The 56448-nt window shown below is 72.1% G+C and carries 57 protein-coding genes and 5 tRNA genes (1 of these 62 only partly in view); 29 read left to right on the forward strand and 33 right to left on the reverse strand.

The window, feature by feature from the left end; genetic code table 11:
- Positions 1-106: 106 nt before the first annotated feature.
- The 8 genes from WFH25_RS17685 to WFH25_RS17720 all read right to left on the reverse strand — a co-directional run bounded on the left by WFH25_RS17685 (position 107) and on the right by WFH25_RS17720 (position 9143).
- The gene (locus WFH25_RS17685) at positions 107-604 is read right to left on the reverse strand and encodes a Dps family protein (protein ID WP_070418937.1); all 498 of its coding nucleotides are present in this window, start codon (positions 602-604) and stop codon (positions 107-109) included.
- 109 nt (positions 605-713) lie between these two features.
- Positions 714-1127: an SIP domain-containing protein gene (locus WFH25_RS17690; protein ID WP_071301600.1), complete on the reverse strand. Its 414-nt coding sequence runs from the start codon at positions 1125-1127 to the stop codon at positions 714-716.
- A gap of 29 nt (positions 1128-1156) precedes the next feature.
- Positions 1157-1810 (reverse strand): TetR/AcrR family transcriptional regulator, encoded by a 654-nt coding sequence (locus WFH25_RS17695; protein ID WP_336698805.1) that lies wholly within the window; start codon positions 1808-1810, stop codon positions 1157-1159.
- Positions 1807-3846 carry a CocE/NonD family hydrolase gene (locus tag WFH25_RS17700; protein ID WP_336698807.1) on the reverse strand — a complete coding sequence of 680 codons (2040 nt, stop codon included), beginning with the start codon at positions 3844-3846 and terminating at the stop codon, positions 1807-1809. The genes WFH25_RS17695 and WFH25_RS17700 overlap by 4 nt, the downstream gene beginning before the upstream one ends.
- Positions 3843-5639, reverse strand: a complete 1797-nt coding sequence (locus tag WFH25_RS17705) for an ABC transporter ATP-binding protein (RefSeq protein WP_336698808.1) — start codon at positions 5637-5639, stop codon at positions 3843-3845. Before WFH25_RS17705 ends, WFH25_RS17700 begins: the two co-directional genes overlap by 4 nt.
- Positions 5636-6514, reverse strand: coding sequence for an ABC transporter permease (locus tag WFH25_RS17710; RefSeq protein WP_336698810.1), 879 nt, complete (start codon positions 6512-6514; stop codon positions 5636-5638). The genes WFH25_RS17705 and WFH25_RS17710 overlap by 4 nt, the downstream gene beginning before the upstream one ends.
- Entirely contained in the window at positions 6511-7545 is a 1035-nt protein-coding gene (locus tag WFH25_RS17715) for an ABC transporter permease (protein WP_336698812.1), read from the reverse strand. Before WFH25_RS17715 ends, WFH25_RS17710 begins: the two co-directional genes overlap by 4 nt.
- Positions 7542-9143 (reverse strand): ABC transporter substrate-binding protein, encoded by a 1602-nt coding sequence (locus WFH25_RS17720; RefSeq protein ID WP_336698813.1) that lies wholly within the window; start codon positions 9141-9143, stop codon positions 7542-7544. Before WFH25_RS17720 ends, WFH25_RS17715 begins: the two co-directional genes overlap by 4 nt.
- A 256-nt stretch (positions 9144-9399) precedes the next feature.
- Here WFH25_RS17720 and WFH25_RS17725 point away from each other — a divergent pair, with 256 nt between their 5' ends.
- From WFH25_RS17725 to WFH25_RS17735, 3 genes are read left to right on the forward strand one after another with little or no spacing between them, the layout of a single operon-like run.
- Positions 9400-9993 (forward strand): molybdopterin-dependent oxidoreductase, encoded by a 594-nt coding sequence (locus WFH25_RS17725; protein WP_336698815.1) that lies wholly within the window; start codon positions 9400-9402, stop codon positions 9991-9993.
- The gene (locus tag WFH25_RS17730; protein ID WP_336698816.1) at positions 9990-10775 is read left to right on the forward strand and encodes an FAD-binding oxidoreductase; all 786 of its coding nucleotides are present in this window, start codon (positions 9990-9992) and stop codon (positions 10773-10775) included. The genes WFH25_RS17725 and WFH25_RS17730 overlap by 4 nt, the downstream gene beginning before the upstream one ends.
- Positions 10772-11026: a DUF6510 family protein gene (locus WFH25_RS17735; protein WP_070418929.1), complete on the forward strand. Its 255-nt coding sequence runs from the start codon at positions 10772-10774 to the stop codon at positions 11024-11026. The genes WFH25_RS17730 and WFH25_RS17735 overlap by 4 nt, the downstream gene beginning before the upstream one ends.
- Positions 11027-11316: 290 nt before the next feature.
- On the opposite strand, the gene WFH25_RS17740 is transcribed toward WFH25_RS17735, so the two are convergent.
- Positions 11317-11388: transfer RNA gene (locus WFH25_RS17740), tRNA-Gly, on the reverse strand.
- 42 nt (positions 11389-11430) lie between these two features.
- On the opposite strand from WFH25_RS17740, the gene WFH25_RS17745 reads away from it, so the two are divergent.
- From WFH25_RS17745 to WFH25_RS17785, 9 genes are all read left to right on the forward strand, one after another.
- The gene (locus tag WFH25_RS17745; protein ID WP_070418928.1) at positions 11431-11640 is read left to right on the forward strand and encodes a hypothetical protein; all 210 of its coding nucleotides are present in this window, start codon (positions 11431-11433) and stop codon (positions 11638-11640) included.
- Positions 11641-11643: 3 nt separating this feature from the next.
- Positions 11644-12120, forward strand: coding sequence for a DinB family protein (locus tag WFH25_RS17750; RefSeq protein ID WP_336698818.1), 477 nt, complete (start codon positions 11644-11646; stop codon positions 12118-12120).
- A 69-nt stretch (positions 12121-12189) separates the two neighbouring features.
- On the forward strand, positions 12190-12642 hold the full coding sequence (locus WFH25_RS17755; RefSeq protein ID WP_071294640.1) for a hypothetical protein: 453 nt from the start codon (positions 12190-12192) through the stop codon (positions 12640-12642).
- 87 nt (positions 12643-12729) lie between these two features.
- A complete protein-coding gene (locus tag WFH25_RS17760; RefSeq protein ID WP_336698819.1) occupies positions 12730-13428 on the forward strand; it encodes a GAF and ANTAR domain-containing protein in 699 nt (232 codons plus the stop codon).
- 12 nt (positions 13429-13440) lie between these two features.
- Entirely contained in the window at positions 13441-14154 is a 714-nt protein-coding gene (locus tag WFH25_RS17765; protein ID WP_071301610.1) for a GAF and ANTAR domain-containing protein, read from the forward strand.
- An 88-nt stretch (positions 14155-14242) separates the two neighbouring features.
- A complete protein-coding gene (locus WFH25_RS17770) occupies positions 14243-15340 on the forward strand; it encodes a fatty acid desaturase family protein (protein WP_336698821.1) in 1098 nt (365 codons plus the stop codon).
- 29 nt (positions 15341-15369) lie between these two features.
- Entirely contained in the window at positions 15370-16155 is a 786-nt protein-coding gene (locus WFH25_RS17775; RefSeq protein ID WP_336698822.1) for an alpha/beta fold hydrolase, read from the forward strand.
- A 102-nt stretch (positions 16156-16257) separates the two neighbouring features.
- The gene (locus tag WFH25_RS17780) at positions 16258-16500 is read left to right on the forward strand and encodes a hypothetical protein (RefSeq protein WP_071294635.1); all 243 of its coding nucleotides are present in this window, start codon (positions 16258-16260) and stop codon (positions 16498-16500) included.
- A gap of 12 nt (positions 16501-16512) precedes the next feature.
- Positions 16513-17382: an SMP-30/gluconolactonase/LRE family protein gene (locus WFH25_RS17785; protein ID WP_336698823.1), complete on the forward strand. Its 870-nt coding sequence runs from the start codon at positions 16513-16515 to the stop codon at positions 17380-17382.
- Here the strand turns inward: WFH25_RS17785 and WFH25_RS17790 are convergent.
- Positions 17348-18424, reverse strand: a complete 1077-nt coding sequence (locus WFH25_RS17790; RefSeq protein ID WP_336698825.1) for a GNAT family N-acetyltransferase — start codon at positions 18422-18424, stop codon at positions 17348-17350. The genes WFH25_RS17785 and WFH25_RS17790 overlap by 35 nt on opposite strands.
- A gap of 44 nt (positions 18425-18468) precedes the next feature.
- On the opposite strand from WFH25_RS17790, the gene WFH25_RS17795 reads away from it, so the two are divergent.
- Both WFH25_RS17795 and WFH25_RS17800 read left to right on the forward strand, forming a co-directional pair.
- On the forward strand, positions 18469-19149 hold the full coding sequence (locus WFH25_RS17795; RefSeq protein WP_336698826.1) for an HAD family hydrolase: 681 nt from the start codon (positions 18469-18471) through the stop codon (positions 19147-19149).
- Between the two features lie 61 nt (positions 19150-19210).
- Entirely contained in the window at positions 19211-20035 is an 825-nt protein-coding gene (locus WFH25_RS17800; protein ID WP_336698827.1) for an ornithine carbamoyltransferase, read from the forward strand.
- Between the two features lie 13 nt (positions 20036-20048).
- On the opposite strand, the gene WFH25_RS17805 is transcribed toward WFH25_RS17800, so the two are convergent.
- Entirely contained in the window at positions 20049-20372 is a 324-nt protein-coding gene (locus WFH25_RS17805) for a hypothetical protein (protein ID WP_336698828.1), read from the reverse strand.
- A gap of 274 nt (positions 20373-20646) precedes the next feature.
- Between WFH25_RS17805 and WFH25_RS17810 the strand changes: the two genes are divergently transcribed.
- Positions 20647-21174: a hypothetical protein gene (locus tag WFH25_RS17810; RefSeq protein ID WP_336698830.1), complete on the forward strand. Its 528-nt coding sequence runs from the start codon at positions 20647-20649 to the stop codon at positions 21172-21174.
- Between the two features lie 143 nt (positions 21175-21317).
- On the opposite strand, the gene WFH25_RS17815 is transcribed toward WFH25_RS17810, so the two are convergent.
- The 3 genes from WFH25_RS17815 to WFH25_RS17825 all read right to left on the reverse strand — a co-directional run bounded on the left by WFH25_RS17815 (position 21318) and on the right by WFH25_RS17825 (position 21635).
- Positions 21318-21392, reverse strand: a tRNA-Val gene (locus WFH25_RS17815).
- Positions 21393-21407: 15 nt separating this feature from the next.
- Positions 21408-21481: transfer RNA gene (locus WFH25_RS17820), tRNA-Cys, on the reverse strand.
- A gap of 82 nt (positions 21482-21563) precedes the next feature.
- Positions 21564-21635, reverse strand: a tRNA-Gly gene (locus tag WFH25_RS17825).
- Positions 21636-21840: 205 nt separating this feature from the next.
- On the opposite strand from WFH25_RS17825, the gene WFH25_RS17830 reads away from it, so the two are divergent.
- From WFH25_RS17830 to WFH25_RS17855, 6 genes are all read left to right on the forward strand, one after another.
- Positions 21841-21913, forward strand: a tRNA-Val gene (locus WFH25_RS17830).
- Positions 21914-21997: 84 nt separating this feature from the next.
- Positions 21998-23530, forward strand: coding sequence for a DUF3375 domain-containing protein (locus WFH25_RS17835; RefSeq protein WP_336698832.1), 1533 nt, complete (start codon positions 21998-22000; stop codon positions 23528-23530).
- Positions 23527-24321, forward strand: a complete 795-nt coding sequence (locus tag WFH25_RS17840; protein ID WP_336698833.1) for a DUF4194 domain-containing protein — start codon at positions 23527-23529, stop codon at positions 24319-24321. The genes WFH25_RS17835 and WFH25_RS17840 overlap by 4 nt, the downstream gene beginning before the upstream one ends.
- Positions 24318-27686, forward strand: a complete 3369-nt coding sequence (locus WFH25_RS17845) for an ATP-binding protein (protein WP_336698834.1) — start codon at positions 24318-24320, stop codon at positions 27684-27686. Before WFH25_RS17840 ends, WFH25_RS17845 begins: the two co-directional genes overlap by 4 nt.
- 121 nt (positions 27687-27807) lie before the next feature.
- Positions 27808-28719, forward strand: a complete 912-nt coding sequence (locus WFH25_RS17850) for a glycoside hydrolase family 16 protein (protein WP_336698835.1) — start codon at positions 27808-27810, stop codon at positions 28717-28719.
- Positions 28720-28742: 23 nt separating this feature from the next.
- Positions 28743-29033: a hypothetical protein gene (locus WFH25_RS17855; RefSeq protein WP_336698836.1), complete on the forward strand. Its 291-nt coding sequence runs from the start codon at positions 28743-28745 to the stop codon at positions 29031-29033.
- Between the two features lie 146 nt (positions 29034-29179).
- Here the strand turns inward: WFH25_RS17855 and WFH25_RS17860 are convergent, their stop codons facing one another.
- Positions 29180-30643 (reverse strand): peptide MFS transporter, encoded by a 1464-nt coding sequence (locus WFH25_RS17860; protein ID WP_336698837.1) that lies wholly within the window; start codon positions 30641-30643, stop codon positions 29180-29182.
- Between the two features lie 205 nt (positions 30644-30848).
- Between WFH25_RS17860 and WFH25_RS17865 the strand changes: the two genes are divergently transcribed.
- Entirely contained in the window at positions 30849-32939 is a 2091-nt protein-coding gene (locus WFH25_RS17865) for an acyl-CoA dehydrogenase family protein (protein WP_336698838.1), read from the forward strand.
- Between the two features lie 20 nt (positions 32940-32959).
- Here the strand turns inward: WFH25_RS17865 and csrA are convergent, their stop codons facing one another.
- The 13 genes from csrA to WFH25_RS17930 all read right to left on the reverse strand — a co-directional run bounded on the left by csrA (position 32960) and on the right by WFH25_RS17930 (position 43491).
- Complete coding sequence (gene csrA, locus WFH25_RS17870; RefSeq protein ID WP_070418910.1) at positions 32960-33220, reverse strand: carbon storage regulator CsrA; 261 nt, start codon at positions 33218-33220, stop codon at positions 32960-32962.
- A 4-nt stretch (positions 33221-33224) separates the two neighbouring features.
- On the reverse strand, positions 33225-34157 hold the full coding sequence (locus tag WFH25_RS17875) for a hypothetical protein (protein ID WP_336698840.1): 933 nt from the start codon (positions 34155-34157) through the stop codon (positions 33225-33227).
- Positions 34132-36186: a flagellar biosynthesis protein FlhA gene (locus WFH25_RS17880; RefSeq protein ID WP_092387222.1), complete on the reverse strand. Its 2055-nt coding sequence runs from the start codon at positions 36184-36186 to the stop codon at positions 34132-34134. The genes WFH25_RS17875 and WFH25_RS17880 overlap by 26 nt, the downstream gene beginning before the upstream one ends.
- Entirely contained in the window at positions 36183-37364 is a 1182-nt protein-coding gene (locus tag WFH25_RS17885) for an EscU/YscU/HrcU family type III secretion system export apparatus switch protein (RefSeq protein ID WP_071301625.1), read from the reverse strand. Before WFH25_RS17885 ends, WFH25_RS17880 begins: the two co-directional genes overlap by 4 nt.
- Positions 37365-37368: 4 nt before the next feature.
- Positions 37369-38127, reverse strand: coding sequence for a flagellar biosynthetic protein FliR (locus tag WFH25_RS17890; RefSeq protein WP_070418906.1), 759 nt, complete (start codon positions 38125-38127; stop codon positions 37369-37371).
- Positions 38127-38402 (reverse strand): flagellar biosynthesis protein FliQ, encoded by a 276-nt coding sequence (fliQ, locus tag WFH25_RS17895; RefSeq protein ID WP_070418905.1) that lies wholly within the window; start codon positions 38400-38402, stop codon positions 38127-38129. The genes WFH25_RS17890 and fliQ overlap by 1 nt, the downstream gene beginning before the upstream one ends.
- The gene (gene fliP / locus WFH25_RS17900; RefSeq protein ID WP_336698841.1) at positions 38402-39223 is read right to left on the reverse strand and encodes a flagellar type III secretion system pore protein FliP; all 822 of its coding nucleotides are present in this window, start codon (positions 39221-39223) and stop codon (positions 38402-38404) included. Before fliP ends, fliQ begins: the two co-directional genes overlap by 1 nt.
- Positions 39220-39753, reverse strand: a complete 534-nt coding sequence (locus WFH25_RS17905) for a FliO/MopB family protein (RefSeq protein ID WP_071294622.1) — start codon at positions 39751-39753, stop codon at positions 39220-39222. Before WFH25_RS17905 ends, fliP begins: the two co-directional genes overlap by 4 nt.
- 8 nt (positions 39754-39761) lie before the next feature.
- Entirely contained in the window at positions 39762-40478 is a 717-nt protein-coding gene (gene fliN / locus WFH25_RS17910) for a flagellar motor switch protein FliN (RefSeq protein WP_309779507.1), read from the reverse strand.
- Complete coding sequence (locus tag WFH25_RS17915) at positions 40475-41353, reverse strand: flagellar motor switch protein FliM (RefSeq protein ID WP_083403170.1); 879 nt, start codon at positions 41351-41353, stop codon at positions 40475-40477. The genes fliN and WFH25_RS17915 overlap by 4 nt, the downstream gene beginning before the upstream one ends.
- A 68-nt stretch (positions 41354-41421) precedes the next feature.
- Complete coding sequence (locus tag WFH25_RS17920) at positions 41422-42351, reverse strand: OmpA/MotB family protein (RefSeq protein ID WP_336698845.1); 930 nt, start codon at positions 42349-42351, stop codon at positions 41422-41424.
- Between the two features lie 2 nt (positions 42352-42353).
- Positions 42354-43184 carry a motility protein A gene (locus tag WFH25_RS17925; RefSeq protein ID WP_071294618.1) on the reverse strand — a complete coding sequence of 277 codons (831 nt, stop codon included), beginning with the start codon at positions 43182-43184 and terminating at the stop codon, positions 42354-42356.
- Position 43185: 1 nt separating this feature from the next.
- The gene (locus tag WFH25_RS17930) at positions 43186-43491 is read right to left on the reverse strand and encodes a flagellar FlbD family protein (protein WP_070418899.1); all 306 of its coding nucleotides are present in this window, start codon (positions 43489-43491) and stop codon (positions 43186-43188) included.
- A 230-nt stretch (positions 43492-43721) separates the two neighbouring features.
- Between WFH25_RS17930 and WFH25_RS17935 the strand changes: the two genes are divergently transcribed.
- The 7 genes from WFH25_RS17935 (at position 43722) to WFH25_RS17965 (ending at position 50643) form a co-directional block, all read left to right on the forward strand.
- Positions 43722-44582: a DUF4397 domain-containing protein gene (locus tag WFH25_RS17935; protein WP_336698847.1), complete on the forward strand. Its 861-nt coding sequence runs from the start codon at positions 43722-43724 to the stop codon at positions 44580-44582.
- A gap of 2 nt (positions 44583-44584) precedes the next feature.
- On the forward strand, positions 44585-45247 hold the full coding sequence (locus WFH25_RS17940) for a class F sortase (protein ID WP_336698848.1): 663 nt from the start codon (positions 44585-44587) through the stop codon (positions 45245-45247).
- A 68-nt stretch (positions 45248-45315) separates the two neighbouring features.
- A complete protein-coding gene (locus WFH25_RS17945; protein WP_071294616.1) occupies positions 45316-45861 on the forward strand; it encodes an RNA polymerase sigma factor in 546 nt (181 codons plus the stop codon).
- Positions 45858-46652, forward strand: coding sequence for an anti-sigma factor (locus WFH25_RS17950; protein ID WP_336698850.1), 795 nt, complete (start codon positions 45858-45860; stop codon positions 46650-46652). Before WFH25_RS17945 ends, WFH25_RS17950 begins: the two co-directional genes overlap by 4 nt.
- A 28-nt stretch (positions 46653-46680) precedes the next feature.
- On the forward strand, positions 46681-47721 hold the full coding sequence (locus WFH25_RS17955) for a hypothetical protein (protein WP_336698851.1): 1041 nt from the start codon (positions 46681-46683) through the stop codon (positions 47719-47721).
- A gap of 56 nt (positions 47722-47777) precedes the next feature.
- Positions 47778-49337, forward strand: a complete 1560-nt coding sequence (locus WFH25_RS17960; protein ID WP_336698852.1) for a helix-turn-helix domain-containing protein — start codon at positions 47778-47780, stop codon at positions 49335-49337.
- 163 nt (positions 49338-49500) lie between these two features.
- On the forward strand, positions 49501-50643 hold the full coding sequence (locus WFH25_RS17965; RefSeq protein ID WP_336698853.1) for a DUF475 domain-containing protein: 1143 nt from the start codon (positions 49501-49503) through the stop codon (positions 50641-50643).
- A 78-nt stretch (positions 50644-50721) separates the two neighbouring features.
- On the opposite strand, the gene WFH25_RS17970 is transcribed toward WFH25_RS17965, so the two are convergent.
- The 5 genes in view from WFH25_RS17970 to WFH25_RS17990 are tightly spaced (at most 35 nt apart) and all read right to left on the reverse strand, a layout consistent with a single transcriptional unit that may run on beyond the window.
- A complete protein-coding gene (locus WFH25_RS17970; RefSeq protein WP_309779500.1) occupies positions 50722-51492 on the reverse strand; it encodes an SDR family oxidoreductase in 771 nt (256 codons plus the stop codon).
- Between the two features lie 35 nt (positions 51493-51527).
- The gene (locus WFH25_RS17975) at positions 51528-53102 is read right to left on the reverse strand and encodes an ABC transporter ATP-binding protein (protein ID WP_336698855.1); all 1575 of its coding nucleotides are present in this window, start codon (positions 53100-53102) and stop codon (positions 51528-51530) included.
- Entirely contained in the window at positions 53099-53989 is an 891-nt protein-coding gene (locus WFH25_RS17980) for an ABC transporter permease (RefSeq protein WP_336698857.1), read from the reverse strand. Before WFH25_RS17980 ends, WFH25_RS17975 begins: the two co-directional genes overlap by 4 nt.
- Entirely contained in the window at positions 53986-54969 is a 984-nt protein-coding gene (locus WFH25_RS17985; protein ID WP_336698858.1) for an ABC transporter permease, read from the reverse strand. The genes WFH25_RS17980 and WFH25_RS17985 overlap by 4 nt, the downstream gene beginning before the upstream one ends.
- On the reverse strand, positions 54966-56448 hold the 3' portion of the coding sequence (locus WFH25_RS17990; RefSeq protein ID WP_071301637.1) for an ABC transporter substrate-binding protein. It continues 77 nt past the right edge of the window; the window shows 1483 of its 1560 coding nt (coding positions 78-1560); the start codon falls outside the window, past its right edge; the stop codon is at positions 54966-54968. The genes WFH25_RS17985 and WFH25_RS17990 overlap by 4 nt, the downstream gene beginning before the upstream one ends.

Genomic DNA, 56448 nt, shown 5'->3' on the forward strand with positions numbered 1-56448 from the left:
CGAGACCGAGGCCCGACTCGAGGGACTGGTCGACCTCGGCCTGGTCGAACCCCGGGGCCCGCGGTGGCCAGCTGGCACCGCGCCTCCCGTCGGAAGTCGGTCGCGTCTACGCGGCGAGGTGCGCCTGCAGGAACCAGCGGTCCTTGGTCAGGCCGCGCTCGATCTCGATGACGACGTCCTGGCTGTTGAGGTCGACCTCGTCGAGGCCCTCGACGGCGCGGCGGACCTGCAGCAGCGCGGCGTCGATCTCGGCGATGACCTCGGTGATGGTCACGTCGGAGTTCTGGAAGCCCTCCGACAGCGGCGGGATCGTGGTGTTCGCGGCGACCGTGGCGATGCGGGAGTCGACCGGGAGGCCGAGGGCGACGATGCGCTCCGCGGCGAGGTCGGCCCACTCCTGGGCGTGCTCGACGATGGTGTCGAGGAGCTCGTGGACGCCGACGAAGTTGCGGCCACGGACGTGCCAGTGCGCCTGCTTGCCGTTGACGACGAGCGCCTCGAGGTCGATCACGACGGGGGCGAGGAACTGCGCCACCCCAGCGGCGAGCTCCGGCGTCGTCGAGAACGGGGACGTGGTGGGCGTGGTGCTGGTGGTGTTGGTCATGTCGTTTCCTCCTGCCTCGTGGTCCCACCCGAGTGGGGTGGGTCCGATGGTGACAACAGTGCCCGCTTCTCTTGTATGCCGCAAGGAAGCGAAGGCTGACCTCACCCGGTCAGCCGACGAGTGTGTCGAAGCCGGCGTCGGCCAGTTCGATCTGCACGACGGAGCGGGCGCGCTCGACCCAGGGGCTGTCGGCGCAGCCGATCCAGACGCTCGTGCGCGGTTCGCAGTCGGCGACGCACCACTCGGCCGCCCACCCGGTGACGGCGTGCGCGAGGGCCTCGCCGTGGTCGGCGAAGACGAGGGGTGACACGGCGGACGTCCGGGCGCTCCGGAGCAGCCACGTCACCGTGACGCGCGGGGGCGCCGGGAGCGTGCGGACCTGCTCGGCGAGGGCTGCCTCGACGAAGACCTGGCCGTAGGCGTTCTCGGGCAGGTCCTCGAGCATGCGGGTCATCTCGGGGAGGTCGTCGACACTGCCGGCGATGAGGATGCGTTCGCTGGGCTGTCGCCGGGTCCGTGCCATGTGACAACGGTAAGGCAAGCCTTACCTCATCACAAGGGCGTCGCGGCGGTTCCCCCGATACGCGCAGGTGCCACACCGAGTTCGTGGGCGAGGAAGGTCCACATCCAGGACAGGGCGACCGTGTTGGTCAGGTCCGGCACCCCCTGCGCGATCTGCGTCGCCACCCCGTCGCTGTACGCCGCGAGCTTGAGCGCCACGACCTCGGGCGACTCCGCGGGCGTGAACACCCGCGCCTCGACGCCCCGACGGACGACCCGGACCAGGCAGGCCTCCCACACGCGGATCCGCTCCGCGTACTCCGCAGCGACCTCGGGCCGCCGCACGACCGCCGTCCAGTAGTCCGACCAGATCCGCCAGTGCTGCCGCACCTGCTCGGTGTCCCCGAAGAGGGGTTCCACGAGCATGCGGATGCCGGCGACGGGGTCCGGCTCCGCGTCGACCGCGGCGACGATCGCCCCGTAGAAGCGCTCCGTCTCGAGCACGACGACCTCGTTGAGGATCTCCGCGACGCTGCCGAAGTGGTACGTGACGGTCCCGACCGAGACGTCCGCCTCGGCAGCGATGTCCCGCAGGCCGGTCGCCCCGACGCCGTTCCGGACGATCACGGCGCGTGCCGCCTCGACGATCATCGCCCGCCGGACCTCGGGACGCTGCCGGACCCGTGTCTGCTCCGGCCCGCTCACGCCGAGGTCCTCGGCACCTCGTCGACGAACGTGTGCTCGGCGACGAGCACCTCGGCGACGTCGGGACCACCGTCCCGGGCCCAGGCACGCACGGTGTTCCGGACGTGGAAGGCGTCGGCGTCCGCGGTGACCTCGGAGGCGGTCTCGAGCCGTGCGGCCCACTCCGGCTTCGCCAGGCCGATCGACCAGCGGGACGTCGCGCTGGCACTGGTCGGGTCGTCGGACCGGATGCGGTAGGTCTCGCGGGCGTCCTCGCTGAAGACGAGCCCGTCCGGGTACACGCGTCCGCCGCCGTACCCGGGGTCGACGTCGAGCGTCCACTCCCCCGACTCGACGTCGTGCGTGACGGTGCGCTGCGGCAGGACCTCGGTCGGCGCGACCCGTTCGATCGCGAGCGGCTCGGAGCGCTCCGGCTGCTCGAACCGCACGCCGTCGTCGGTGGCGCGTGTCCAGACCGGGAGCTCGACGTGCGAGCCGGCGGGGTCGATCGTGACGGTCGGTGCGACGCCGTGCGGCCAGACCCACGGCCAGTACGACGTCGACACGGCGATCCGGAGCCGGTGTCCCGCGGCGAACCGGTGACCGGTCGACACGAGTCGGACGGGCAGTGACGCCGCGGCGCCGGGCTCGAGCGGGTCGTCCCGGTCCATCCCGTCGCGCTTCGCCGCGTTGAGCACACCCCGGGTCACGAGGGTCGACGACCCGTCCGGCGCGACGTCGCACAGGCGCACGGTCACGGTGGCCCGGGGCTGGTCGCTCGTCACGGCGAGGTGGACGAGGACGGTGCCGAGCACGTCGACCGGCTCGTCGAGCGGCAGGTCGAAGCAGACCGAGCGGCCGTCCTCGGCGCGCTGGTCCGGCGGCAGGTCGGTGGCGTTGCCGAACGGGAAGAAGCGTCCGGCATCGGCACCGGTGTGCTGCGGCGACCGGACGACGACCGCGCCGTCCGCGCCGCCGCGGAACCCGGCGAGGGGAACCGTGCGGGACACGGTGGCGGACGACGGCCAGGCCTCGGCACCGACCCACCGGCCGCGGCGCGTCTCGTAGTACGTCGCCGGCGGCTCGCCGTCGTTGATCCAGGCCCGGAGCGCGGGCTCCTGCTCGACGCCGGTGTCGACCCCGCGCAGCCAGCGGTCCCACCACCGCAGGGTCTCCTGCAGGAAGCCGATCGACGGCCCGGGTGCGAGGCCCCGGTCAGGGTACTGGTGCGACCACGGTCCGACGATCCCCTTGACCGGGGCGTCCACGTTGGCCACGAGCCGGAGCACGGCGTCGCGGTACGGGTCGGCCCAGCCGCCGACCGCGAGGACCGCGGCGCCGATGTTCCCGTACTCCTCCGCGGCGCTGCCGTGCCGCCAGTAGTCGTCGCGCTCCTGGTGGGACAGCCACACGGGCGTCATCGGGCGGTTCGCATCGAGGCGGTCACGCCACCGGTCGACCCAGCCGGAGCCGACCACCTCGGGCCGCGGCGGCCGCGAGTTGAACGCGAACATCGTCGCACCCCACGCCGCCATGTCGATCCCGAGCACCGCACCGCCGACGTAGTGCACGTCGTTGTCGTACCGGTCGTCGGTCGAGCACACCGTCACGATCGCCTTGAGGGCCGCCGGTGCCCGGGCCGCGAGCTGCAGCGCGTTGAACCCGCCCCACGAGATGCCGAACATCCCGACGGCGCCCGTCGACCACTCCTGTGCGGCGAGCCACGCGATCACGGCCTCGCCGTCGCGGAGTTCCTGCTCGCTGTACTCGTCGTCGAAGAACCCGTCCGACGAGCCGGTCCCGCGGATGTCCACCCGCACCGAGGCGTACCCGTGCTGCGCGTACCAGGGGTGCCGCTCGGAGTCCCGCGGCGCGGTCCAGTCGTCGAGCCGGTAGGGCAGGTACTCGAGCAGCACCGGCACGGGGCCGTCGGGTGCCGCCGGGGACCAGATCCTCGTGTGCAACCGGACGCCGTCGGGCATCGGGATCCACTCGTCGCGGACGGTCACGCCGTCGGGCAGGGCCGGGTCCACCCCGAGTGCGGTGAAGCCGGTCATGCGTCCTCCCAGTTCCGGGTCAGGTGTCCGTCGCCGCGGTCGGTCCACCCCGGAGCCTCGCGCCACCGCGGCACGCCGTCGCCGACGTCGGGCAGCTCGGTGCTGCCGGGTTCGAGCGTCGCTGCGAGGAGCGTCGCCGTGTACGGGTGGTTCGGGCCGCTGAACACGGCCTCGGTCGGGCCGATCTCGACGATCCGGCCGCCGGTCATCACGGCGACGCGATCGGCCACACCCCGCACCACCGCGAGGTCGTGGCTGATGAACAGGCAACTCAGCCCGCGCTCGCGCTGCAGGTCGGCGAGCAGCGCGAGGATCCCCGCCTGCACCTGCACGTCGAGCGCGGTCGTGATCTCGTCGGCGATGACCAGGCGCGGCTCGGCGGCGAGGGCCCGGGCGATCCCGACACGCTGCCGCTGCCCGCCGGAGAGCTGCGCCGGCAGCCGGTCCGCGAACTCCGGCCCGAGGCCGACCTGGGAGAGCAGTTCCCCGACCCGCTCGCGCGACGAGCAACCGGTGAACAGCTTCAGCGGCCGCGCGATGGCGGCCCCGACGGTCCGGCGGGGGTTCAGCGAGGTGTCGGCGTTCTGGAACACGAGTTGCACCGCACGACGGAGGTCCGGGGACCGTCCGGCGATCGGCTCGCGCAGGTCGCCGCTCACGGTCCCGTCGTCGAACGAGAACGTGCCCGACTCGGCCGGGACCAGGCCGGCCAGGGCCGTCGCGAGCGTCGACTTGCCGCTGCCGGACTCCCCCACGACGGCGAGCGTCTCGCGCGGCGCGATCGTGAACGAGACGCCGCCGACGGCGGCCGGCAGGCCGCGTCCGTAGCGGATCACCAGGTCCTCGGCGGTCACCACGGGACGGACGAGCGGTTCTGGGCCCACGCCGCCGGTTCCGGCGCGACGCGCCAGCGGCGGGCCGACCGTGCCGGTGGGGAGACCAACGGTCCGGCCGGCCCTGGAGGCGACCGTGGACGAGACGGTCGCCGTCTCGGGCACGTGGTCCGGTCCTCCTGGCCGGCGCCCGTCCGGCACCGCGGCCAGCAGGGCACGCGTGTACTCGTGCTGCGGGGCGGCGAAGAGCGCCGCCGTCTCGGCGTGCTCGACGACCTCGCCGTCGCGCATCACGGCGATCTCGTCGGCCATCGCGGACACGACGCCGAGGTCGTGGCTGACGAGCAGGACGGCCATGCCGAGCTCGCGGCCGAGGTCGGCGACGAGGTCGAGCACGGCGGCCTGCGTGACCACGTCGAGGGCGGTGGTGGGTTCGTCGAGGACGAGCACGCGGGGACGCGCGGCGACGGCCATCGCGATCGCGACGCGCTGCTGCTGCCCGCCGGAGAGCTGGTGCGGGTACCGGCGGACGATCGTCTCCGGCGACGGCAGCCGCACGAGCCGGACGAGCTCGAGCACGCGCTCGGGGCCGTCGGGTTCGCCGTGGGCGCGGAGGGCCTCGCGGATCTGCTCGCCGACGCGCATCGACGGCGTGAGTGCCGGTCCGGCGTTCTGCGCGACCACCGACGCGGTGCCGCCACGGAGCGCCCGTCGGCCGGCCGGCGAGAGGGCGAAGACGTCCTCGCCGTCGACGTGCACGGTGCCGTGCTCGATGCGCGACCCGGTCCGGAGGTGCGCGAGCAGGGTGCGGGCGACGGTGGACTTGCCGCTGCCGGACTCGCCGACGAGCCCGAGGGTGCGGCCCGCCTCGATGGCGAACGAGACGCCGCGGACGACCGGCACGGAGCGCTTGCCGGCGGCGTACGAGATCGCGAGGCGGTCGACCTGGACGATGCTCACGCGCTGACTCCCTTCGTCGCGCGGTCGACACCGAGCGACTTGCTCAGCCCGTCGGCCGCGAGGTTGAGGCCGACCACCAGGGTCGCGAGCGCCACGATGGGCGCGAGCGTGCCGAGGGGCACGACCGTGAGGGCGGTCCGGTTCTCCTGGACCATGAGCCCCCAGTCGGGTGTCGGCGGGTTCGCACCGAAGCCGAGGAACGACAGCGACGCCACGAGCAGCACGATCCAGGAGGCGCGCATCGCGTACTCGACGAGGACCACGTCGAGGACGTTCGGCAGGATCTCGCGGAACACGATGGACAGGGAGCGTTCGCCCCGGGCGCGCGCGGCCGTGACGTAGTCCTGCGTGATCACCGTCCGGGCCGCGCCGCGCACCACCCGGGTCACGGCGGGCGCGTAGACGATCGTCACGGCGAGGACGATCACCCAGAGTCCGGCGTCGAACACGGTGACGACGACGAGGAGCGCGAGGATCGACGGCACGCTGAGCAGGGCGTCCACGATCCGCATGACGACCTCGTCGAACCAGTTGTCGGCGTACGCGGTGACGCAGCCGAGGACGGTGCCGACCGCCACGGCGATCGTCGTCGCGAGGAAGGTCACGAGCAGGGCGTAGCGGCCGCCGTTGAGCGTCCGGGACAGGATGTCGCGGCCGTACTGGTCGGTGCCGAGCCAGTGCGTCCACGTCGGGCCGGCGAGCACGTCGGCGGAGTTCGTCGCGACCGGGTCGTGGCCGGCGATGACGGGGGCGAGGACGGCGAGCACGAGGTGCAGCGCGATCAGGCCGAGGCCGATGGTCAGCGCGGTGGAGCTGCGCAGGGGGGCGACGGCTGCGCCGATGACGTTCCGGGAACGCGGGGCGATGGCGGTCATGCTGCTGCCTTCCGGGTGGGGCGTGTGCCGGTGCGGCTCCGGGTGCGCGCCCGTCGCTGTCGTGTTCGGAGCTTCGGGTCGAGCACCAGCGCGACGAGGTCGGCCGCGAGGTTGCACACGACGTAGACGAGGGCGCTGAGGAGCGCGATCGCCTCGATCGTCGGCAGGTCGCGGTTGAAGACGGACTCGAGCATGAGCTTGCCCATGCCCGGGTGGTTGAAGACGCTCTCGACGACGACCACGCCGCCGAGCAGCCAGGCCACGTTGAGCGCCACGACGTTGAGCGTCGGCAGGAGCGCGCTCGGGACCGCGTGCTTCCAGACGACCCGGCGCATCGTCAGGCCCTTCAGCTCCGCGGTGGTCACGAACTCGGACGCCATCACGTCGATGGTCGAGGAACGGGCGGTCCGGACGATGTACGCGGCCATCGCCAGGGTCAGCACGATGATCGGCAGCCAGATCGTCGGCAGGAGCTCGCCGACTGTGGCGTCGCTACCGCGCAGGACGACGGCGGGGAAGAGCGGCAGCCCGATCGCGAAGAGCAGCACGAGCACGGTGGCGACCATGAACTCCGGCACGCTCATCACGACGAGGCTGACGATCGAGATCACCCGGTCGGACGCACGGCCGCGGCGGACCCCGGCGATGACGCCGAGCGCGAGGGACAGTGTGACGCCCACGACCATCGCGGGGACGGCGATGAGCATGCTGTTGCGGAACGCCGTGAACAGCGTCGGGGCGACCGGCTCCCCGCTGACGAGCGAGGTGCCGAAGTCGCCGTGCACCGCTCCGGCGAGCCACTGCAGGTACCGGAGCCAGACGTTCTGGTCGAGGCCGAGCGACTCCCGGAGCTGCTTGACGGCGTCGGGTGTGGCGTTCTGCCCGAGCAGCTGCTGCGCGACGTCGCCGGGCAGCGCCTGCACGGCGAGGAACACGAACAGCGAGGCGAGCACCACCGTGAGCACGGCGATGCCGAGCCGACGCAGGACGGGGACGAGGACGTCCGAGGGCTTGCTCGTGGTCGTCGTCATCGTCGCAGTCCGATCCGGAGGTAGTCGAACTCGAAGCCGTACTCCGAGTAGTTCACGACGTCGCGGGACAGCCCGACCAGGCGGTCGCCGAACATCGGGGTCATGTCCGCGCCGTCCTCGACCACGAGCCGCTGGGCGTCCTGGTACAGGGTCAGTCGCTTCGCGTCGTCCATCTCGGCGCGGGCGTCGTCGAGCAGCCCGTCGAACCGCTCGTTGGACCACGCGCTCTCGTTGTACGACGAGCCGGACCGGAAGATCTGGTTGAGCAGCTGGTCGATCGGACGGCCGGTGAACCAGTAGCTCACCATGAGCGGCTTCTGCATCCAGATCTGCGTGTAGTACGAGTCCGAGCTGGCGTTCTTCACCGTCAGGCGGATGCCCGCGTCCGCGACGGCGTCGCGGTAGGCGACGGCCATCGGGGTGAAGACCGACTCGTAGCTCGACGTGTAGATCGACGCGCGGAGGTCCGACCGACCGGCGGCCTTGAGCAGCGCCTTCGCCTTGTCGGGGTCGTACTCGCGGTGGTCGTCCACGAAGGCGGCGAGCTGCGGCGGCACCGGGTTGTCCCAGCCCGGCGACCCGGTGCCCTGCAGGGCGGTGTCGACGATCGTGCGCGGGTCGTAGGCGAGCTTCATCGCCTGGCGGACCCGCGGGTCGCGGAACTCCTCGGAGGTGGCGAGCATCGGGATCGTGTACCACTGCGCGTTCTTCGAGCGGGCGATGGTCGCCCGATCGGAGGCGGCGACGACCCGGGCCATCGCGAAGTCGAGGTTCGTCTGCGAGATGAGGTCGATCTGCCCCGCGAGCAGGGCGTTCACCCGGGCGGTGGTGTCCTGGATCGAGTAGAAGTCGATGCCGTCCAACGCGGGGCGGCCGGCGAAGTGGTCGTCGAACGCCTCGACGCTGCCGGCACCCGCCGGAGTGAAGGACGACAGGCGGAACGGTCCGGTGCCGATGCCCGTCCGGCCGATGTCGGCGATCGCCCCGGCCGGCACGATGTAGCACTGGTACGCGGTGAGCAGCGACGGGAACTCCGCGTTCGGCTTCGTGAGGGCGAACCGCAGCGTGTACGGGTCGACGGCCGTCATCGAGCGGGCGTCCATCACCTCGCCGAGCACCCCGGCCTGCGGGCTGCCGGTCTTCTCGTCGAGGATGTGCCGGATGCTCGCGATCGCGTCGTCGGCGGAGAAGCGCGACCCGTCATGGAAGCGCACGCCCCGGCGGAGGCGGAAGGTCCACTCGGTGCCGTCCTGGTTCGCCGACCACTCCTCGGCGAGGTCGGGCACGGTCCGGCCCTGCTGGTCGAGCTTGACGAGCCGGTTGTAGAGCGCGCCGAGGTACTCGTACGCCGACAGGGAGCTCGCCGAGTCGAGGGTCTCGGCGGCCGACGCGGCGGGTCGGGCGATCCGGAGTCGACCGCCGCTCCGGGCGGTGCCGGTGGCCGCGGCCTCGGGAAGGTCGGTGGTGCCGGCCGAGGCGCCGGAGCTGCACCCGGTGAGCGTCAGCAGGCCGAGGCCGGCGAGTCCGGCGGCGCCGGTGAGGAGCGCACGACGGCTCGGGCCGCGGGCGTTCCGGGGTTCGGGGACGATGGGCTGCATTCGGGGTGACCCCTCCTGGTAATCGTTCCGGTGAACGATAGAGGGCGGATCGTCCCCGGCCAAGCCCGACGCGACGGACGCCGGCTGCCTGCATGGGGCCCCGATCCGCACGGTGACCGCGATCGAGCGGTCTCCCGCAGCCGCACCAGAGGCACGGGAACGTTTACCAACCCGTTACACGAGCGCCTGCGCGAGGCGGGATGATCGACCAGAGCGGCGCCCGCGTGGTCGCCGGACACGCGACCGAGGAGCACCGATGGCGACGTTCACCCGAGGCTTCGGCGGTCGCCGTGACGACCGCGACGACCCGCGCATCCCACCGGGCCAGACACTCGTCCGCGACTGGCCCGTGCTGTCGGCCGGCGCCACCCCCGAGATCGAACCGTCCGACTGGAGCTTCTCGATCCGCACCGAGTCCGGCCTGCACAGCTGGACCTGGGACGAGGTGCAGGCGCTCGGCGTCGAGGACGTCACCGTCGACATCCACTGCGTGACGCACTGGACGAAGCTCGACATGCCGTGGCGCGGTGTCCCGCTCGACCGGCTGTTCGCCGACGTCGAGACCGCGCTGGACTACTGCATGGTGCACAGCTTCGGCGGCTACACGACGAACGTGCCGCTCGACGAGCTGCTCGACGGGCAGGCGTGGATCGCGTTCGAGGCCGACGGCGAACCGCTCACCCCCGAGCACGGCGGTCCCGCACGCCTGCTGGTCCCCCACCTGTACTTCTGGAAGAGCGCGAAGTGGGTGCGCGGCATCGTCATGCAGTCCGACGACGAACCCGGCTTCTGGGAGAACGCGGGCTACAACCTGCACGGCGACCCGTGGAAGGAAGAGCGGTACTGGTGAGCGCGGTGGAGGGCCTGGAGGAACGGATCACCCCGCCGACGTCGGCTGCCCTCCGGCGGCGGCCGGCCTGGCACGCCGCGACGGTCGCCGCCGTCTCCCCCGAGACCCCGAACGCCAGGCGGATCGTCCTGGAGGTCCCGACGTGGCCGGGCAACGACCCCGGCCAGCACCTCGACCTGCGCCTCACCGCCGAGGACGGGTACCAGGCCTCCCGCTCCTACTCGATCGCCTCCTCCGGCGCGACGACGTCGGTCGTGCTCGCGGTCGACCGGGTCGAGGACGGCGAGGTCTCGCCCTTCCTGGTGGACGCCGTCGAGGTCGGGGACGCACTCGAGGTGCACGGACCGCTCGGCGGGTGGTTCGTCTGGCGCCCGGGCGTGTCGGAGCGGCCGGTGCAGCTCATCGCCGGCGGTTCGGGGATCGTCCCGCTCGCCGCGATCGCGAGCGCGCACGCCGACGCCGGTGACGCCGCACCGTTCCGGCTCCTCTACGCCGTGCGCACGCCGGAGGACGTGTTCTTCCGCACCGAGCTCGCCCGTGCCGAGGCCGCCGGGGTCGACACCACCGTCGTGTACAGCCGCCGTGCCCCGGACGGTGCCGCGGTCCCGGCCGGCCGACTCACCCGGGACACCCTGGCCGCAGCGGTGTTCCCGCCGGATGCCGGCGCCCTCGTCTACGTCTGCGGGTCGACGCCGTTCGTCGAACAGGTGCTGACGTGGCTCGGCGAGCTCGGGCACGACACGACCGACGTCCGCGCCGAGCGGTTCGGAGGCAGCGCATGACCGTGCTCGACGGCAACGCGTTGGCCGGGCTGCTCATCGGGTTCCTCGGCTCGGACCCCACGGTGGCCGCGCTCCGGTGCTCGGGGTGCAGGACGGTCGGGGCGCTCGCGGGCACCCGGGTGCACGCCAGCCCGATGGGCTTCGTCGCGCGGTGCCCGCACTGCGACGACGTGCTCGTCACGGTAGTCGACGCTCCGGGCGGACCGTGGGTCGGCATCCCTGGTGCACGGGTGGCGCTCGACGCCGACTGAGGACGTCCGTCCTGGCGGAGTGCAAGCGACACGCCGAGCACGTGCGAGGGGATGCGGGATCCGTGTGGGAAACCGCACGGTCCGGGATCCGACCCATCCGGACGGGGCGCCGCTCCGGATCACCCGATGGGCGCCGACCGGACCACCCATCCGCCGGCGCTCGAGAGGGCACGGTGGCCCGCGCGTCCGAGGGGCGCGGGCACCCGAAGCCTGCGCCCCACGGACCGGATCCGGCCACCAGCCCGGACGACGAAGGCCCCGGTCGAGTGACCGGGGCCTTCGCAGTTCCGAGCGGATGACGAGATTCGAACTCGCGACCCTCACCTTGGCAAGGTGATGCGCTACCACTGCGCCACATCCGCGTACACGAGAACACTACCAGGCCGAAGGAGTTCGATCGCACCATGAGCTACGTGCACGACAACCCCGGCGGTACCGAGGCCCACGGTGTGGACCTCGTCGACGGCGACGAACCAGCGGCGCGGATCCTCGTGCACGGCGACCTGCCGACGACGATCGAGCACGAGGGTCGGACCTGGCTGTCCTCCGGCGAGAGCCACGACGACGGTGACGACCAGGCGCCCCCGATCGCGATCTACCGGCCGGTCGGCTGAGCAGTGACCACCGCTCTGGAGGACGTCGTCGCCCTCTTCGAGTACGCCACCACGCGCCTCCTGGACCGCGTCGCTGGCCTGACGGACGACGAGTGGGCCTGGGAGCCGATCGGGGACGAACCGCGCGTGTCGATCCGCTGGCGGCTCGACCACATCGCCGAGACGCTCGACGAACCGCGCAACCGGGAGTTCCTCGGCGCCGGACCGTCCGACGACGCGGCACCCGTTGCCGCGTCGTCGGCGGACGCGGCGGTCGCCGCCGTCCGCGACGCCGCCGCCCGCTTCGCCGCGCTGGCCCGTGGGCTCGGCGCCACGGCGTCCGAGCCCCTCGGTCCGGTCGCGGGTCCGTACGGCGCCGACAGTCGGCTCTCGTTCGTCCTGCACGTCGTCGACGAGCTGGTGCACCACGCCGCCGAGGTCGCGCTGCTCCGCGACCTCCACGCCGGCTGGGAGCGTGCACATCGGGTGGCCCCACACTGACGGCACGGTGTCACCAGGGTGGACCGCGGAACCCCTCGGTCACCCTGGGGAACCGCCGAGGGAGACCCCATGACGAACCCATCCGAGGCGGCCACGACACCCCTCGCACTCACGAGCGTGGTGGCCTCCGGCCTCCCCAGCGAACTCGGCAGCCCCGCGGCAGCGAAGTACTACGACGTCCCGGCAGTCTTCAACCGTCGACCAGACGCCACCGAGACCACGGCGCTGCGCGGTGCCGACGGACACGCCCGGCTCGCCGCAGCCGGGTACCCCGACGTGACGCTCGACGTCCAGGACCGCCGCCTGGTGATCGGGCACACGAACCTCGGGCAGCTCGAACGCGGCCTCGCCACCGCCGTCGCGACGATCGTCGACACCGTCAGCCGCGCGTCGCTGGCCGAGAAGGAGGTCGCGCGGGACGCCGCACGGGCCGACTTCGACGACCGGACGGCCCGAGCGCAGGACGTGACACGGGCAGCGGAACGCATCCGCTTCGTCCCGGACGCAGCACGGGTGCACTAGGGTCTCGGAAAACGGACAATGCATCGACGGCCGGATGGACCGTGCGACGGATCGCACGACGGCGGACGACCGAGAACGGTGTCACCCATGGATCAATTCGCTGCTGCAGCGGCCGCCATGCAGGCCGCGCCGGAGGGTACCGACCTGTGCCCGCCCTTCCTCGCCACCCTCCCCGTGACGAGCGTCGGCATCTCGACGCTCGGCGACCCGTTGGGCTCGATGACGGTGTGCGCGAGTGACGCGATGGCGGAGCGGGTCGACGAGATCCAACTCGACCTCGGCGAGGGACCCTGCTGGCAGGCGCTCGAGACCCGACGCCCCGTCCTCGAGGCCGATCTCACCGCCACGACGACCGCGACCTGGCCCGTCGCACTCGAGGAACTCCTCCGTGCCGGGGTCGGTGCGCTCTTCTCCTTCCCGATGCGCATCGGCACGATCCCCGTCGGTGCCGTCGACCTCACGGTGGGCGAGGAACGGAGCCTGACCCGCGGACAGGTCCAGGGGGCGATCGAGCTGAGCACGGTCGCCGCTCGGCGCGTCCTCCGGGACGCCCTGCTCGCCGCTGCCGCCGACGGGCGCGCGGACATGGAACCCGGACGATACTCGAGGCGAGAGGTGCACCAGGCCACCGGCATGGTCGCAGCCCAGCTCGGCGTCAGCGTCCAGGACGCCCTGCTCGTCCTGCAGGCCCACGCGTACGCCACCGAACGCACCGTCCGCGACGTCGCCGCGGACATCATCGAACGCCGACTCGACCTCGCCCGGCCGTACGGTTCCGAGACCTAGGGAGCACGCACCATGGCACCGACCCGCGAGCACCGACTCGTCGACACCTTCGTCGCGCTGACCGACATCCTCGTGGACGACTACGACGTGGTCGAACTCCTGCAGAACCTCGTCGACAGCGTCGTCGACATCTTCGACGCGTCCGCCGCCGGCATCCTGCTCGTCAACCAGTCGCAGGAGCTCGAGGTCCTCGCGTCCACGAGCGACCGGTCGAGCTTCCTCGGACTCCTGCAGCTCGACGCCGGCGAGGGCCCCTGCGTGGAGTGCTTCGCCACCGGGCGCCCGGTGTCGGTGCGCGACCACGCCGAGATGGAACGACGGTGGCCGACGTTCGCCGCGGCCTCGGCCGAGTCCGGCTACGCCTCGGTCCACGCCATCCCGATGCGGCTCCGCGACACCACGCTCGGGTCGCTCAACCTGTTCCGCGAGAGCGAGGGCGCCCTGAACCGCGACGACGCCCTCGCCGCCCAGGCGCTCACGGACGTGGCCACGATCAGCATCCTGCAGCAGCGGTCGCTCGAACACGCCAACCTGGCGCAGCAGCAGCTCCAGCGCGCGCTCGACAGCCGGATCGTCATCGAGCAGGCGAAGGGCTTCCTCGCGCAGACCCACCGGATCGACATGGACCAGGCCTTCGCGAAGCTGCGCGCCCACGCGCGGTCCAACCAGGAGCTGCTCGCCGACGTCGCGCGCGCGGTCGTGGAGCGGCGACTCGTCATCCCCTGAGCCGCGCAGGTCGCTCCGCGTAGCGTGCAGGACACCACGTAGCCCCGGTCCCCGGTTACAGCGTCACCGCTGCACCCAGGAGGACACCATGGTCGACGACACGACCGCACCGGTCGGCTACCGGAAGACCACACCGCGCGACGGCCGGCCCGACACGACGTCGACCTACACCGCGCTGCTCGCCCAGGTCCGCACCGCCGGACTCCTCGGTCGTCGGACCGGCTGGTACTGGGGGCTCGTCGCCGTCCTCACGGCGCTGCTCGTCGCCACGGGCACCGCGTTCGCCGTGCTCGGCGGCTCGTGGTGGCAGCTCGTCGTCGCGGGGGTGCTCGGACTGCTCTTCACGCAATTCGCGTTCCTCTCGCACGAGGCCGCACACCGGCAGGTCTTCGCCAGTCACGACTGGAACGACCGTGCCGCACGGTACGTCGGCACGTTCCTGACCGGCATCAGCTACGCGTGGTGGATGAACAAGCACACCCGGCACCACGCGAACCCGAACACGGTCGGCAAGGACCCGGACATCTCGTTCGACGCGATCTCGTTCCGGGCGGAGGATGCGCGGAGCCGCACCGGCTTCCTGCACGTCCTCGTCCGGGTGCAGGGGTGGGCGTTCTTCCCGATGCTCCTCGTCGAGGGCGCGAACCTGCACTGGCAGTCGATCCGCACCTACACGGGACGCGGCGCCGTCAAGCACCGCTGGGCCGAGGGCTCCGTCTTCGCCGGACGCTTCGTGCTCTACATCGGCGCGGTCTTCTGGGTCCTGCCGATCGGCATCGCGTTCGCCTTCCTCGGCGTCCAGCTGGCGGTGTTCGGGTTCTGCATGGGGATCGCGTTCGCGCCGAACCACAAGGGCATGCCGATCATCGAGGCCGGACGCCGGGTAGACTTCCTCTCCCGCCAGGTGCTGACCTCCCGCGACATCAGCGGCGGGCGGTGGGTCGAGTTCTTCATGGGCGGGTTGAACCACCAGGTCGAACACCACCTCTTCCCGAGCATGGCCCGGCCGAACCTCCGTGCGGCGCGGGACCTCGTCCGCCGGTACTGCGACGAGCAGGGGGTGCCGTACACCGAGACCACCCTCGTGCACTCCTACGTGATCGTCGTCCGGTACCTCAACGAGGTCGGCCTGGCGGCGAGCGATCCGTTCGCCTGCCCGGTGGTCGAGCGCTTCCGGGCCCCGTGACCGTCGGCGGTCACCGCTAGGGTCCGGGCGTGATCACACGCACCACCGGTCAGGGCCGCCCGCTCGTCGCCGTGCACGGCTTCGGCATCGACCACCGCATCCTGCTCCCCCTCGAGCGCGCCGTCACGGACGCGCCGTGGCGGTGGGTGCACCTCGACCTGCCGTGGGTCCGCGAGTCGCCGGGGTACGACCCCTCGGCCTCGAGCGCGCAGGACGTCGCCGACGCCGTCCGGGAAGCGGTCCGTGCGCGCCTGGGCGACGAGCCGTTCGCGATCGTCGGCAACTCGTTCGGCGGCATGGTCGCGCGCTCCGTCGCGCACGAGCTCCGCGGCCAGGTGCTCGGCCTCGCCACGATCGTCGGCGTCGTCGAACCGGACCACGCACGCCGACGAGTGCCCCCGCGACAAGTCGTCCTCCCCGATCCGGCCGTGGTCGCCGCGGCCGAGCCCGGTGCCGCCCGCGACGACTTCGCCGCGCTCAGCGTCGTCCAGACCACCGCGACGCTCGAGGCGTACGAACAGTCCGTGCTCCCCGGCCTGCGCGCCGCCGACCAGGCCGTGGTCGACCGGATCGCCTCGGACTACGCGCTGCGCACCGAACCCGAGGCGCTCCACCCCGATCCGTTCACGGCGCCGACACTGCACCTCTTCGGCCGTCAGGACGACGTGGTCGGGTACGAGGACGGCTGGGCGCTGCGCGACCACTACCCCCGCGCGACGTACGCCGTGCTCGACGCGGCGGGACACAACGCCCACCTGGAACGTCCGGCCGTCGCGGCGGCGCTGTTCCGCGACTGGCTCGACCGGATGGCCTGAGCCGGGGCGTCCGCCGCCCAGCCGCCGAGGACTACCGTCGAGCCAGGTGACCCCAGCCCACGGCCGCCGGAACGATCCCATCGTCCAGCGACCGGAAGCACCATGACCTCCCTCTCCAGCACCGAGCACGCCGAGACCGACGACGTCCGCTGGGCGGCGGTCGATCCGCGGACCTGGGAGGCGCGGTGCGGCTCCGTCGTGATCGGCACGGTGGTCTTCGGGTCGCGGTACGTCGTGCGGCTACGGGACGGCGACATGACCGGCTTCCACACCAGTCTCGAGAGCGCGAAGGCGCAGCTCGAGGCGTGGGTCCGCTGGCAGTCGGGGCCTCCCGGCGAGCTCTGAGAGGCTGGGTCGGTGCACATCACACTCGACTCCACGACCGCGACCGACGTCGTCACCGACATCCGGTTCCCCGAGGGCAACCGGTGGCACGACGGCAGGCTCTGGTACTCCGACATGCACACGGGCGAGGTGTTCTCGCTGCGCCCCGGCCCGGGCGCGCAGCCCCGACTCGAGGCCACGGTGGACGGGCAGTCCTCGGGCCTCGGGTGGCTGCCGGACGGCCGGTTGATCGTGAGCGCGATGGAGTCCCGCACGGTCGTGGCCGTGGACGAGGACGGCGCGGCCGAGGTGTTCGCCGACCTGTCCGGGGTCGAGTCCTCGCTGCTCAACGACCTGGTCGTCGACGACGCGACCGGCCGCACCTACATCGGTGCGTTCGGCTACGACCTCTACGGCGGTGAAGAGCTCCGCCCCGGCCCGCTCTGGGTGATCGACACCGACGGCTCCCACCGCCTCGCCGCGGACGGTCTCGTCTTCCCGAACAGCGCGAACGTCCTCCCGGGGACCCGCACGCTCGTGGTCAGCGAGACGTGGGGTGGTCGTCTGACGGCGTTCGACATCGAGCCCGACGGTTCCCTGACCGGACGGCGCGAGTGGGCGGCGCTCCCCGCCGGCACCACGCCGGACGGCAGCACCGTCGACCGCGACGGCGCGGTCTGGGTCTGCTCCGTCGACACCGGCGAGTTCCTGCGGGTCGTCGAGGGCGGCACGGTGACGGACCGCATCGACGCCCCGGGTCGGTGTGCGATCGACTGTGCGCTCGGCGGCGAGGACGGGCGCACGCTCTACCTCGCGACCGCCGACAGCTACGACCCCGCCGTGACGGCACGGACCCGGGCCGGTCGGATCAGTTCCGTGCGCGTCGAGGTCCCGGGGTGGTGACGGCGACCGGTCGGTCGTGACGCCGCGCGGAGATCGCTCCGTGCGGCCGCGGGGTCGCGTCGTCGGCGTCCCGGGTGACCGTCTCGACGACGTCGAAGCCCGCTTCGGAGACCGCTGCTGCCAGGCGGTCCACCGACCACCGGTGGGCGGTGGTGACCGCGTGGTCGAACGGCTCCACGTCCGGTCCGTTGGGGAACCCGACGAGCAGCCGGCCGCCGGGGCGGAGGACCCGCGCGAACTCCTCGAGCGGACGTCGCAGGGCAGCCGGGTCGTGGTGGATCAACGAGTACCAGGCCAGGACGCCTCCGAGGCTCTCCGGCTCGTCGGGGAGTGCGTCGACGTCCGCGACCGCGAACGGGACGCCCGGGTGTGCCTGCCGGGCGTGCGCGACGAACGCCGGGACACGGTCCACACCCCGTGCGTCGTGACCGAGCGAGGCGAGCTGTGCGGTCCAGTGTCCGGGGCCGCACCCGGCGTCGAGCAGGGCTCCGTCGACGGTCGACGCCCACGCCGTCACCAGCGCCGCGTCGGCCACGTGGACGGACGTCATCGACCCCAGGTGCTCGATGTACTCGGCGGCGCGACGCGAGTACGCCGACGTGACGGGGTCCGGGTCGCCGGGACGCACCATCACCACGTCGACGGCATCCTCGTGGTCACGGACGAACCCGTGCCGCTCGTAGAGCCGCTGTGCCGCACTCCCCTGCAGCACGATGAGCCGCGTGTCCCCGGCGTGCGGCTCGGCCAGCACGGTCCGCAGCACCGACGACCCGATGCCGCGCCCCTGCAGGTGCGGCGCGAGGTACAGGTGCTCGATCCACCGGTCGCTGCCGTCGACCCGGACCGTGACGGAGCCGACGTCGGCACCGTCGACCACGATGACCCGCGTGCTGTCGGGCAGGAACCCGCGCCGCAGCCGCTCCCGGACGCGCACGTCGTCGTACCGGCCGAGTCGGCGGAGATCGGCTCGGAGTACCTCGGCCCGGAGCTCCGCGACCCACTCCACGTCGTCGGGGGTACCGGGGCGCAGCGAGATGTCCATCACCGCCATCGTACGGTCGCCGGGACACGCCGTAGCCTGGCCGCGTGGCACCTTCGCGAGCGGTCGGGTTCGACCTCGACGGAACCCTCTTCGACCACCGGGGCGCCGCCCGCACCGGCGCGGAGCAGTTCCTCACCGGGCTGGGCGTCACCGTCACCCCGTCGGTGCTCGACGCCTGGTCCGCCGCCGAGGACGAGCACTTCGAGCGCTGGCGCTCCGGCGAGATCGGCTTCCAGGAGCAGCGGCGCGAGCGGCTCCGGACCGTCCTGCCCCCGCTCGGGATCGTGCTCCCCCACGACCCCGACGCTCTGGACAGCGTGTTCGAGCGGTACCTCGACGCCTACCGCGCCGCCTGGCGTGCGTTCCCGGACGTTGCACCGCTGCTCCGCGAGCTCCGGACGCGCGGCTACCGCCTCGGGCTGCTGACGAACGGGTCCGCTGAACAGCAGTCCGAGAAGCTGGCGGCGACCGGACTCGACACCGCCGTCGACGTGGTGTGCATCTCGGAGCGCATCGGCGTGCAGAAGCCCGACGAGGGAGCCTTCCACGCGCTCGCCGACGCACTGGGGGTGCCCGCGTCGGCGTGCCTCTTCGTCGGCGACGACCCGGTCCGCGACGTCGCCGGGGCCCGGTCCGCGGGGATGCGCACCGTCCTCGTCGACCGGTACGCCCACGGTGCACTCGACGTCCGGCACCAGGTGCTGTCCGCGCTCGGCGAGTCCTGAACGACGCGGCGTCCCGGTCGGCTCGTGCCGTGGGGCTCGCGCCGTTCCCTAGGCTGGTGCGATGCGCTCCCTGACCCGGCTCGACGACTGGACGGCAGACGAGGTCGAGGAGGTCTTCGCCCTCGCGGACGCGTACCGCACCGGTCAGGGGCCGACGACCGACGGCTCTGCGGTGATGTTCTTCCCCGCGACCAGCCTGCGCACGCGGGTCACGTTCGAGCGCGGAGCCGCGACGATGGGACTGCAGCCGATCGTCTTCCCGGACACCACGCTCGACAAGCCCGAGGCGCTCTCGGACGTCGCCGGCTACCTGGCCTCGTGGGCGGACGTCCTCGTCGTCCGCCACCACGACCTCACCGTCGTCGAGGGCCTCGCGGCTGCCGGAGCACTCCCCGTCGTGAACGCGATGACCGACGAGAACCACCCGTGCGAGGTGCTGTCCGACCTGTACGCCCTGCGGCGGGAGCAGCGCGACCTCGGCACGCTGCGCTTCCGTTTCGTGGGCGCCGACGGCAACATCGCCCGGGCGTGGCAGGAGGCCGCACGTGTCCTGCAGCTCGACCTGGTGCAGTGCTGCCCCGCCGACCTCGCGACCCCCGGAGCCGCGTGGACGGACGACCTCGCGACCGCGATCCGGACCGCTGACGTCGTCATCACCGACGGGCCCGGGCGGCATGCCGAGGCGCTCGAGCCGTTCCGGATCACGGCGGACCTGCTCGACACCGCACCGGCCGGCGTCCGCTTCGCCCCGTGTCCGCCGTTCGTGCGCGGGCGGGAGGTCAGCGCGGACGCCGTGGCGCACCCGGCCTTCGTCGGGCACGGGTTCAAGGGGTCGCTGCTGCCGGTGCAGCAGGCCGTGCTGGCGCACTGCATCGGTCTCGCCTGATCCGGCCGACTCCCTACCGCTCGACTCGCCCGGAAGCACGGCCCGACCGACCAGCCCGGACCCGGAGACATCGCACGGAGAGCGCGATGCCCACTCCGTCGAGCACGACGAGGAGACCGAGCGCGGCGTGCGCGACCACCCAGAGCGCAGCATCGTGCGGGAGCAACTGCGACGGGTCGAACGCACCGGTCGACTCCGAACGGTCGACAGCCCAGTCGTGAGCCTCCGTGTACAACGCGAAGAAGGCGACGAACGCCGCGTTGAACACGGCCGCCAGCCCCCAGATCACCGAGACCGTCACCCGGGAGAGCGGCCGGGGCGTTCCGACGTCGGACATGGGGCAACCGTAGACGGGAACGACCGGGCGACCGGCAGGGGAACCGCATTCTGGGCGTGAGCGTCCTCGAAGGGACGGAGAGCGAGACCCGACGCCGGAACGACGAAAGCCCACGGATCCCCGGGGGCTTCCTCGTGGTGCACGGCAGCGTCGGCGTCTGCGGTGTCAACGGAATGGCGCAGACTCGGAGCAAGCATGACGGGACGCTGACTGTTCGGTCACGAACGGTACGGGAGCCACACGCCTGCACCGCGATTGCCGCATAGTTGCAGTCATGGGGACATGGACCGCACGTGAGACCTTCGGGCTCGTCGGCAAGAGCTACCTGTGGATGGTCGGTGTCACCACCCCCACCGTGCTGCTGGTGTGCATCCTGGTCAGCCTGTTCTCCGGTGCCGACGGCTCCGCAGTGTTCCTCGGCATGACCACGGTGTTCATCGCTGGCATCATCAGCATCGGCGGGGCGGCCGTTGCACTGCCGTTCACCTACGTCACCGGCAGGCTCCTCACCTCCGTCCGGAACACGGCGGTGCACGTCGCCACCCACGCGGTCGTCGCCGGTGCGCTGGCTGCCGGCTGCATGCAGGGAGTGGTCGCGTTCTCCGGCGGCGGCTGGATCTGGCAGTTCCCCTTGCTGGTGTCAGCACCAGCGGGTGCAGCGGCCGCCATCGCCACATGGCGTCACACGCACCCGCAACCGGCCCCGCCTGTCCGCCATGCCGTTGCTCCACCTCATCGAGGTCGACCCGATGAAGCGCCGGCACCGATGTCGGCCGTCGAGCGCTACCGACGCAGATGCTGAACCGGTGGCTGAACACGCCGAGCTCGCACCACGGGCACACGCGGACGCTCGATCGCGCCGAGACCATGCCACGTGCTCCGATCCGGGGTTCGCGCAGTGGCTGATCAAACACGAAAGCCCCCGGTTTCCCGGGGGCTTTCTCGTGGTGGGCGATACTGGGATCGAACCAGTGACCTCTTCCGTGTCAGGGAAGCGCGCTACCGCTGCGCCAATCGCCCAGAGGAGTGTGGAACTGGAGGTGGGGACGGGATTCGAACCCGCGTGGACGGCTTTGCAGGCCGCTGCCTAGCCTCTCGGCCACCCCACCATCGAGGTTCACGTCTCCGTGAGTACCCGAACGGTGGGATACCCTCTGGTGAGTCGTGATGTTCCGGAGAACACCACACTCGAGCGGATGACGAGATTCGAACTCGCGACCCTCACCTTGGCAAGGTGATGCGCTACCACTGCGCCACATCCGCACTTGTCTGACCCGCTGTCGCGGCGACGACGTAAACTCTATACGAACCCGGGGGCATCCACCAAAATCCTCCTCGTTCACCGGGCGTGTCCCCCGTGTTCATGCGGATCGGGCGGGTTCCACCGCCCGCGCCACACCCGGGACGCACGCTGTGTTCGGCACCGGCCCCGGCATCCGCTACTATCGACTGGCACGCACAGTGCAGGGGGCGATTGGCGCAGTTGGTAGCGCGCTTCGTTCACACCGAAGAGGTCATCAGTTCGAGTCTGGTATCGCCCACCCACCCGCAAGAGCCCGGCGCAACAGCGTCGGGCTCTTCGCATCTGTTGAGACAGTCACCAGCCAGATCGGACGAAGGGGCGCATGACCGACGTCGACCTCGAGTTCGCCCGGGTCCGGGCAGTCCTCGACCGTCCGACCCTCCGGCTGATGTCCCGGCCGACCAGCGCCGTCGTCCTCGCCGTGTTCCGCACGGTGTTCGACCGCGACGTGCAGTACGTCCCCGCGGACCGGATGCACCTGCAGGTCGAGGAGCACGTCGCACGGCTCCAGGCCGCCGGCGCGCGCACCCCCGCGAGCGAGCAGGCGGAGCAGCCCGAGCAGGACGCCCGACCGAACGGCCGCGCCCTCTGCCGCGAGTGGGTCGCCGCGCAGTGGCTCGTCCGCTCGAACTCCCCCGACGGCGACGAGCAGTACTCCCTGACGAGCCACGCGCTCGAGGCCCTGTCCCTCGTCGACGCCCTGTCGTCCGACCGGGCGCTCATCAGCGAGAGCCGGCTCGCGATGATCGTCGACGCCGTGCACCGCTGGGCCGCCCGCGCCGAGCCCGACCCCGACGTGCAGATCCGCCGCATCGACGCGCAGATCGCCGAGCTCCAGGCCGAGCGGGCGCGACTCGAACAGGGTGACGTGGACACCGTGGACGACGCCCGGATGCGGGACGGCTACACGAACATCTCCGACCTGATCCGCCAGCTCCCGAGCGACTTCAAGCGTGTGGAGGAAGCGGTGGCGACGATGCACCGCTCGATCGTCGAGGACTTCCGGCAAGAGGTCCGTCCGATCGGTGAGATCCTCGACGACTACCTCGCCCGCACGGACAACCTCATGCAGGCCACCCCCGAGGGCCGTGCGTTCGAGGGGGCGTTCGAGCTGCTCCGCGACGACGCCCTGCTGCTGCGGCTCCGAGACGACATCGCGACGATCCTGGCCCACCCCTTCGCGGACTCCCTCGGGGCGTCCGAGCGCCGGGCCTTCCGCAACACGGTGGTCATCCTCCGCCAGGGCATCGAGGACGTCCTCGCCCAGCGACGGCAGCTCACGGCGACGCTGCGCGACCAGATCGTCGCGCACGACGTCGCCCGAGACCGCGAGCTCGACGCCGTCATCCGGTCGATCGAGCGCGGGCTCGCGACCTGGATGGAGCACGGGTCGGCGCGCGACCGGCTGCCCCTCGGCCTCCTGCCGGCGACGGCCGAGGTCGGCACGCTGCGCGAACGGTTCTACGACCCGGACGCCGAGTCCGTGCCGCCCGCGATCGAGGAGCCGGACGACGACGTCTTCGAGGAACTCGACGTGGAGACGCTCCGGCGACACGGCGGACCGCTCCTCACCGAGCTCCGCGCGGCACTGCGCTCCGCCGAGGCCGACTCCAGCGTCGACGCCTTCCACGGCCTGCCGCCGGAGCAGCGGCGCCCGGTCGAGCTCTTCGGGCTCGCGCACCTCCTCACCGGTCACGAGGACTTCGAGTCCGCCACGCACCTCGCCGAGCACCGGACGGTCCGTCCCGACGGCAGCCCGGTCACCTTCCACATGCCGACCGCGGCGCTCACCGACGAACGCCGCGACCGGACGCCAGACACGACGAACGACGAACACGCACAGGAGGCGCGGTGAGCGACACGACGCCGGCACCGGTCGACGAGACGGTCCCCTACGACGACCCCGCACCCGTCCCTCAGGACGACGAGCGCGACGAGACGAGCTTCGCCCTCTTCGAGGGCGACGAGGGTCGACTGGACGACCGGCAGCGCCGTGCCCTCGTGGCCCTGCTCCGCAACTCCTACGTCAGCGCACGGACGCACGCCGACGAGTGGCGCGCCGTGCTCGACGCGGAGTACCAGCTCCGCTCGCGCCTCAACGACCTGTTCCTCGAACTGCACGTGGACCGCGACCGCGAGGTCGCCTGGAAGCGTCAGGCCCGCTCCGAGAGCCAGCGCCGCGGCTTCCCCACCCTGCTGCGCGACGTCCCGTACACGCGCGAGGAGACGATCGTCCTCGTCTACCTGCGCATGCGCCTCCGCGCCGACACCCGCCCGGGCCCGGACCAGGTCGTCGTCGACCGCTCCGAGATCCTCGGGCACGTCGCCGGGTTCCGCCCCGCGACGGCGACCGACCGCACCCGTGACGAGGGCCGCGTGGCGAAGGCGGTCGAACGCCTCGTGACCGCCCGGATCCTGCTGAAGACGAGCGACCCGGACCGGTTCCGGGTCGCGAGCGTGGTCGAGGTGCTGCTCCCGCTGGAGCGGCTGCGCGACCTGGACACGTGGTTGGCGAGCACAGCGTCGCGGACCGTCACCGCGCCCGGGGACGCGACCACCCCGGACGGCGAGCCGACCGACGGGGACGACCCGTCCCTCCTGGCCGACGAGACCGACACCGACGACGAAGGCGAGACGGAAGCGTGACCGACACCTTCGAGATCCCGGCCCTGTTCGACACGGTCGCGCAGTGGCGCGCCGAGTCGATGCAGGTCGTGAACTGGGGCGGCTTCCACGGCCACCGCCAGGTCGAGCTGTCCGGCACCGCGACGCTCATCTCGGGCGCGTCCGGCACCGGCAAGTCGACGCTGATGGACGCGTACCTCGCCGTGATGATGCCGTCGGACGTGCCGTTCAACGGCGCGTCGAACGACGCCACCACCGGGCGCGCGCGCAGTGCCGACCAGCGGAACCTGCTGACGTACCTGCGCGGCAAGGTGGACACCCGTCGCGACCCCGAGTCCGGCGCCCTGCGCGACGTGAACCTGCGCGGCGACGACCAGACCACGTGGGGTGCCGTCGCGGTGACGTTCCGGAACGACGACGAGCGGCGCTTCACAGTGCTGCGCGCGTACATCGTGCCGAAGCGTGCGCGGGGCGTCGGCGACATCCAGATGACCATGGCGACGGTGGACGACACGTTCGACCTGCGCCGGCTCGAGGAGTTCGTGCCGACGCGGTTCCACCACCTCGAGCTCACCGGACGCGTGCCGGGGCTCGTCATCCGCGACACCTACCAGGAGCTCGCGTACACGCTGCAGACCCGCCTCGGGATCGGTGACTCCGGCGGTGGCAACCGGGCGATGCGGCTCCTCGCGCGCATCCAGGCCGGGCAGCACCTGCCGACCGTCGACGCCCTGTACAAGTCGCTCGTGCTCGAGACGCCGGGCACGTACGAGGCCGCCGACCGTGCCCTCGCGCACTTCTCCGCCCTCGACGAGGCGTACGAGGCGATGGACACCGAGGAGCGCAAGGTCCGCATCCTCTCCCCCATCACCGAACTGCACGCCGAGATCGCGCGCTCGAGGGCCGCGGCCGAGGCGCTCGACGGGATCGCGACCGGCGCCGAGGTGTCCCCGTTCGCGCACTGGACCGCATCGCGCAAGCGCGCGCTCCTGGACGCCGAGGTGGACCGCAACGGGCGCGAACGCACGGCTGCCCGCGCCGAGGTCGCCGCGGCGGAGGCCCGGCACGCCGCGGTCGAGATCGAGCTGCGCGATGCCGAGGCCCGGCTCCGCGACCAGGGCGGGAACGCGCTGGCGCAGCTCGAGGACCGCATCGACCGTCGGACGCGCGAGCGCGACGCCGTCGTCCGCACCCGGGCGACCTTCGACGAGCGGACGGCCGTGCTCGGGTCGCCCGTGTCCACCGAGCAGTCCTTCACCGCCGCGCAGCGGGCGTCGCACGAGTTCCTCGGCACCTACCCCGCGTCGCGCGCGGAGCTCGACGAGCGCCGTGACGCTCTCACCCGCGAGGAGTACCCGCTCCTCGACCGCGAGCGGTCCCTCCGCCAGGAGCGTCAGTCGCTCGAGCACCGACAGGGCGCCATGCCGCTGCCGATGCACGAGGCCCGACTGGCGATGGCCCGCGCCGCCGGCATCGACCCGTCCGAGCTGCCCTTCGTCGCCGAACTGCTCGACGTGCTGCCCGGCGAGGAGCGCTGGCGCACGGCGATCGAGTCCGTCCTGGCGCCCGTCGCCCGCACGCTCCTGGTCGACCAGGACCGCCTCGCCGACTTCAGCGAGGCGATCGACGCGCTCCGCCTGCCGGTGCGCGTGCAGTTCGAGGGCGTCCCGACGGGGCCGCACATCGACGTCGACGGCGACCCGTCCATGGTGTCCGGCAAGCTCGCGATCAAGCAGTCGCCGTTCAGCACCTGGGTGCGCGAGCGCATCGAGTCCGACCGCACCGACGCCCGGTGCGTCGGGTCCGCCGCGGACCTCGGCGGCGGCGGCCGGCGCGTCACCGAGTCCGGACAGCTCCGCGACGGTCGACGCGGAGCCCACGGCGACCGGCGTCAGGCGAACGTCATCGGCTTCACGAACGAGGCGCGGGTCGCCTCGGTGGAGCAGGAGCTGGCCGCGATCGCCGAGGACCTCGCCACGCTCGAGGCCCGGCGTACCGACGTCGCCCAGGACATCACGGCGCTCGACGTCCTCCGCGCCGCGCACCAGCACATCGTCGACGTCACGTGGGAGGCGATCGACGTCGTCGGGCTCGAGGACTCGCTCGCCCGCCTCGACCAGGAACGCCAGGCACTCCTCGCCGCCGACGACGGCCTCCGCACCCTGCGTTCGGCCGTGGGTCGGCTCCGGGCGTCCCTCGACGAGGCGTCGGACCGTCGCGCCGCTGCCCGCCAGTCCGTCGCCCGGCTCGAGGAGCGGCACGCCGTGCTCGTGGACGGTCAGGACGCCGCGGCCGAGATCCTGTCGCGCTTCGAGGACACCCCTGACGCCCTGCCGGACGACCGACAGGCGCAGCTGCTGTCCGAGACGTTCGAGGAGATCGGAGCACCGGACGGCGTCGACGGCTTCGACGACGCCACCCGCCGACTGAAGCGCCGGCTCGAGGAACGCCTCGCGCAGGCGCTCGACGGCGCCGCGTCGGCCTCGACCGCGTTGACGCTGACCTTCCAGCGCTACCAGGACGCCTGGCCGGACCCGAACCTCGGGACCGGCGTCGCGTCCTACCCCGACTACCTCGCCATCCTCGACCAGATCGTCGCGACCGGCCTGCACTCCCGCCGGAGCGAGTGGCGCCGACGCCTGTCGCAGTGGAGCGGCGAGGACCTCGTCCCGCTCGCCGGTGCCTTCGACCGGGCCGTCGTCGAGATCGAGGAGCGGCTCGAACCGGTCAACGAGATCCTCCGCGAGCTACCCTTCGGTGCGAACCGCGACCGGCTGAAGATCCAGATCCGCCGGGTCACGCGCGAAGAGGTCACGGCCTTCCGCCGGGAGCTCCGGGCGCTGTCGGCGTCCGTCGACACCGAGCTGACCGACGACGTGCTCGAGACCCGGTTCCGCCGGCTCCGACGCTTCATGGCCGTCATCCGCCCCGACCCGTCCGTCCCGCGTGGCGGCCGGACCACGCAGCGTGACGCCGTGCTCGACGTCCGTCGGCACATGGAGATCACGGCCGTGCGGTACGACACCGAGGGCAACGACCTCGGCGTGTACTCGTCCCTCGGCGACAAGTCCGGCGGTGAGACGCAGGAGCTCGTGGCGTTCATCGTCGGTGCCGCGCTCCGGTACCAGCTCGGCGACGAGACCCGGCCGCGGCCGCGGTTCGCGCCGGTGTTCCTCGACGAGGCCTTCATCAAGGCCGACTCGGAGTTCGCGGGGCGTGCGGTGACGGCGTGGCTGCGGCTCGGGTTCCAGCTCGTCGTGAGTGCGCCGCTCGACAAGGTCACGGCGCTGGAGCCCTCGATGGAGCGGCTCCTGTCGATGCGCAAGCACCCGGACACCGGGCACTCGTCGATCACCGAGATCGCGCGGGCCGCCGTGGGGGCGTAGGCGCGCGTCCCGTCCCCGGGTTCCCGCCACCCCCGGACTGGGGTGCCGGCAACAGCAGGCCGCCGGGCACTCCTTGACTACGATCGCCAGGAGCTCCACCGACTCCAGCAGGGACCGTACCGTGACCACTCGCACACGCACCGCAGGCGCGATCGTCACCGGGCTCCTCGTCGCCGGCGCGCTCGCTGCGTGTGTCCCGTCCTCCACGGCACCGGGGTCGACAGCCGCACCGACCACCGCCACGGCGACTCCGCTGGGCACGCCGACGCCCACACCCACCCCGACCCCGACCCCGACCCCGACCGCGACCCCGACCGCCGTGCCGACGACGCTCCCGGTCGGCGACGTCACGTCGAACGGACGCACCTGGCGGCAGTCGTACGCCGAGGACTTCACGAAGCCCGCCGCACTCGGCACGGTGGCATCCGTCTACCCCGGCATGGGCCTCTACGACGGATTCCAGGACACCAGCGGACTCGGCACGTACGCCCCTGCGAAGGTGCTGTCCGTCGCCGACGGCAACCTCGACTTCGACTTCCACTCCGAGGGCGGCCGACCGCTCGTCGCCGCCGTCATGCCGGACGGGTACGCGCCGCACACGACGGCACGCGTCAGCATCCGCTACAAGACCACGGTCACCGACGGGTACAAGTTCGTCGGCATGCTGTGGCCGTCCTCCGACGAGTGGAACGACGGCGAGATCGACTGGCCGGAGTCGCTCACGCTCGGGGCATCTCCGCGCCCCGCGTCCGCGATCCCGGGAACGTACGCGAACCGTCACGTCAAGTACGACCGCTCGGTACAGGTCCACGCGAAGACCGACACCACCGAGTACCACGTCGCCACCACCGAGTGGGACACGGGCATCGTCCGCTTCTACTGGGACGGGGAGCTCGTCTCCTCCACCACCGAGGCCGTGCCGACGAAGCCGATGCGCGTGACCCTGCAGGGCGAGACGTGGACCGACCACGGCGCCGTCCCGACGGACGCATCGGGCACCGTGTCCGTCGACTGGATCTCCATCTGGAACTGACCCGCGCGCGGTACGGTGGGCGCGTGTTCGGACGCCGCTCCCCCAGCCCCCGCCCCGACGACCGACCGGGCCTCGGCATCGGTGCCCTCGTGCAGGTCGTCGACACCGACCAGGGCGGCGAGGAGTGGGCCGACGAGCCGATCGGCGTCATCGTCGCACCGGGCGGCAGCCAGCTCGGCGGCACCCAGCGCACCTGGACGGTCGCGTTCGAGGAACCCGTGTACACGAAGGACGGCCGCGGCCCGTTCGAGCGCGCGACCGTCCTGAGTCGTCAGCTGGTGCCGATCGAACCGGCACCGGACACCGAGGGCTAGTACTCCTCGTTGCCGCTCTTCATCATGGCTGCGAAGGCCATGCAGACCCCCACGCCACCGAGCACGCCGATGCCGATGATGACGCCTGCGATGAGTTCGAGCATTGGTGACTCCTTGGTTCCGGGGCCGGTCTGGCTGCCCTCAGGTTAGCGGATGCCGCGCATGAGCTTCAGCACCGGCTTGGCGAGGACGAGCAGGACGACCCCGACCGCGACGGCGACGAGCCCGAGGACGGCGAAGTACGGCGCCTCGTCCGTCGGGTCGTAGTACTGCGAGAGCACCCCCGTGACGGCGGTGCCGAGCGACACCGACAGGAAGAACAGGGCCACCATCTGCGTCTGGAACTTCGGCGGTGCGAGCTTCGTGGCCACCGACTGGCCCACCGGCGACAGCAGGAGCTCGGCGATCGTGAAGACGAGCAGGATCCCGACGAGGGCGAGCAGCGGCGTGCCGTTCTGCCCGGTGCCGACGAAGGGCAGGAAGAGCAGGAACGCGACGCCCATGATGCCGGTGCCGAGGGCGAACTTCGTCGGGGTGGACGGCTGACGGTCGCCGAGCTTCGTCCAGATCGCCGCGAACACACCGGACAGCACGATGATGAAGACCGGGTTGATCGACTGCACCCACGAGACCGGCATCTCCCAGCCGAACAGGGACCGGTCGAGGCGCTCGTCGGAGTAGACGGTCACGACGGTGAACTGCTGCTGGTACAGCGACCAGAACACCGCACTGCCGATGAACAAGGGGATGAAGGCGAACACGCGCGACCGCTCCTGCGCGGTGATGCCGCTCGAGAGGATCACCACGAAGTACCCGATCGTGGCGAGGATGACGATGGCGACGACCACGGTGGGCAGGTTGTCGACGTTCAGGAGCCCGGTCAGCACGGCGACCACGATCACCGCGAGTGCCACGAGGACGAGCACGCCGATGAGCGGGAGCCGACGGCGGTCGACGGGGTTCGTGACGTGCCGCACGGACTCCGGCAGCTTGCGGCGGCGGATCGCGTACTGCACGAGCCCGGCAGCCATGCCGACCGCGGCCAGGCCGAAGCCGTAGTGGAAGCCGAGCGAGCTCTGCAGCAGGCCGGTCAGGAGCGGACCGAAGAACGCCCCGAGGTTCACGCCGAGGTAGTAGAGCGAGAAGCCGGCGTCACGACGGGGGTCGTCCCGGCTGTAGAGCCCGCCGACGATCGTCGTCGCCGTGGCCTTGAGTCCGCCGGAGCCCAGCGCGATGAGCACGAGGCCGACGCCGACGCCCGCGACACCGGGGATGAGCGCGAGGGCGATGTGCCCGAGCATCACGACGATGGCACTGCCGAACAACGTCCGGTCCGCGCCGAGCAGCCGGTCGGCGATCCACGCCCCGATGATCGTGAACAGGTACACGGCGCCGCCGTAGGCACCCATGATCCCGCTGGCGACGCCCTTGTCGATGCCCAGCCCGCCCTGCGAGAGCGTGTAGTACATGTAGATGAGGACGATGCCCTGCATCCCGTAGAACGAGAACCGCTCCCAGAGCTCGACGGCGAACGGCGTCGACAACTCGAACGGCTGCCCGAAGAAGGTCCGCCCGCGTGCGGGCGTGGTGGTACCTGACATGCCGCACATTCTGCCCCTCGGAGCCGGGCCGCGCCGAATCGCTGAACTCGCCTCAGGAACGCCGGGCGCGATCGTTTGGAGGGTTCCCACGACCGCGGCCGACCCACGGGCCACCCGCGTTGTCAGCCCCGGACGGCGTTCACGCGACTCGCGGGTCCGATCAATAGCGTGGGTTCTGCAACACCGGACAGAGCAGTTCAGGAGGGCTCCGACCATGGTCGACACCGCACCCGTCCACAGCACGAACACGCCCAAGGCCGACGCCGCCGGCGACCCCGCCGCGGGCACGCCCGCCGGCGGGACGGACACCGACGTCCGGATCGACGTCGACCTGCTCGCCGAGCACCTGCTCGGCCGTTGGGCGGACGACCGCCGAGCCTCGCGCCGACTCGCACTCGACCCGGCGATGCACAAGGTCGAGGGCATGCCCTACGCCGACGCCCGCGCCCGGACGCTCGACCAGCTCCGCATCCTCGTCGACGCGGGTGCGATCCAGCGTCCCTACCCCGAGGAGTTCGGCGGCTCGAGCAACCACGGCGGCAACCTCGCCGCGTTCGAGGAGCTCACCACGGCCGACCCCTCGATGCAGATCAAGGCCGGCGTGCAGTGGGGGCTGTTCGGCTCGGCCGTGCACCACCTCGGCACCGAACGGAACCACCGCGAGTTCCTGCCGGGCATCGTCTCGTTCGAGGTCCCCGGCTGCTTCGCGATGACGGAGACCGGGCACGGCTCGGACGTCCAGAGCATCGCCACGCGGGCGACCTACGACCCGGCGACCCAGGAGTTCGAGATCCACACGCCCTTCCGCGGCGCGTGGAAGGACTACATCGGCAACGCCGCCCTGCACGGCAAGGCCGCCGTCGTCTTCGCGAAGCTCGTGACGCAGGGCGTCGACCACGGCGTCCACGCGTTCTACGTGCCGCTCCGCGACGCCGCGGGTGCGTTCCTGCCCGGTGTCGGCGGCGAGGACGACGGCTACAAGGGCGGCCTGAACGGCATCGACAACGGCCGGCTGCACTTCGACCACGTGCGCGTCCCCCGCACCAACCTGCTGAACCGCTACGGCGACGTCGCCGAGGACGGTACCTACTCCTCGCCGATCGCCTCGCCCGGTCGCCGCTTCTTCACCATGCTCGGCACCCTCGTGCAGGGCCGCGTGTCGCTCGACGGCGCCGCCGTCGTCGCCCAGAAGATCGGCCTGGAGATCGCGCTGACGTACGCGGCACAGCGCCGCCAGTTCCCGACGGGCGACGGCACCGAGGGTGTCCTGCTCGACTACGGCCGGCACCAGCGCCGGTTGATCCCCCGCCTCGCCACGGTGTTCGCGCAGTCCTTCGCCCACGAGAAGCTCCTCCGCACCTTCGACGACGTGTTCAGCGGGCGTGAGGACACCCCGCAGCGTCGCGAGGACCTCGAGACCCAGGCAGCGGCCTTCAAGTCGATGTCCACCTGGTCGGCCCTCGACACGCTCCAGGAGTGCCGCGAAGCCTGCGGTGGCGCCGGGTTCCTCGCCGAGAACCGCCTCACCGGACTCCGCGCCGACCTCGACGTCTACGTGACGTTCGAGGGCGACAACACCGTGCTGCTCCAGCTCGTCGGCAAGCGCCTGCTCACCGACTTCCGCGCGAAGGCGCCGAAGGACCCGGCGTCGACCGCGAAGTTCGTGGCGGCCCAGGCGGCCACGAAGCTCGCCGACGCCACCGGCCTCCGGCGCCTCGGGCAGACCATGACCGACCGCGGCTCGCTCGCCGCGTCCGTCACGGACCTGCAGGACGCCAAGACGCAGCGCGACCTGCTCGCCGGCCGCGTCGACACGATGGTCACCGAGATCGGCATGCGCCTCGCGTCGGCCGGCAAGGACCGCGCACGCGGCGCCCGACTGCTCAACCGCTCGCAGCACGAGCTCATCGAGGCGGCCAAGGCCCACGCGGAGCTCATGCAGTGGGAGGCCTTCACCGAGGCCATCGACGAGGTCCCGCCGGGAGACACCCGCCGCGTGCTCGTCTGGCTCCGCGACCTGTTCGCCCTCGGCCTGCTGGAGCAGCACCTCGACTGGTACCTCATGCACGGGCGCATCACGGCGCAGCGGGCGCGGGCGGTCTCGGCGTACATCGACCGCCTCGTCGCCCGGGTCCGGCCGGTCATCCCGCAGCTGCTCGACTCGTTCGGGTACGAGGCCGGCCACGTCCGTGCACCGATCGCGCTCGGTGCCGAGCAGGCCCGGCAGGACGAGGCGCAGGCGTGGTTCGCCGCCGAGGCGGCCGCGGGTCGCCTCCCCGAGCAGGAGAAGAAGCCCCGCGCCTAGCGCTGGACGTGGGGCGCGCGTCAGGCGTCGCCGGCGGGCCCGCGGTCCTCGAGGGCCCGGCGGAGCCGCGCCTCGGCGTCGTCCCCGGCGCCGGCAGCAGCGGCAGCGGCCTCGGCGTTGGCCTCGGTCACCGCGCGCACGACCTCCTCGCGCTGGATCTTCACCCCGCGAGGCGCGTCGATACCGATCCGGACGCCGTCCCCGCGGCTGTCGAGCACCGTGATGACGATGTCGTCACCGACGAGGATCCGCTCGCCGACCTTCCGCGTGAGTACCAGCACCCGTTCAGCCTAGCGACACGACGGGGACTCCCAGCAGGTGCACCGACTCCGGCGTGGCGGTCTCCCCCGCGCCGATCGCCACGATCCCGGCCACGTGGGCCCGGTCGGCGACGGCGGCGAGCATGCGGACCGAGTCCTCGTGCTTCCGACCGACGTCCACGACGACCCAGACCTGGTCGGGTGCGAGTCCGGCGGCCGTCGCGACGTCGTCCCAGGCGGCGACCGCGAGCAGCGCGTACCCGTCGCGGACGCCCTCGGCCCGGGCGAGGATCCCGCTCCGCCGGTCGGCCGCGTCGGTCGGCCGGAGTGCGTGCCGGGTCGCGAAGATCCCGGCGGCCGCGTCCACGTCGTTCGGACGCCCGACGAGCAGCACGAGGTCGCCGTCGGCGGACCGGACCGACGGGGCGGGCCGTGTGGGTGCGGTGGCGGCGACCAGCTGCTCGGCCACGACGTCGTCGACGAGCCGAGCCGTCCCTCCAGGAACGACCGACGGACCGGGCACGTCCAGGAGGCGCGACCCACCCGGCTCCTCCGCCCCCGCCTCCGGCAGTGCACGCGTCGGGCGCGGGGCGCTCCCCGTGATCCCGTCGGCGACGAAGCCGTCGAGCACCGACGCGAACGCGTCGGCCCGCGTGGACGCGGTGCCGTCGTGGCCGGCGATGCGCGCCTCCGCGGCTTCGGCGTCGGCCAGGAGCGCGGCGATGCCCACCCGCTGCACCGGAGAGTCGGCGATGGCGACGCGCGCGGTGGTGACGTCGTCGGGGCCGGGGACCTCGACGGTGGCCTCGACGTGCGCCTTGCGGAACAGCCCGCCGATGCCCGGTGTGGTGACGCGCTCGGCGGCGACGATGCGTGCGCCCGGTCCGAACTCCGAGCGGACGGCGTCCCGGAGCTCGTCGAGCGTGGCGCCGTTACGCTGCAATCGGGTCGGCGGCACGGACCACTCCCACGGTCTCGATGGTGGAGCCCGCGGCGGTGGCCTCCTGGTAGGAGAGCACCGGCAGGCCGTTCGACTGCGCGGAGACCATGCGGTGCACGGCCGGGCGGAGCTGCGGGGCGCAGACGAGGACGGCGGAGATCCCCTGGTCCTCGACGGAGCGGACGGCCTCGCGGAGCGACCCGAGGACCTGCTCGATGCGATGGGCGTCGAGGACGATCTGGGTCCCCTGCTCGGACGGCCGGAGCCCCTCGAGCATCGACTGCTCGAGCAGCGGGTCGATCATGATGACCCGGAGCGTGCCGGCGTCGAGGTACCGGGCGGGCAGCGCGGGGCCGAGTGCAGCGCGGGCGGCCTCGACGAGCCCCTCCGGGTCGGTCGACACCTTCGCGCGGAGCGTGAGGCCCTCGCAGATCCGGCCGAGGTCGTTGATCGGGACCCGTTCGGCGAGCAGGCCCTGCAGGACCCGCTGCAGCTCGGCGAGCGAGAGCATCCCGGGGACGAGCTCCTCGACGGCCGCGGGGTTGACCTGCTTGACGCCCTCGGTGAGGACCTTGACGTCCTCGCGGGTGAGGAGCCGCGCGGCGTTGTCGCCGATGATCGCCTGCAGGTGCGTGACGAGCACGGAGACGCGGTCGATGACGGTCGCGCCGGTCATCTCGGCGGCGTGCCGGAGCTCGGCGGGGACCCACTTGCCGGCGAGGCCGAACACCGGTTCGACGGTGGTCTCCCCGGGGAGCCCCTCGAGGTGGTCGCCGAGCGCGAGCACGCTGCGCGACGGTGCGGTGCCCCGGCCGGCCTCGACGCCGGCGATGCGGATGGCGTAGGTCGACGGCGGGAGCTCGATGCTGTCGCGGGTCCGGACGGGCGGGACGACGATCCCCATGTCGATCGCGATCTTCCGGCGGAGTGCCCGGACGCGGCCGAGCAGGTCGTCCGAGGCGCCGGACACCATGTCGACCAGGTCGGGCGCGAGCAGGATCTCGAGGGCGTGCACGCGCATCTGCTCGATGAGGTCCTCGGGGGTGTCGGCGCTCGGCGCGGCGGCCTCCATGGCCTGCTGCTGGGCGACGGCCGCCTCCTCGCGCTTGGTGTTCTGCCCGAGGCGCCACCCGATGATGAGCAGCGTGGCGCCGATGACCAGGAACGGGACGATCGGCATGCCGGGGATGAACCCCATCGCGATCGCCGCCACGCCCGCGATCACGAGGGCGTTCCGCGACTGGGTGAGCTGCTGCGAGGCCGAGGTACCGATCTCGGTCTCGGCGCCGGAGCGGGTGACGATCATGCCCGTCGACACCGCCATGAGGAGCGCCGGGATCTGCGTGACCAGCCCGTCGCCGATGGTCAGGATGCCGTACTTCGACAGGGCGTCGGTGATCGACAGCCCGTTCTGCACCATCCCGATGGCGATGCCGCCGACGAGGTTGATGACGATGATGAGGATGCCGGCGATCGCGTCGCCCTTGACGAACTTCGACGCACCGTCCATGGCACCGTAGAAGTCGGCCTCGGCGGACACGGCGGCACGGCGTTCCTTCGCCTGGGCGTCGGTGATGAGCCCCGCGTTGAGGTCCGCGTCGATCGCCATCTGCTTGCCGGGCATCGCGTCGAGGGTGAACCGTGCCCCGACCTCGGCGACGCGCTCGGCGCCCTTCGTCACGACGACGAACTGGATGACGACGAGGATCAGGAAGATCACCGCGCCGATGATGATCGAGCCGGAGACCGCCACGTGGCCGAACGCCTGGATGACGTCGCCGGCGAACCCCTCGCCCAGGACGAGCCGGGTCGACGCCACGTTGAGGCCGAGCCGGAACAACGTCGCGACGAGCAGCAGCGACGGGAACACCGAGAAGTCGAGCGGCTTCTTCACGAACAGCGTCGTGAGCAGGATCACCAGCGCCAGCAGGATGTTGCAGATGATGAGGAAGTCGAGCAGGAAGGACGGCACCGGCAGGATCAGCAGCAGGATGATGCCGACGATGAAGACCGGGACGACGAGCTTCGGCAGGTCCTTGCGGTTCATGCGGGCACCCCTTCGGGAGTCGAGTTCGGGCGGAGCTTGCGGGGCCGGAGGTCCCCGCTGATCGTGGCCGGGTCGATGACCGTCGCGACCTCGTCCGGGGTGGTCGGCCGCGGCGGGGCGTGCGTCCCGGCCGCCGCTCCCCTGGCCTTGAGCGCCATGACGAACGACAGCACGCGGGCGACCGGCGTGTAGAGGTCGACCGGCACCTCCTGCCCGAGCTCGCACGCGGCGTGCAGCGCACGGGTGAGCGGGACGTCCTGGACGATCGGCACCCGGGCCTCGAGCGCCTTGTCACGGATCATCGCCGCGACCGGACCGGCGCCCTTCGCCACGACGCGCGGCGCGGACTTCCCCGGCTCGTACGACAGCGCGACGGCGTAGTGCGTCGGGTTCGTCATCACGACGTCCGCGGTGCCGATCGCCTGCACCATCCGGTTCCGGCTCATCGCGAGCTGTCGGGACCGGCGCTGGGACTTCACGAGCGGGTCGCCCTCGGCGTGCTTGTTCTCGTCCTTGACCTCGCGCTTGGTCATCATCGTGCGCTTGCGGTTGCGGCGGATCACGACGAAGACGTCGAGCGCGGCGAGGACCAGGCCGGCGACGATCGCCGCCCGGAGCAGGGTGCCGGTCCCGGCGGCCGCGGCGTCGAGCACGGCGGACAGCGGGAGCGATCCGCTCGTCATGAGGACGGGGACGAGTGCCTGCACGGCCATCCAGAGGACGAGGCCGACGACGGCGGTCTTGAGGAGCGCCTTGCACCCGTTCCAGAGCGCCTGGGTGCCGAACACCCGCTTCAGGCCCTGGATCGGGTCGAAGTGCTCGGGCTGCGGGGCCAGCTTCCGGACGTGCACGCCGCCCTGCGCGACCGCTGCGGCGAGCACGGCGACGGCGACGACCCCGAGCATCGGGCCGAGGGTCCCGCCGAGCGAGCCGAGGGCCTCGTGGAACACGGCGTTCATGGTGCCGATCGTCGGGTCGGCGATGACGCGCTGCACGGCTCGGAGCTGCTCGGAGCCCGCGGCGGCGGCGTTGCCGATCGCGGACGGCATCATGAGCGCCGCGACCGCGATCCCGATCCACGCACCGAGGTCCTGCGACCGCCCGATCTGGCCCTTCTGGTGGACCTCGCGCATGCGCTTCTGGGTCGCCTGCTCGGAGCGTTCTCCGCTGTCGGACACGTCGTCACCCCCGTCCCGTGATCGCGGCCACCGCGTCGCCGGTGAGGGACGAGACGACGGACGGCAGGGCCATGAAGAGCGCGCCGGCGAAGACGACGGTCAGCCCGATCTTGATCGGGAAGCCCATCTGGAAGGCGTTGAGCGCCGGGGCGACGCGCGTGAGCAAGCCCAGGCCGACGTCGGCGAGGAAGAGCACCACCACGAGGGGCCCGGCGATCTGCAGCGACGACAGGAACATCTGCGTGAGCGCGGTGACGAGCACGGACGCCAGGCCGCCGAGGTCGAACGTGCCGGTCAGCGGCACCGCGTCGAAGGAGCGCACGAGTCCGGCGACGATGAGCTGGTACCCGCCCGAGGCGAACAGCAGTGCGAGCGCCGCCATCTGGAACAGCCGCGTGAACTGGGCGCCGTTCACCTGCGACTGCGGGTCGAAGGCCTGCGCCAGCGTGAACCCGCCGAACAGGTCGATGAGCGCACCGGCCGACTGCACGGCGGCGAACACGAGGAACACGAGGAACCCGAGGGCGAGTCCGACGAGGAGCTGCGTCAGGAGCGCGAGCAGGAACGGTCCGGTGTCGAGCGACTCGTACCCGACCGCGACGCGCGGGGCGACGCCGATCGCCAGCCCGATGCCGAGGATCACCTTCACCGTCGCGGGGAACGCGCGGTACGAGAACGGCGGCGCGATGACGAAGAACGCGACGAGGCGGACGCCGGCGAGCATCGTCGCCTCGAGGCGGTCGCCGTCGATCGACAGCTCCATCAGGCCGTTCCCAAGAGCTTCGGGATCATGTCGAACGCGACGTGCGTGAACCCGACCATCTCCGAGATCATCCAGTTGCCGCAGACGACCAGGGCGATCGCGACGGCGACGGCCTTCGGCACGAAGGAGAGCGTGACCTCCTGGATCTGCGTGACCGACTGGAACAGCGAGATCGCGAAGCCCACGACGAGCGACGTCACGAGCACGGGCGCGGCGAGCTTCGCCGACACCAGGAGCGCCTGGAGCGTGAGGTCGATGACGGCCTGCTGGTTCATCAGTGCACCACCTGGTAGCTCTCGATGAGGGACTTGATGATGAGCCCCCACCCGTCGACGAGGACGAACAGCAGGATCTTGAACGGGAGCGAGATCATGACCGGCGGGAGCATCATCATGCCCATCGACATGAGCGCCGCGGAGACGACGAGGTCGATGACCAGGAACGGGATGAAGATGACGAACCCGATGATGAAGGCGCTGCGGAGCTCGGAGATCACGAACGCGGGGATCACCGTCGTCATCGGCACGTCGGCCATCGACTTCGGGTTGTCCTGACCGGCGGCACGGGTGATGAGCGCCACGTCCTCCTCACGCGTCTGGTGCAGCATGAAGGTCCGCAGTGGCTTCGTCCCGATCTCGACCGCCTGGGTGAAGTCGAGGTGACCGGCGAGGTACGGCTGCAGGGCGTCGTCGTTGATGTGCCCGAGGACCGGTGCCATCACGAAGAGCGACAGGAACAGCGCGAGGCCGGCCAGCACCTGGTTCGGCGGGATGGACTGCAGCGCGAGGGCGTTCCGCGTCATCGCGAGCACCACGAAGATCTTCGTGAACGACGTCATCATCAGCATGAGGGCCGGTGCGACGCTGAGCAGGGTGATCCCGATCAGGGTGACGACGGCGGACGACGGGGTGCCGTCCGGGCCGTTCACGCTGACGCTGAAGTCACCGGTCGACTGCGGCGTGGGCGTGGCGGGGGCGGTCGGCTGCACGACACCGGCCGCGTGGGCGCCGGTCGCCGTGAGCATGAGGAAGCCGGCGACGATCGTCACCCCCAGCAGGAGGAGGGCGATCAGGCGTCCGGTGCGGGCCGCGGTCACCCGGCCCGCCGGTTCCGGAGCGCCGAGGCGGCCTGCCGCCAGGTGTCGGCGGACAGGATCGACCCCTGCAGCTGCTGCGCCGTGGGCAGCGTGGTGCGCTGCGAGCGGCGGTTGCGGGGACGCATGGGCAGCGGCTGCGCCGCGTCGGACGGGAGGGACGGCTCAGCTGCCGTCTGCTGCTCCAGTTCCTGACGGAAGCGGTCGGCCGACGGGGTCGGACGCACCGGCAGCGTCACCGGCCCGGTCACGATCGTGAGTTCCGGCGCCGGCGCCTGCCCGCTAGTGAGCAGGGCGACACCGTGCTCGGAGACACCGAGCACGAGGCGCTCGCCCTCGACGTCGACGACGACGACGCTCGCCTTGCCGCCGATGCCCTGGCGGCCGACGACCTCGACCGACGCCGAGCGGCGGCCCTTGGCCTTGCCCGCACCCAGGCCGCTCTTCGCGACGCGACGGTGCAGCACCCACATCAGGGCGAGCACGACGCCGAGCGAGAGCGCGACGCGGAGGACGATGACGGCGGTGTCCACGTCGGGGCTCAGACGCTCTCGGCGACGTCGAGGATCTTCGTGATCCGGACGGCGTAGTCCTGGTCGACGACGACGACCTCGCCGTGGGCGATGAGCCGGCCGTTGAGCAGGACGTCGGCCGGGGCTCCGGCGCTGCGGTCGAGTTCGACGACCGCGCCGGGCTCCATGCCGAGCACGTCGCGCACGGACATCCGGGTGCGGCCGATCTCGACGGTCAGGGTCATCTCGACGTTGTTGATCCGGCCGAGGTTCCCGGCGGGCAGGCTCGTCGTCGGTGCCGCGGCGGCCGGTGCGGACACGGTGCCGTTCTCGCGGACGCGCAGCGCGAACCAACCGCCGGGGACGCCACCGGCGGTCAGCTCGAACACGACCGCGTCCGGGTCGGCCAGGAGCGCCGAGGCCGACTCGCGCCGAGCCTCGCCGAGGACGCCGACGCCGAGGACACCGGCGGCGGCCTCGAGGGACGGACGGAGCACGTCGGTCACGTCGACGATCCCGTGGTCGGTGCCGCCCGCGGCGACGACGGCCTCGAGGTCGGTGAGCACGAGGACGAGGTCGGCCGACAGGCCGCCGACGAAGGACGCGACCACCGCGTCACCGGCCGCCTCGAGGGCGACGGGGGTCGCGCCTCCCGGGACCGCCACCGCTGCGAGCGGAGCGGCCGTCGGGAGCTGCGCGGCGAGTGCCTCGGCCGCCTGCGTGTGGAGGGTGGTCGTGACGGTCATGCGGGCTGCTCCGATGTGGTGGTGACGACGATGCCGGCGAGGCGCGAGCCGTTCGCGCCGACGGCGGCGGTGCCGACGGGCTCGCCGTCGACCGCGATGGTGAGGGGGCGGTGCTGCGGGTGCGGCAGCGGCAGCACGTCGCCGACGGCGAGGCGCAGGACCTGCGACGGCAGCACCGTCGCCGGGGCGAACCGCAGGCTGACGCCGACCGGGACGCCGGCGAGCTGCGCGTCGACGAGGGCGCGGGCGTCGGCGGGGGTGACGTGGGCGGCGGCCTCGCCGAGCTGCGGCAGGACGGCGTCGGCCGGCAGCGCGAGCGTGCCGGGGGCGACGCGCTCCCCCACGCGGATCGTGAACGAGGCGACGATCATGAGGTCGCCCTTCTGGGCGGCCTGGGCGAACTGCGAGTTGAACTGGAAGCCGCCGGCGGTGACGTCGTGCGCGAGCAGGCCGCCGAACGAGTAGCGGAGGTCGTCGAGGGCGTCCTCGACGATCTTGCGGACGAGCGCCTGCTCGATCGGGGTGAACGTCCGGTCCGGCGTCGGGAGCGGCTTCGAGGCGCCGAGCGCGTGCGAGACCCAGGTGAGCGCGGCGTCGAGCGGGACCTGCAGCACGCCCTTCGGGACGACGTCCGCGATGGGGAGCAGCACCATGCCGGTGAGCGCGGGCAGCGAGGCGGCGTACTCGTCGTACGTCGTCATCTGGACCTGCTCGCACGTGACCTGGCTCACCGCGCGGACCTTCGCCGTCAGCTGGGTGCCCCACTGGCGCGCGAAGGTCTCGAAGGCGAGCTCGAGGACCCGGGCGTGCTCGCGGGCGAGCGTCGACGGGCGCGCGAAGTCGTACACCTCGGGCGCTGGCAGGGTCTCGGTCACGGGTGCGTCTATCGGTCCGCTGTGGAGCACCCGTCAGTGCTGTGCCCCGTTCTGGGGCGGTGGTGCGCTCAGCCGGCTCGTGCTCCGTCCTGTGCCTTCGCCAGGGCCGGCATCAGCGCGCTGACGTCCTGGTCCTGGTTCGACAGCACCACGATGTCGACCCGCCGGTTCAGCGTGAGGTCGGCGTCCGTTCCGCCCTTCGCCAGCGGACGGCTCGACCCGAACCCGACGCTCTGGATGTGCTGGGCCGGCATCCCGCCGCGTTCCACGAGGTCGCGGAGCACCCCGGTCGCGCGGGCGGCGCTCAGCTCCCAGTTCGTGGCGTACGGCGCGGTGGAGTTCCGCTGGTCGGCGTGGCCCTCGACGCTGACGTCGTGGCCGCTGGTCTTCAGGACCGGGGCGATGGCGTCCATGATCCGCTTCGCCTGGTCGGACAGGTCGGCGCTGTTCGTGGTGAAGTACGTCTCGCTGCCGACGAGCCGGACCGTGAGCCCACGGGCGTCGACCGTGAACTGCACGTTCGACGTCTGCCCGGCCTTCGCGAGGTTCGCCTTGATCGCCTGCTCGATGGCCTGCAGGTCGTCGAGCTCCTTCTTCGCCGCGGCGACGTCGGCCTTCGTCGCGGTCGTCGGCACCACGGTGGAGGCCGGGTCGACGTTGGTGTCCTTCGTGCCGGACGACGCGGTCGAGTGGTCTGCCTGGGACTTGTCGACGGAGTACCCGGAGCCGTCCTCGACCTCGTCCTTCGTCACGACCGTGCCCGACGCGGTGTCGATCTTCTGCGACTTCACCTCGCCGAAGCCCGTGGCGAGCGAGTTCTTCAGCTGGATGTACTTCTGCTGGTCGACCGTGGACATCGCGAAGAGCACGAGGAACATGCACATCAGCACGGTGATCATGTCCATGTACGAGGCCATCCAGCGCTCGTCGGGGTGCTCGGCCTCGTCGTGCGACTTCTTCGACCGTCCACGACCGCGCCCGCGGGGGTTGGCGCTCATCGTCAGGCCGCCAGCTGCTGGTCGTCGGCGTCCGCGTCGCTGCCCTTGCCGGCCTTCGCCTTGCCGCCCTTGGCGTCCCCACCGCGCGCCGCGGGCGGGACCATGGCGGTCAGTCGCTCGCCGAGCAGGCGCGGCTGGCTGCCGGCCTGCACCGCGAGGAGCCCCTCCATGAGCAGCGTCTGGCGGTCGGCCTCGAGCTGCGCGAGCTTGCGGAGCTTCCCGCCGATCGGCAGCCACAGGAAGTTGGCGGTGAGCAGGCCCCAGAGCGTCGCGACGAACGCGCTCGCGATGAGCGGACCGAGCTCGTCGGGCTTGCCGAGGTTCGCGAGGACGTGGGTCAGCGACACCACGGTGCCGATGATGCCGACGGTGGGGGCGAAGCCGCCGAGGCCCATGAAGAACGAGCTGGCCGACCGGACCGGGGCGGCGTTCGACTCGATCTCGTCCTCGAGCAGGATCCGCAGCTCGTCGCCGTCCGTGCCGTCCGCGATGTTCTGCAGCGCCTTCTTCATGAACGGGTCGTCGTGCTTGTCGGCCTCCTGCTCGAGTGCGAGCAGACCGTTCGCACGGGCCGTCTCGGCGAGCCCGACCACGTCGTCGATGACCGACTGCGGCGGGGTCACCTTGCCGGTGAACGCCTTCGGCACGGCCTTGAAGCTGGCGATGGCGTCCTTGAGGGTCGTGCTCGCGATGCCGCAACCGATCGTGGCGCCGAACACGAGCAGCATCGGTGCCGGCAGGAACAGCCCGGCGAGCTCGACGTGCTCCATCTCGACCATGCCGAACAGGGCGCCGAAGGCGAGCAGGATCCCGATGATCGTCGCGATGTCCACGTCAGCGACCCCCGTCCTGCGTGCGGGGTGCCCGGTCGGTGGACACGGCGTGGATCGGGGCGACCGGTGCCAGCGTCGGCTGCGGGCCGGTGGCGTTCCGCGCGGCGGTGTCCGTGCCGTAGGCCATGCCGACGATGCGTGCCCGGTACGCGGCGATCAGGTCGATGACGTCGGCCAGGGACTCGCGGACGATGTACTTGGCGCCGTCGACCATGATGAGCGTCGTGTCCGGCGTCTCCTGGATGCGCTCCACGAGATCGGGGTTGACAGCGAATCCGCTGCCGTTGAGTCGTGTGACGACGATCATGGCCCGTCCTGGTTCTCGATCGTCCCGCCGCCGTCCGTGGGGCGGGATGCTGCCCGTCCGTGGGCTGCACCGAGGACTATCGGCGGGCCGGGGCCGGTCGTTAGGCGTGACCGGCACGGTCGGATTCCGGATCGGGTGCATCCGATCGGCCCCGTCCGCCGGTAGTGCCGGTGTGACGTCGACGACGACGTCGTCCGTACCGGCCCGAAGGGGCCAGAAGGAGACCCGACATGCGCAAGACACTCGCCACCGGCCTCGCCGCCGGTGTGCTGCTCGCCGCCGCTGCGGCCGCGGTCCCGGCGGCCGCCGCCTCCGCCGCCACCGGGGACGCGACGCTCTCCGTCCTGCACGCCGTCCCGGACGTCACGGTCGACGTCTACCTGGACGGGAAGCGCGCCCTCGACGACTTCACGCCGGGGACCCTCGCCGGCCCGATGATGGTCCCGGCGGGCGCCCACCAGCTCGCGATCACCGCCTCGGACGCAGCCGATGCGTCGGAGCCGGTCATCGGCCCCGTGGACGTCACGCTCGACGCCGGCGGGAACTACACCGCCGTCGCGCACGACGACACCAGTGGGAAGCCCACCGCCACGCTCTTCACCAACGACGTCTCGGCCACCCCGGCCGGACAGGGCCGCCTGATCGTCCGGCACGTCGCAGCCGCTCCCGCGGTCGACGTGCTCGCCGGTGGCGAGGCCGTCGTCAGCAACCTGTCGAACCCGGACGAGCAGGCCCTCGAGCTCCCCGCCGGAACCGTCTCGGCATCCGTCGCCGCCACCGGCACGACCGACCCGGTGATCGGTCCGGCCGATGTCCCGGTCACCGCCGGAGCCGACACGATCGTGTACGCCTGGGGCAGCCTCGACGACCAGAACCTCGCCCTCGCCACCCAGACGATCTCGGACCTCGGCGGCACGCCGAACGGCGTCCCGGCCGGCAATGCCGGACTCGTCGCGACGAACCGGACCGACACCGTCGGGATCGTCGGCGGGACGACAGCAGCCCTCGCGGCTGCGGTCGCGATCGGCGCGGTGGTGCTCCGGCGCCGCCGCACCGTGACCGGGGACCAGCGGCAGGACTCGGGTCACTGACCGTGCCGTCCCCGGTCCGGACCACCGCGGCGGCGCTCGTCGTCGCCGCGGTGGCCGCGACCATCCTGACCGGGTGCTCGTCGGGCGGCTCCCCCACCCCCGACGGGCACCCCTCGACCGCGATCGTCACCGGTCCGTCGTCGACGCCGACCCCGGTGCCGTCGGCGTTCTCGACCGCGGTGCCGCAGGTCCGCGCCACGGTCCCGCCGGCCGTCCGGGTCGCCGCTCCGTCCCGGATCGCCGTCGACTGGGCCGGGGTGCGGGCCGAGGTCCGTCCCGAGGGCGTCGACGACCGGGGCGCGATGTCCCTGCCGCCCGATCCGGCCGTCGCCGGCTGGTACCGGTACGGCGCAGCACCGGCGTCGACCACGGGGACCGTCGTGATCGCCGCCCACGTCGACGCCGTCGGCTACGGCGTCGGGCCGTTCGCCCATCTCCGGGACGTCCCCGCCGGCACGACCGTCACCCTGACCGACACGGCCGGTGACCGGACCCGGTGGCGGATCGACTCGGTCGCCCTCGTCGCCAAACGCGGCCTCCCGTGGGCCTCGGTCTTCCGGACCGACGGGCCGCGACGGCTCGTCCTGGTCTCCTGCGGCGGCGTGTTCGACGAGTCCACCCACCACTACGAGAGCAACCTCATCATCAGCGCGACGCCCGCCTGACCGGACCGAGCACGTCCGCCGTACGATCGGGTCACGGTCGACGACGACCACGCCAGCGACAGGATCCAGTGACGACCACCCTCCCGGACGACAGCGAGCTCTCCGACGCGTTCAGCGCCGGGAGCGAGGACGCCCTGCGCGCCGTCTACGACCGGTGGTCCCCGCTCGTCTACTCGTTGGCGCTCCGCGCGCTGGGCGACCAGTCGGCGGCCGAGGACGTGACGCAACAGGTCTTCGTCAAGGCCTGGCGTCGGAGTGCCAGCTACGACCCGGAGCGGGCCCCGCTCGGCGCCTGGCTCGTCGGGATCACCCGGAACTGCATCGCGGACGCCTTCGCGGAACGGACGCGGCACGCCAGGACCACCGACCCGACCGTCGTCGAGGAGACCGCGGCGGCACCGGAGTCCGAGTTCGACCTGGCCGAACGCGCACTGGTCGCGGGCGAGCTCGACCGGCTCGACGACGTGCCACGCCGGGTCATGCGCTTGGCGTTCTACGACGAGCTGAGCCATCGTGAGATCGCCGAGCGGCTCGGACTCCCCCTCGGCACCGTCAAGAGTCACATCCACCGAAGTCTGGCTCGGCTCCGAACACGTCTCGAGGTGATCGAATGAAGCACGTCGACGACGAGACGCTCGCCATGCTCGCGGTCTCCGGTGTCGTGGCCGACGACGCCGTGACGGAGCACCTCGCTGCCTGCGCGCGGTGCCGCGACGAGGTCGCGGACCTGCAGCGTGTGGCCGCCGTGACGCGGTCGTCCTCCCACGTCCGGCTCGACGCGCCCCCGGAGGCGGTCTGGGACCGCATCGCCGCCGAGGTCCGGGACGGTCCGCCGCGCGACGTCCCGGCGGAGTCCCCCGCACCGGTCCCGGTCACCGGAACGGGCCCAGGAGGAACGACCCGCCCCCGCGGACGGGTCACCCCCGGTGGGCCCCGCGTCCACCGCCGTCGGCGCGTCCTCCTGACCGTCGCGGCCGTCGTCGGGGCGTTCGCGATCGTGCTCGGGATCGGCGTGGCGACGGGTGCCCTGCCCGGGCTCCCCGGCTCGGCGTCCGAGACCGTGCTCGCGCGGGCGGAGCTGGACGCCCTGCCCGGGTGGTCCGGGGCCGGTGGCACCGCCGAGCTGGAGCGGGACCGCGACGGGCGGCTCTCGCTCGTGGTCGACCTGCGCGGCGGGACCGGACGAACGGGTACCGGTGCCCTGCGCGAGGTGTGGATGATGCGCTCCGACCTCGACGGGCTCGTCAGCGTCGGGTTCCTCGACGGCGACCGCGGGCGGTTCACGGTCCCGTCGGGCATGGACACCGCACGCTTCCCGGTCGTCGACGTCTCGGCCGAGGCGGACGACGGCGACCCGGCACACTCGGGCGACTCGATCGTGCGCGGCCGGCTCGCACGCCCCTGACCGAGGGCGTGCGCAGTAGCCTGACGCCGTGATCACCCCCGAGGACCTGCTCGTGGGCCCCCGAGGCCGACGCTTCTGCTTCGAGCTCCTCGGACACGCGGCCGACGAGTCGTCCGAGGTCGCCCACGCACTCGAGGCGGTCATCGACACGGTCGACCCGCGGTCGATCGACACCACGCAGGTCCTCCGTGCGCTCGCGGACACGGCCGACACCGCGATGTCCTGGCAGGAGCCGGACGCGACCGACGTCCTGCTCGCCCGGTCCGACTTCGCCCCGGCGCTCGCCCGGCTCGCGAGCACCTGGGCGTCCCTCCCCGCGGTGACCGCCGTCGTCGAACCGCCCGGAGCGGTGACGCAGTGGAGCACGGTCTTCGACGGCGAGCACAGGCGGCACCCCGACCGCGGCGCCGGTCCGGGAGCAGCAGCCCGGAGCCTCACTGCGTGGCACCGCGCACTGGCGACCGAGGTGGCCGCCGTGCGGCCCCGCGATCGTCGTCGCCCGGCCGCGGCGAACGTGAGCGGCTCCTGGTGGTCGACACCACCGTCCGAACTCCTCACCACCACCGCCGCCGCCGGGACCCTCGGCCCGATCGGGCTCTGGGCGGTGGAGGACGGGCTCGGCTGGGAGCGTGCCACCGTCGCGCCGATCCACCCGTCACCGGACGTCCGCGTCCTGGTGGTCGACTCCGCGGAGGACTGGGGTGCGCTCTGCCGCCGGTGGTCCGTCGACGTGAGCGACACGACGCGCCGGCACGACTGGTACCGCACCACCGGCCGCGACGGACGGTGGCTGACACCGGACTGGTCCGCGCTCGCCGAGACCCACGACGCCGTCCACGTGACGGTCCGCGCCTGGCTCCGCGCAGCCGGCACCGCGATCCCGGTCGACCCCGACACCGCGAGCGTCATCGCCGGGTGGACGCCGGACACCACCGTGTGGCTGCGCGACCCGCAACCGGTGGTCGACGACGACGCCGCGACCGTCTGGACGTTCGACGGCGACGCGCTCCGCTGGACGACAGGTGACGACGAAGTTCTCACAGACGGTGTATTCCCGACCCGATCCTGAGAAGACTGGGCGTTGTCCCCCGTGATTTATCTCATGAGCGTGTTAGCGTGCCCCTCATGACCGACACCACCATCGTCGCTCCCCCGACCACCCCGGCCCCGCTCCGCGAGGTCGGCGCCCTCATCCGGGGCGCCCGCAAGGGCCGCAGCATGACCCAGGCCCAGCTCGCCGAACGCGTCGGCACGAGCCAGAGTGCCATCAACCGCATCGAGCAGGGCGGGCAGAACCTGTCCCTCGAGATGCTCACCCGCATCAGCGACGCCCTCGACCAGCAGATCGTCTCGATCGGCGGCGCCCCGCAGCGTGCTCACCTCCGCGTGCAGGGCGGCCGCAAGCTCAGCGGCTCGATCGCGGTGAACTCGAGCAAGAACGCCGCCGTGGCGCTCCTGTGCGCCTCGCTGCTGAACCGTGGCGTGACCCGTCTGCACAAGGTCGCGCGCATCGTCGAGGTCGACCGCATCATCGACGTGCTCCGCAGCCTCGGTGCGACGGTCACCTGGTCCGAGGACGGCGAGACCCTCGAGATCGTCGCCCCGTCCGACCTCCGTCTCGACGCGATCGACGCCGATGCCGCCCGCCGGACCCGCAGCGTCCTCATGTTCCTCGGTCCGCTCAGCGGCCGCTACGAGTCCTTCCGCCTGCCGTACGCCGGCGGCTGCGACCTCGGCACCCGCACGGTCGAGCCGCACCTCATCGCCCTGCGCCCGTTCGGCGTCGACGTCGAGGCGACGTCGGGCTGGTACGAGGTCGACGTGGCGAACACCGAGGTCCCGACGAAGTCGGTCGTCCTCACCGAGCGCGGCGACACCGTCACCGAGAACGCGATCCTGGCAGCGGCCGCCCGCGATGGCGAGACCGTCATCCGCAACGCCAGCCCGAACTACATGGTGCAGGACCTCTGCTTCTTCCTCGAGCTCCTCGGGGTGGAGATCGAGGGCATCGGCACCACCACGCTCCGGATCACCGGCAAGAGCCGCATCGACGAGGTCGTGGACTACTGGCCGAGCGAGGACCCGGTCGAGGCGATGAGCCTGCTGACCGCCGGCATCGTCACCGACTCCACGCTCACCGTCACGCGCGCACCGATCGAGTTCCTCGAGATCGAGCTCGCGACCCTGGCCGAGATGGGCCTGCGCTTCGACGTCACCGACGAGTACCCCGCCGCGAACGGCCGCACCCGCCTGGTCGACATCACGGTGTACCCGTCCGAGCTGCACGCGCCGATCGACAAGATCCACGCGATGCCGTTCCCCGGCCTGAACATCGACAACCTGCCGTTCTTCGTGGTCATCGCCGCGATGGCGGAGGGCACCACGCTCGTGCACGACTGGGTGTACGAGGGCCGCGCGATCCACCTGCTCGACCTCACCCGCCTGGGCGCGAGCGTGACCCTGCGCGACCCGCACCGGCTCGACGTGACCGGCCCGACGCACTTCTCGGGTGCCGAGGTCAGCTGCCCGCCTGCCCTCCGCCCCGCCGTGGTCATCCTGCTGGCGATGCTCGCGGCCAAGGGCGAGAGCGTCCTGCGCAACGTCGGCATCATCGCCCGCGGCTACGAGCAGCTGCAGGAACGGCTCAACTCGCTCGGCGCGTCCATCGAGACGTTCCACGACTGACGCACCGGAGGCCGCACCCGGCCGCCTGCCGACGTGACCCGACGGCCCGTCCCCGCAAGTGGGGACGGGCCGTCACCCGTCCCGGGCGAAACGAGCCGTTCCTCCAGGCCGATGCCCAGGAGCGCTCCACTGCCCACCCAGGCCGACGGTGCTGGATGGGCTGATGGCCACGAGATCGCTCCTGACCGTCCCCCTGCTCACCACCGTCGCAGCCGCCGCCCTGGCGTGGTTCGTGCTCGGTCCGGCCGCCGCGCTCGCGTTCGTCGCGCTCGCGCTCCTCGAGATCGCGATGGCGGCCGACTCGTCGGTCCCGATGGCCGGCATCGCGTCGCGCCTGCACTCCCCCGCACGGCGGCTGTTCCTGTCGCTCGGCATCGTCGCTGGTGTCCTCGCGATGCGGCTGCTGCTCCCACCGGCCGCGGTGGCGGTCGGCGACGCGACCGACCCGGCGAGCTCGGTGGGCGAGGCCGTGTTCGCACCGGGCTCGTTCTCGGCGCACCTCGCCGAGGTGCGGCCGGCCCTCGCCGCCTTCGGCGCCGCGTTCATCTGGCTCGTGTTCGCCGAGTACCTCTTCAACACGGACCGCGCGTCGCGTCGGTCCTGGCTGGGCCGACTGGAGGCGCGGCTCGCCCGGGTCGCCCGCCCTCGCGTCTGGTCGCTGGTCACCGCCGGCGCCGGGGTGCTGCTGACCTCGGTGCTCGTGGGGGTCGACGCCGGGTGGTCCCCGCCGACGCTGCTGCCGGTGGTCCTCGGCGGGACGATCGGCATCGGCGCGTACCTCGGGTCGAAGCGGATCGCGGCATGGGCGCTCCGGAGCACGGACGGGACCGACACGGCGTCGATCGGGACCGGGAGCGGCGCCTGGCGGATCCACGCCTACGCCTCGACGGTCGTCTTCGAACGCGGGCTCGTGGTGTTCATGCTGTTCGAGATCCTCGACGGGGTCTACAGCCTGTCCGGCTCCGGTGTGCTCGGCGGTGACGGGCTCGGGGCGCTCGAACAGGCGGCCGTGGCGATCGCCGCGATCGGGGTCGGGGCGGTGTTCCTCGCGCGCCTGACCTCGCGGCTCGACGAGGCGTCGGGGCTGAAGCGGCTCCGGTACCTCAAGGCGGGGGCGGCGTACGTGCTGGGCATCCTCGCGGTGCTGCTGTGGACGAGCCTGCTCGTGCCGATCCCCGGCGTCGTCGTCGGGTGGTTCGGCAGCGTCGTGATCGGCCTGGCGCTCGCGACCTCGCTGCCGTGGGGTGCGTGGTGGCGGCGGGCGCGGCGGTCGTTGCCCGGCGGGGCGCGCGCCGTGCGGGGCTGAGCGGTCCGCCTCGCGGCAGACCCGCGCCGTCGAGGACTCCGGGGGCGCGCGGAGCCGCACCGTGCCTCCTGTCCGGTGTCAGCCGCGACCGACGAACGGCATGGCGGTCGGCATGACCGTCAGGTTCGGCACGTTCGTGCCGGCCGGCATCCCGGCCATGTACGCGACCGCTCGGCCCGTCTCGGCGACGTCCATCGTCGGTTCGGGGCGGATCGAGCCGTCCGCCTGCATCGTCCCGTCCGCCGCGCCCGACCCCATCGTGGTGGCGGCGTTGCCGATGTCGAGCTGCCCGCAGGCGATGCCGAACGCCCGACCGTCGAGCTGGAGCTGCTTGGTCAGGCCGGCCACCGCGTGCTTGGCGACCGTGTAGGGCGCGGAGAGCGGACGCGGTGCGTGCGCGGAGATCGAGCCGTTGTTGATGATGCGGCCGCCCTGCGGTGTCTGGGTCCGCATGATCCGGAACGCCTCGCGGGCGCAGAGGAACGAACCCGTGAGGGTCACGGCCAACACCTCGTCCCAGGTGTCGAGCGTGATCTCGTCGAACTGCGTCGCCGGCGCCCCGGTGCCGGCGTTGTTGAACAGGAGGTCGAGTCGGCCGAACCGCGCGACGGTCTCGTCGAAGAGCCGTCGGACGTCCGCCTCGACCGAGACGTCGGCGACGACCGGCACGATGCGCTCCGAGACGGCCGCGACCTCGTCGAGCGGGCCACGCCGCCGTCCGGCGACCACGACCGTCCACCCGTCGCCCGCCAGCGCGAGTGCGGCGGAGCGGCCGATCCCGCTGCCGCCGCCGGTCACGACGGCGATGCGGGTGTCACGCGCGCGGGCGGGGGTCGTGTCGTCGCTCATGGCGGCACGCTACCGCGGACGTCCGTCCCCGTGCGTCATGCGTCGACCACTCCGTCGGGCACCGGTGCGACCAGGCCCGCTCGCCGACGGAGGTCGAACGCTGCCGCGACCAGCTCCCGCGTGCGCGGGTGCCGTCCTGCGTCGAACAGCTGCTCGGCCGGACCGACGTCGACGATCCGCCCGGCGTCGAAGACCGCGATCCGGTCGGCGACGCGACGTACCACCGCGAGGTCGTGCGACACGAAGACGCACGTCGTCCCGGTGGTGCGCTGCAGGTCGAGGACGAGGTCGAGGATCCGCGCCTGCACGGACACGTCGAGCGCCGAGGTGGGCTCGTCGCACACGACCAGCGGGACGGGACCGGCGAAGGCCCGGGCGATGGCGACGCGCTGTTTCTGTCCGCCGGAGAGCTGCGCCGGCCGGCGGTCGAGGACCGCGGCGTCGAGTCCGACCCGGGCGGCGAGGTCCTCGGCGCTGCCCTCGCCACCGAGCAGTCGGATCGCCCGGCCGAGCACCTGGCGGACGGTCCGCCTCGGGTTGAGCGACGCGTCGGCGTTCTGGAACACGACCTGCACGGGCGGGGTCCGTCGCCCGGGGCCGTCGCCCGCGGCGGAGGCAGCCGTGGTCACCGTGCCGTCGTAGCGGACGAGGCCGGCGAGGGCCCGTCCGAACGTGGTCTTGCCGGAGCCGGACTCCCCGACGACGCCGAGGACCTCACCCCGGTGCAGGTCGAGGTCGATGCCGTCGAGGGCGACCGCACCGTCGTACTCCTTGCGGAGGCCGCGGACCGACACGAGCACGTCGTCCTCCGTGGTGCCGCGTGCGGCCTTGCCCGCGGTGATGTCCGGCAGCGCCTCGACGAGCTGCACCGTGTACGGCTCGGACGGCGCACCGAGCACCGTTCGGGCGGACCCCTCCTCGACGAGCACGCCGTGCCGGAGGACACCGACCCGCTCGCAGTGCGCGGCGACGAGCGGCAGGTTGTGGCTGATGAGGAGCGTGGCGAAGCCGGTCTCCTCGCGCAGTTCGTCGATGAGCGCCATGATCCCCGCCTCGACGGTGCTGTCGAGGCCGGTCGTGGGCTCGTCGAGCACGAGCAGCCGCGGCCGGGAGACCAGGGCCATCGCGATCGCGACGCGCTGCTGCTGCCCGCCGGACAGCTCGTGCGGGTACCGGACGCCGATCGTGTCCGGGTCGGGCAGGCCGACGCGGGTGAACGCCTCGACCGTGCCGGCCTCGGCCTCGGCCCGCCCGGACCCGGTGGCACGGAGCACCTCGGCGACCTGACGGCCGACGGGCATCGTCGGGTTCAGCGCGAGGCCCGGCTCCTGGTGCACGACGGCGACCACGTCACGCCGGAAGCGCCGGAGCCGTTCGCGGCGGAGCGTGGGGACGTCCGAACCGTCGACGACGATCGCCGCCGCCGAGACGTCGGCATCCGGACCGAGCGAGGCGGTGAGGGTCCCCGCCACCGTGCTCTTGCCGGAGCCGGACTCACCGACGAGGCCGTACGACCCGCCCGCCTCGATCGTGAACGACACCCCGTCGACGACCCTGACACCGCGGTACGCGACGGTGAGTCCCTCGACCCGGACCAGCGGTTCGCTCACTCGGCGACCTCCTTGAGGTTGTCCGCGATGAGGTTCGCGGCGACGACGATCGACGCCACGGCGACGCCCGGGAAGACGACCGTCCACCAGGCGGCCTGCAGGTAGGCGCGGTTCGCGTTGATGTCGAGGCCCCAGTCGGCGGCCGGAGGTTGCGACCCGAGGCCGAGGAAGGACAGCGACGCGGTGATGAAGATGGCGGCACCGAGGCTCAGGACGGCCTGCACGACGAACACCCCGACGACGTTCGGCAGGAGCTCGGTGAGCATCGCCCGGAGCGCGCTCTCGCCCTGGAGCCGGGCCGCCTGCACGTAGGACTTGCCCATCTCGACGAGCACCGCGGCGCGGACGATGCGCGCGATGCCCGGAGCGAACAGCACGCCGACGATGAGCACGAGCGCCGGGGTCGAGACGCCGAACGCCCCCACGAGCACCACCAGGAAGATGAGGCTCGGCAGCGCGAGGAGCACGTCGAAGAACCGCATCAGGGCGGTGTCGACCCAGCCGCGGTGGAAGCCCGCGACGAGTCCGAGCGTGCCCCCGAGGACGGTCGCGAGCGCGGCACCGAACGGGCCGATCACGAGCGCCGGGCGGGCGCCGGCCGCGACCCGGGCGAAGACGTCGCGTCCGAGCGAGTCGGTGCCGAACCAGTGCGCCGCACTCGGCGCCTGCAGGAGTTCCCCGGTCTTCGCGAACGGCTGCAACCCGAGCGCGTGCCACCCGACGGCGAGGACGACCCACCAGACGAGGACCGCGATCGAGACCAGGAAGGTCGGGCGACCCAGCAGCGCGCGCCAGCCACGACGGGCACGGCGCGATCCTGCGGTCTGCTCCGGCCCGGTGACGACCGGGGCGTCGCTGGCGAGGGCTCCGGGGACGACGGCGGTCATGCGGTGACCCGCCGTTCGAACCGGATCCGGGGGTCCACCACGACGAACAGCAGGTCGGTGAGCAGCAGCGCGCCGAGGGACAGCGCTCCGGCGAGCATCACGCCGCTCTCGAGCAGGAGCGCGTCCTTCCGCTCGGCGGCCGACACGAGCAGCGCGCCGAGCCCCGGGTACGAGAAGAGCGTCTCGACGATCACGCTCCCGCCGAGCAGGGTGCCGAGGTAGATCCCGAGCACCGAGAAGGTCGGGATGAGCGCGTTGCGGACGACGTGCCGCCGGACGATCTGACCGGTCGTCAGCCCCTTCAGCACCGCGGTCCGGTGGAACTGCGACCGGATCGTCTCGATGACCCCGGCCCGCACCATCCGGGTCAGGACGGCGAGGTACGCCAGGGCCAGCACGACCGCCGGCAGGGTGAGCACCCGGAGCCGCTCGCCGAACCCCGCGTCGAGCGCCCCGGACGCCTGCACGGGCACGACGCGGAGCCAGACCGCGAAGACCAGCAGCAGGACGATCCCGACCACGAACTCCGGGATCGCGGAGACGGTCAGCAGGCCCACCGTCACGACACGGTCCGACCGGCGCCCCTGGCGGTAGGCCTGCACGGCGCCGAGCACGAGGGCGACCGGCACCATGATGACGAAGGCGTACGCGCCGAGCAGGAGCGAGTTGCCGAGCCGTCCGAGCACCAGGTCCCGCACCGGCTCGGAGTACACGAAGCTCGTGCCCCAGTCGCCGGTCACGAACCCGCCGATCCAGTGCAGGTACCGGCTCACGAGGGAGCCGTCGAGTCCGTGGTCGACGTTCCAGGCCTGCACCTGCGCCGCCGTCGCGTACTGCCCGAGCGCGTTCCGACCGGGGTCCCCCGGGACGACCTGGACCAGCCAGAACGTGAGGATCGAGACCACGACCAGGACGAGCGGGATCTGGACGACCCGCTGGCCGACGAGGGACAGCAGACGACGGCGGCGCGCGGTGCTCATGACGAGGTGACCCCGATCCCGCGGAAGTCGAACCCGCCCGGGAAGTCCTGCCCGGACCGGAAGGTCCCCGTCACGCGCTTCTGCAGCAGGATGCTGCTCGACGCGAACGCCGGCACGATCACCGGCAGGTCCGTCCACTCGATCGTCGCGATCCGGTCGGCGAGGTCCTGCCGCTCGGACTCCGACGTGGTCGACTCGTACTGGTCGACGAGGGTCTCGAGCTCCGGGTTCGAGTACTTCGACGCGTTCCAGGCGGCGCCGGACCGGTAGATCAGGTCGACGTACTGGGCCGGCAGTCGCTGCGCCCAGTTCGTGATCGTCACCGGGGCGTTGAGCCACGGCGTGTCGGCCCCGTCGGCGTAGTACTGCGCGCTCGTGAGGACCTTGAGCGTGACGTCGAACCCGCCGACGGCCTCGAGCTGCTGCTGCACCACCTGGGCGAGCGCCTTCTCGGCGTCGAGCGTGGTGATCTCGAACGACACTGTCTTGCCGCCGAGGAGCTCCCGCACCTTCGCCGCGTCCTGCGACCGCTGCTCGAGGCCCTTCGGCTGGATCGCGGAACTCGGGAAGAACGTGGTGTCGTTGCCGACCTCGGCGTTCCCGCCGTAGACCGTCTTGACGATCTCCTTCCGGTCGAGCGCCAGGGCGAACGCCTCGCGGACGTCCGGGTCGTCGAACGGTGCCTTGGTCACGTCGAGGAAGATGCCGTCGAACTTGTTGTAGTACGGCTTGGTCTCGTTGTAGTCGGAGGCCTGCAGCGTCGAGGTCGCGGTGGGGCTCGACGCGATCTGGTCGATCTCGCCGCTCTGGAAGGCCAGCAGCTGTGCCTGGTCGTCGGCGTAGAACTTCACGTCGACCTTCTCGAGGTCGACGTCCTTCGCGTCCCAGTAGTCGGGGTTCTTCGTGAACGTCGCGCCCTGGCCGGCGGAGTACTTCGACAGCACGAACTGGCCGGCACCGACGGGCTGCTTCGCCCAGTTCGTCGACGCCGTGAAGCCGGCGGGCTGGATCGTCGTGTTCGAGCCGGTGAGCAGGTAGGGGAAGTCGGCGTAGGGCTTGTCGAGCGTGAACTCCACGGCGGAGTCGCCGTCCGCGGCGACGGAGCCGAGGATGCCCTCGAAGCTCGACTTGCCGGGCGACTGGCTGTCCGTGCCGATGATCGAGTCGAACGTCGCGACGACGTCCTTGCTCGTGAGGGCGGCGCCGTCCGAGAACTTCAGGCCGTCGCGCAGGGTGACGGTCCAGGTGCGCCCGTCGGACGAGGCCTTCCAGGAGTCGGCGAGCCGGCCCTCCAGCTTGCCCTGCGCATCCTGGCTGAGGAGTCCCTCGGATGCAAGCCCGACGATGAACATCGCGTTGTAGTCGGACGTGGTGAGGGGGTTGATGGTGCTGTCGGGCTCCTGGAGGCCGAGCGTGTAGGTGCCGGCGTCCGAGGAGCCGGACGAGGCGTCGCCACCGGACGAGCACGCGGCGAGGGTG

Origin of the sequence: Curtobacterium sp. USHLN213, from assembly GCF_037144815.1 — a bacterium.
Classification (GTDB): Bacteria; Actinomycetota; Actinomycetes; order Actinomycetales; family Microbacteriaceae; genus Curtobacterium.

Excerpts from the sequence above, each read along its gene's own strand:
- WFH25_RS17685 (WP_070418937.1), bottom strand. The coding sequence starts at position 604 with ATGACCAACACCACCAGCACCACGCCCACCACGTCCCCGTTCTCGACG.
- WFH25_RS17690 (WP_071301600.1), bottom strand. The coding sequence starts at position 1,127 with ATGGCACGGACCCGGCGACAGCCCAGCGAACGCATCCTCATCGCCGGC.
- WFH25_RS17700 (WP_336698807.1), bottom strand. The coding sequence starts at position 3,846 with ATGACCGGCTTCACCGCACTCGGGGTGGACCCGGCCCTGCCCGACGGC.
- WFH25_RS17710 (WP_336698810.1), bottom strand. The coding sequence starts at position 6,514 with ATGACCGCCATCGCCCCGCGTTCCCGGAACGTCATCGGCGCAGCCGTC.
- WFH25_RS17715 (WP_336698812.1), bottom strand. The coding sequence starts at position 7,545 with ATGACGACGACCACGAGCAAGCCCTCGGACGTCCTCGTCCCCGTCCTG.
- WFH25_RS17720 (WP_336698813.1), bottom strand. The coding sequence starts at position 9,143 with ATGCAGCCCATCGTCCCCGAACCCCGGAACGCCCGCGGCCCGAGCCGT.
- WFH25_RS17725 (WP_336698815.1), top strand. The coding sequence starts at position 9,400 with ATGGCGACGTTCACCCGAGGCTTCGGCGGTCGCCGTGACGACCGCGAC.
- WFH25_RS17735 (WP_070418929.1), top strand. The coding sequence starts at position 10,772 with ATGACCGTGCTCGACGGCAACGCGTTGGCCGGGCTGCTCATCGGGTTC.
- WFH25_RS17745 (WP_070418928.1), top strand. The coding sequence starts at position 11,431 with ATGAGCTACGTGCACGACAACCCCGGCGGTACCGAGGCCCACGGTGTG.
- WFH25_RS17755 (WP_071294640.1), top strand. The coding sequence starts at position 12,190 with ATGACGAACCCATCCGAGGCGGCCACGACACCCCTCGCACTCACGAGC.
- WFH25_RS17760 (WP_336698819.1), top strand. The coding sequence starts at position 12,730 with ATGGATCAATTCGCTGCTGCAGCGGCCGCCATGCAGGCCGCGCCGGAG.
- WFH25_RS17765 (WP_071301610.1), top strand. The coding sequence starts at position 13,441 with ATGGCACCGACCCGCGAGCACCGACTCGTCGACACCTTCGTCGCGCTG.
- WFH25_RS17770 (WP_336698821.1), top strand. The coding sequence starts at position 14,243 with ATGGTCGACGACACGACCGCACCGGTCGGCTACCGGAAGACCACACCG.
- WFH25_RS17780 (WP_071294635.1), top strand. The coding sequence starts at position 16,258 with ATGACCTCCCTCTCCAGCACCGAGCACGCCGAGACCGACGACGTCCGC.
- WFH25_RS17790 (WP_336698825.1), bottom strand. The coding sequence starts at position 18,424 with ATGGACATCTCGCTGCGCCCCGGTACCCCCGACGACGTGGAGTGGGTC.
- WFH25_RS17800 (WP_336698827.1), top strand. The coding sequence starts at position 19,211 with ATGCGCTCCCTGACCCGGCTCGACGACTGGACGGCAGACGAGGTCGAG.
- WFH25_RS17805 (WP_336698828.1), bottom strand. The coding sequence starts at position 20,372 with ATGTCCGACGTCGGAACGCCCCGGCCGCTCTCCCGGGTGACGGTCTCG.
- WFH25_RS17810 (WP_336698830.1), top strand. The coding sequence starts at position 20,647 with ATGGGGACATGGACCGCACGTGAGACCTTCGGGCTCGTCGGCAAGAGC.
- WFH25_RS17835 (WP_336698832.1), top strand. The coding sequence starts at position 21,998 with ATGACCGACGTCGACCTCGAGTTCGCCCGGGTCCGGGCAGTCCTCGAC.
- WFH25_RS17860 (WP_336698837.1), bottom strand. The coding sequence starts at position 30,643 with ATGTGCGGCATGTCAGGTACCACCACGCCCGCACGCGGGCGGACCTTC.
- WFH25_RS17865 (WP_336698838.1), top strand. The coding sequence starts at position 30,849 with ATGGTCGACACCGCACCCGTCCACAGCACGAACACGCCCAAGGCCGAC.
- WFH25_RS17880 (WP_092387222.1), bottom strand. The coding sequence starts at position 36,186 with ATGAACCGCAAGGACCTGCCGAAGCTCGTCGTCCCGGTCTTCATCGTC.
- WFH25_RS17890 (WP_070418906.1), bottom strand. The coding sequence starts at position 38,127 with ATGGAGCTGTCGATCGACGGCGACCGCCTCGAGGCGACGATGCTCGCC.
- fliQ (WP_070418905.1), bottom strand. The coding sequence starts at position 38,402 with ATGAACCAGCAGGCCGTCATCGACCTCACGCTCCAGGCGCTCCTGGTG.
- fliN (WP_309779507.1), bottom strand. The coding sequence starts at position 40,478 with ATGACCGTCACGACCACCCTCCACACGCAGGCGGCCGAGGCACTCGCC.
- WFH25_RS17920 (WP_336698845.1), bottom strand. The coding sequence starts at position 42,351 with ATGAGCGCCAACCCCCGCGGGCGCGGTCGTGGACGGTCGAAGAAGTCG.
- WFH25_RS17930 (WP_070418899.1), bottom strand. The coding sequence starts at position 43,491 with ATGATCGTCGTCACACGACTCAACGGCAGCGGATTCGCTGTCAACCCC.
- WFH25_RS17935 (WP_336698847.1), top strand. The coding sequence starts at position 43,722 with ATGCGCAAGACACTCGCCACCGGCCTCGCCGCCGGTGTGCTGCTCGCC.
- WFH25_RS17950 (WP_336698850.1), top strand. The coding sequence starts at position 45,858 with ATGAAGCACGTCGACGACGAGACGCTCGCCATGCTCGCGGTCTCCGGT.
- WFH25_RS17960 (WP_336698852.1), top strand. The coding sequence starts at position 47,778 with ATGACCGACACCACCATCGTCGCTCCCCCGACCACCCCGGCCCCGCTC.
- WFH25_RS17965 (WP_336698853.1), top strand. The coding sequence starts at position 49,501 with ATGGCCACGAGATCGCTCCTGACCGTCCCCCTGCTCACCACCGTCGCA.
- WFH25_RS17970 (WP_309779500.1), bottom strand. The coding sequence starts at position 51,492 with ATGAGCGACGACACGACCCCCGCCCGCGCGCGTGACACCCGCATCGCC.
- WFH25_RS17980 (WP_336698857.1), bottom strand. The coding sequence starts at position 53,989 with ATGACCGCCGTCGTCCCCGGAGCCCTCGCCAGCGACGCCCCGGTCGTC.
- WFH25_RS17985 (WP_336698858.1), bottom strand. The coding sequence starts at position 54,969 with ATGAGCACCGCGCGCCGCCGTCGTCTGCTGTCCCTCGTCGGCCAGCGG.